Source organism: Streptomyces sp. NPDC012935 (genome assembly GCF_042900345.1).
In the GTDB taxonomy this organism is placed as follows: domain Bacteria; phylum Actinomycetota; class Actinomycetes; order Streptomycetales; family Streptomycetaceae; genus Streptomyces.
The window spans coordinates 338,831-395,287 of the sequence record NZ_JBIBBC010000008.1 but is presented as its reverse complement, the minus strand read 5'-3'; the positions used below and the strand labels follow the sequence as shown (position 1 = coordinate 395,287).

Below are 56,457 nucleotides of genomic sequence, written 5' to 3'. Positions count from 1 at the left end.
GTCCGTCTCGTCGACGATCGCGTCCAGCGCGCCGAGGAGCTGCGGCTGCGTCGGCCGTACGTCCGGCTCGTCGGCCTCGTAGCAGGCGTCGACGCGCTGCTCCCAGCGCTCCTTGTCCTCGGTGTACTCGGTGACGTAGGTGTCGGCGACCCGGTGGTCGTGGATCTCCAGCGCCTGGGTCAGCTCGGCCAGACCGCTGCGTGCGTCCGCGATGAGCGGCATGCCGGCGAGCTTGTGGCCGTCGTAGGGCGCGACGTTGAGGTTGAGGAAGCGCACGCCCTCGCCGGTGAAGAGGGTGCCGGAGGCGGTGGTGAAGTCGGTGTACCGGGTGCCGATGCCGATCACCAGGTCGGCCGTGCGGGCGAGTTCGTCGGCGGTGGCGGTGCCGGTGTGGCCCACTCCCCCGACGTCCTGCGGGTGGTCGTGGCGCAGGGAGCCCTTGCCGGCCTGCGTGGAGGCGACCGGGATGCCGGTGACCTCCGCGAACTCGGCGAGGGCCTCCTCGGCGCGGCTGTGGTGGACGCCGCCGCCGGCGATGATCAGCGGCCGCCGGGCGTCACGGATCATGCGTACGGCCTCGGCGAGTTCGGTCGGATCGGCGCCCGGACGCCGTACGGCCCAGACGCGCTCGGCGAAGAACTCCTCCGGCCAGTCGTACGCCTCGGCCTGGACGTCCTGCGGCAGCGCGAGGGTGACCGCGCCCGTCTCCACGGGGTCCGTGAGCACGCGCATGGCTTGGATGGCCGACGGAATCAGGGCCTCGGGCCGGGTGATCCGGTCGAAGTACTTCGACACCGGGCGCAGACACTCGTTCACCGACATATCGCCCGCGTACGGCACTTCGAGCTGCTGGAGGACCGGGTCGGCGGGGCGGGTGGCGAAGATGTCGCCGGGGAGGAGCAGGACCGGAAGGTGGTTGATGGTCGCGAGCGCCGCGCCGGTGACGAGGTTGGTCGCGCCGGGGCCGATGGACGTGGTCACGGCGTGCGTGGCGAGGCGGTTCGACTGGCGGGCGTAACCGACCGCCGCGTGTACCATCGCCTGCTCGTTGCGGCCCTGGTGGTACGGCATGACCTCGCCGAACTCGACGAGCGCCTGCCCGACCCCTGCGACATTGCCGTGGCCGAAGATGCCCCAGGTGGCGCCGATCAGCCGCTGCCGTACGCCGTCACGCTCGGTGTACTGGACGGCCAGGAAGCGGACGAGCGCCTGCGCGACCGTGAGCCTCGTCGTTGAGGTCATCGGTAACCCCCTGTGCCTTCTACGTGGTCCGGATGGAAGCAGATCCGCCACTCCCGCGTCTCGCCCGGACCGGCCATCACGTTCAGGTAGTACATGTCGTGACCGGGCTGGGCGACGGACGGGCCGTGCCATCCGTCGGGGACGAGCACGGCGTCACCGGAGCGGACCTCCGCGAGGACGTCGGATCCGCCCTCACGCGAGGGGAATACGCGCTGATAGCCGAAACCGTTCGGGCCGTCGATCTCGAAGTAGTAGATCTCCTCCAGCTCGGACTCCTCGCCGGGCCGGGATTCGTCGTGCTTGTGCGGCGGATACGAGGACCAGTTGCCGCCGGGGGTGATCACCTCGACGGCGATGAGCTTGTCGCAGTCGAAGGCGTCGGCGGAGGCGAAGTTGCGGACGTGGCGCGTGCAGGAGCCGCTGCCTCGCTCTTCGACCAAGACCTCCGGCGCGGGGCCGTAGCGGGCGGGGAGTCTTCGCTCGCACTTCGCTCCTGCCAAAGCAAAGCGGCCACCCGCGCCGGAGGCGATCTGTGCCCGGGCGTCACGGGGCACGTAGGCGAAGTCGGTGACTCCACTGAATACGCTGTCCCGGCCCAGGAGTTGGTACTTCTCGTTCTCGATGTCCACGGTGCATCCGCCGTTCAGCGGAAGCACGATCCATTCACTGTCCCCGGTGGTGAACATGTGCGTGCCACCGGGCTCCAACTCGACGATCCGCAGACTGCTGTGGGTCCACCCGGCCCGTTTGGGGTCGATGTCGAGCACGTAGTTCGCGTCGGCGGTGGTGCCCGCCGGGACGTACAGCCCGTTGCCCGTCCCGGCATTCGGCCCGTTGCCCGTCCCGGTGTGCGGCTCGTGGTTCGTCCCGGTGTGCGGCTCGTGGTTCGTCATAAGGCCCTCACAGCAGTCCTACGGCGGTGTCGACCGCGCCGGCCACGTCCCCGTCCACCGGGTAGAGCAGCGAGCGTCCGACCACCAGGCCCCGCACGGTGGGCAGTTGGAGTGCACCCCGCCACTTCTCGTATGCCCCGTCCTGGTCGTCGCCGACCTCGCCGCCCAGCAGAACGGCCGGCAGCGTGGAGGTCTGCATGACCTCGGCCATGTCGTCGGGGTTCTCGGTGACCGGGAGTTTCAGCCAGGTGTAGGCGGAGGTGCCGCCGAGGCCCGAGGCGATGGCGATGGACTTGGTGACGGCCTCGGCGGACAGGTCGTTGGCGACCTTGCCCTCGGGGGTGCGGTGACTGATGAACGGTTCGACGAAGACCGGGAGTTCGCGCGCCGCCATCTCGTCTACGGCGCGGGCGGTGGACTCCAGCGTGGTGAGGGAACCCGGGTCGCCGTAGTCGATACGCAGAAGCAGCTTGCCGGCGTCGAAGCCGAGGCGCCGGATGTCCTCGGGGCGGTGGCCGGTGAAGCGGTCGTCGAGTTCGAAGCTCGCGCCCTGCAGGCCGCCGCGGTTCATGGACCCCATGACGACCTTGCCGTCGAGGGCGCCCAGCAGCAACAGGTCGTCCAGGATGTCGGCGGTCGCGAGGACACCGTCGACGCCGGGGCGGGCGAGCGCGAGGCAGAGGCGTTCCAGCAGGTCGGCGCGGTTGGCCATGGCGAGCTTGCGGTCACCGACGCCGAGGGCGCCACGGGCCGGGTGGTCGGCGGCGACGATCATCAGCCGGCCGGAGTCGCCGAGCAGCGGGCGGCGGGTGCGACGGGCGGCCGCCTCCGCGATCGCCTCGGGGCGCTGGGTGCGCAGGCGGACGAGTTCCCCGATGTCGACGGTCACTTGACGGCCCCCGCGGTGATCGCGGCCTCGATCTCGTCCGGCGTCGGCATCGCGGAGGAGCACTCCAGGCGGGAGGCGACGATGGCGCCGGCCGCGTTGGCGTGCCGCATGATCTTCTCCAGGTCCCAGCCTTCGAGCAGGCCATGGCAGAGCGAACCGCCGAAGGCGTCACCGGCGCCGAGGCCGTTGAGCACGTTCACGGGCAGCGGTGGCACCTCGGCCTGGTCGCCCTTGCTGTTGACGGCGAGAACACCCTTGGGGCCCTGCTTGACGACCGCGATCTCCACACCGGCGTCCAGCAGCGCGCGGGCCGCGGCATGCGGTTCGCGCACGCCCGTCGCGACCTCCACCTCGTCGAGATTGCCGACGGCGACGGTGGTGTGCTTCAGGGCCTCGGCATAGAAGGGGCGGGCCGCGTCGGGGCCGCTGCAGGCTGGGTCTTTCCAGAACATGGGGCGCCAGTCGAGGTCGAAGACCGTCGTACCGGACTTTGCGCGATGGGCGAGCGCCGCCAGCGTCGCCGTACGGCTGGGCTCCTCACTCAGGCCGGTGCCGGTGACCCAGAAGACACGGGCGTCACGGATGGCGTCGAGGTCCAGCTCGTGGGCGTCGATCTCCAGGTCCGGGGCCTTGGGCTGCCGGTAGAAGTACAGCGGGAAGTCGTCCGGCGGGAAGACCTCGCAGAAGGTGACCGGGGTGGGCAGGCCGGGGACCGGGGTGACCCAGCGGTCGTCGACGCCGAAGCCCTGAAGGGCCTCGTGAAGGTAGGTGCCGAAGGGGTCGTCGCCGGTGCGGGTGATCACCGCGGTACGGCGTCCCAGTCGGGCCGCGGCGACCGCGACGTTGCTCGCCGAGCCCCCGAGGAACTTGCCGAAGGACGTGACCTGCGGCAGCGGGACGCCGGTCTGCAGGGGGTAGAGGTCCACTCCGATCCGCCCCATGGTGATCAAGTCGTACGCCATCGGCTTCCCTCGGTCTCCCTTGTGGCGGCGCTTCTGTCAGCGTTGTGCTTCGGCTCTCCTCGGCTTTCTAGCCTGACCGGGGAGGGCTGTCAATATTTTGTCCGGACATTCGAACGAGGCCTCCGGGGTGAGCCGGGCGCCTGGGACTCTGCCGGGGGCGGCGGTGAGGCGTGTGCGGGGTGTGGGGGCTGGTCGCGCCCACGCGACGGAGCCGCAAGTCAACACAGCCCCGCGCCCCTTGCGGCGGTGCCGCAGGGGTTGCTGTCAAAGTGGCGCGCCCTGAGTTACTCATGCGCCTTTGCAGCACTCGTGTCACAAAGGCACCTCCCGTGTCACACATGTCGCATGTACGCAGGTCTTGCGTCACACCCGGTGCACAGGCACTGTCCCCTTCTCACGGTGCGTCGTTGACCGGGCGCAGGCTTTGTGATCGCCAGCGCAGCGCACGGTACCCCCGACGACCGCCCCAGGTCGCCGCCGCGGCGCGCGCAGGGAGGTGCAACCGATGACCGACCGAAGGCTCTGGTCCTACAAGGAGATCGCGGCTCACATCAAGGTGCAGCCGGACACCGTACGGTCCTACCGCAAGCACGGGTTGCTGCCGCCGCCCGACCATGTGGAGGGCGGCAAGCCCTTCTGGTACGCCGACACCGTGCGGGCCTGGGTCGCGTCACGTCCGGGCAACCGAGGGCGCAGATCGGACTGACCTCCCGGAAATTCGGCTGTGCCCCCGCCGCCCTGTGGGGCACAGTCGCCCCATGAGTTTCTCCGTCAAACCCACCCTGACCGGCGACAGGACCGTGCTCCGCCCGTTCACCGAGGCTGACGCCGAAGGCATGTGGGAGATCATCGGCGACCCGGAGGTCCAACGCTTCACCGGCGATTCGCCCAACGAACTCACCCCGCAACGGCTGCGCTCCTGGTACGGAACCCGCTCCGACCAGCCGGACCGCCTCGACCTCGCCGTCATCGACCGCGCCACCGGCGGACTGGTGGGAGAGGTCGTGCTGTACGAGTGGGACCCTGACGCCCGCAGCTGCACCTTCCGCACCCTGATCGGACCGCGCGGCCGGGGCCGGGGCCTGGGCACCGAGGCCACCCGGCTCATCGTCGGCCACGGCTTCGAGCAACTCGGGCTGCACCGCATTCAGTTGGAGGCGTATGCCTACAACCTCCGTGCCCTGCACGTCTACGAGAAGGTCGGATTCGCGGTCGAGGGCATCCGGCGGGAGATCGAGCTGAGGGACGGCGAATGGGTCGACGAGGTGCTGATGGCTCTCCTCGACCACGAGTGGGCCGCGCTCCACTCCGTGGATCTCGACTCCGCGGATCTCGACTCCGTGGATCCCAACTCCAACGATCCCAGCTCCACGGATCCCAGCTCCACGGATCCCAACTCCCCCGATCTCAGCTCCACGGCTCGATGACCGTCACCCCCGCCCCCGCCCCCGGCGCCGTCCCGAGCGCCGTCAGTGCCGTTGGCACCGCGTCCAGCGTGATCGTCGACGTCACCAGCAGATCCGGCCGCAAGGCGCCCGCCCGCACCAGCTCCAGCATCGGCGGGTAGGTGTGCGCGGCCATGCCGTGGCTGCCCAGCAGTTCGAGTTCGAGGGCGATCGCGCGGGCCATGGGGACGGGGGTCGTGCCGGACTCCGAGGGCAGCAGGCCCACCTGGATGTGCCGGCCCCTGCGGCGCAGGCTGTTGACTGAGGCGGCGGAGGTGGTGGGCGAGCCTAGGGCGTCCAGGGAGAGGTGAGCGCCGCCGTCGGTCACGGCGTGGATCGCCGCCGCTGTATCCGGTGTGCTCAACGCGTCCACGCAATGAGCCGCCCCGAACTTCCGTGCCAGATCCAGGGCCTGCGGCGACACGTCCACCGCGACGACCCTCGCACCCGACGCCGCCGCGATCATCACCGCCGACAGACCGACCCCGCCACAGCCGTGCACGGCGACCCATTCACCGGCCGCCACCCGGCCCTGCTGCACGACCGCCCGGAACGCCGTGGCGAACCGGCAGCCCAGCGAGGCCGCCGTCGCGAACGACATCTCCTCGGGTACGGCAACGAGGTTGACGTCGGCGTGGTCCAGCGCCACGAACTGGGCGAACGAGCCCCAGTGGGTGAAGCCGGGCTGGGTCTGGCGCTCGCAGACCTGCTGGTCGCCCGCCGCACACGCCGCGCAGCTGCCGCAGGCGCACACGAACGGCACGGTGACCCGGTCGCCGGGGCGCCACGCGGTCACCCGGTCCCCCACCGCCTCGACCACGCCGGCGAGTTCATGACCTGGCACATGCGGCAGCTGAATGTCGGGGTCGTGGCCCTGCCAGCCGTGCCAGTCACTGCGGCACAGCCCCGTCGCCTCGACCCGCACGGTCACTCCGTGGGGAGCCGGGTGCGGGTCGGGCACCTCACGCACCTCGGCCGCCTCGCCGTACCGCTCGAACACCACTGCCCGCATCCCCGTCTCCTTTCGGCCGCGCCGCGCCACTTGCACGGAGATCATCAGGAACGCTAGACGCTCCCACGGGTGTGGGGTACGGCACCCACGCACGCTCGCAGGTCAGCGGTGCGCGCTCACCTTGTCCCGCTCCTGGGTGGGCTCGGTCGCCGGGGCCGGCGCCGGCTCGTCGCCCGACTCGCTGACGCCGAACCGCTCGTGGAAGCGCCGCAGCGGTCCCGGGGCCCACCAGGTCGCCCGGCCCGTGAGGCGCATGACCGCCGGCACCAGGAGGCTGCGGACGATCATCGCGTCCATCAGCACCGCCAGGGCGATGCCGAGGCCGAGCATCTTGGTGTTGGTCACCCGCGAGGTGCCTATCGCGACCATCACCACCGCCAGGATCACGGCCGCGGCGGTGATCAGTCCGCCGGTGCGCTGCAATCCGTGGCGGACCGCCTGGTCGTGGTCGCCCGTCGTGTCGTACTCCTCCTTGATGCGGGACAGCAGGAACACGCCGTAGTCCATCGACAGGCCGAAGGCGACGCAGAACATCAGCACCGGAAGGGTCGTCTCGATCGAGCCGGGGGTGGTGAAGCCGAGCAGGCCGGACAGATGGCCGTCCTGGAAGATCCAGACCACCGCGCCGAACATCGCCGTCAGGCTCAGCGCGTTGAGCACCACCGCCTGGATCGGGATCAGCACGCTGCCCGTCAGCAGGAACACCAGCAGCAGGGTGACGATCGCGATGAAGGCGGCCGCCAGGGGCAGGCGCTCGGCTATCGCGTCCTTGGAGTCGACCAGGACCGCGGCCGCGCCGGTCACCTTGGTGTCGAACGGCGCCTGTGTGGCACGCAGTTCGTCCACCAGGCCCTGGGCCGGGTCGTCCACCGCCTCGCCCTTCGGGAGCACGGTGAAGTAAGCCGAGTCGCCCTGCACCAGCGGCCCGTCGACCCGGAGCACCTCCGGGAGGTCGGCGATCCGCTCCTTGTAGTCGGCGTACTGCGCCTCGGTCGCGCGTCCCTCGGCCAGCACTTCCAGTCCGCCGCCGGGGCTGCCCGGGAAGCCGTCGCGGATGTGCTGCTGCACGACATGGGACTCGGCGCTCGACGGCAGCTGACGGTCGTCGGCGGTGCCGAACTTCACGCCCAGGAAGGGCAGTCCGAGCAGGACCAGGACGGCGGTGGTGCCCAGGGCGAAGAAGGGGGCGCGGCGCATGACGAGGTTCGCCGTGCGGGCCCAGGCCTTGCCCTCTGGGGTGCGGGACGAGCCGGTCGTGCCTGAGGCGCCGGACGTGCCGGGCACCTGAGCGGACGTCTTCGGGCCCTGCGGCCCGCTCGCGCGCCGACCGCGCCGGAACAGGCGGCGCAGATCCAGCGAGTTGACCCGGTGGCCGAGCAGCACCAGTGCCGCCGGGAGGAGGATCAGCGCGGCCGCCGCGGCCAGCAGCACCACCGCGATACCGGCGTAGGCGAAGGACCGCAGGAAGTACTGCGGGAAGAGCAGCATCGCCGCGAGGGACACCGCGACCGTGAGGGCCGAGAAGAGGACGGTGCGGCCGGCCGTGCGCAGGGTTGTGCCGACCGCGGTCAGCGGTTCGGCGCCGGTCGCCAGTTCCTCGCGGAAGCGCCGGACGATGAAGAGGGCGTAGTCGACGGCCAGGCCCAGGCCCAGGGCCGTGGTGAGGTTCATCGCGAAGACCGAGACGTCGGTGACCTCGGTGAGGCCCCGCAGCACCGCGTTCGTGCCGAGGATGGCGACGATGCCGATGCCGAGCGGCAGCATCGCCGCGACCGCGCTGCCGAAGACCATCACCAGCAGCACCAGGGTGACCGGCAGGGCGATCACCTCGGCCCGGATCAGGTCCTCCTGGATGATCGTCTGCATCTCGTGACGGACCGCGACCGGGCCGCCGACGCTGACCTCCACCGGTCCGTGCGCACCGCGGAACTCGGGCGCGATGCGGTCCAGGGTCTCCCCGGCCTCCTTCTCCTCGCCGGTGATGCGGGCGGCGATCAGCGCCTCATGGCCGTCCTGGGCGCGCAGGGCGGCAGCCGCCGAGGGGTCCGCCTGCCAGTAGGAACCGACCCCCGTGATCCCCTTCTCGTCGGCCAGGCGCGCGGCTATCCGCCGGGCCTCCGCAGCGACGGCGGGGTCGTCCACCGAGGCGTCGCCCGCGTCCACGAGGAGCAGGAGGTTGGGCTGGGAGGCGGGGAACTCGCGCTCCAGCGCCTTGGTCGCATAGGTCGACTCGGCGTGCGGGTCCTCCCAGCCGCCGCTGCCCAGCCGGTCGGCGACGCCGCTGCCGGCGAACACGGCGAGCGCGGTGATCACCAGGGCCGCGAGCAGCGACAACCGTGGGCGGGCTGTCACGAAACGGGTCCAGCCTCCGACGCGGGGCGGCCTGTTGACTTCGGTCATTGTGCGGTGTCCCCTTCACCCTGATCCATGCTGTGCGCAGCCCGGCAGCATGAAGCCGTCACTGCCATAGACTGACAAACACGAGAGATCGCTCGCGTTTCTCAAGAATGCGAGCGACCGCTCGCGTTTGTCAATCGCGTTCGGAGAACTGGGGATAACGCGTGTCCGCCAACCGGGAGAAGGACGACCAGGTCCAGCAGGAGAAGGAGCAGCCGCGCCGCCGTCAGGCCCGCGGCGAGCGCCGTATCGCCCAGCTGCTCGAAGCCGCGGCTGCCGTCTTCACCACCACGGGCTATACGGCCGCCAGCACCAACGCCATCGCCCGCGAGGCGGGCGTGTCACCGGGCACGCTGTACCAGTTCTTCCCGAACAAGGAAGCGATCGCGATAGAGCTGGGCGACCGCCTCATGCACGAGATGCGCGAGACGTACGGCGAGGCACTCGCCCCGGTCGACCCGGCCACACCCCTGGACGAGGCGGTCGGCTCGGCCGTCGACCGGTTCATCGCCTTCAACTGCGAGCACCCGGTGTTCTTCGCGCTGATGCACGGCCCCGACATCCCCGGCCGCATCACCGAGGAGCACGACGCCCTGCACGCGACGCTGCTGTCCCGGATCGAGGGCCTGCTCTCCTCGTTCCTGCCCGACGCCGTCCCGGCCGACCTCACCCGGACCGCCCATATGTGCCTGGGCATGTACAAGGCGGGTCTGGAGCTGGTTCTCGGCCACGAGGGCGCCGAACGCGACGCCTACGTCCAGGAGCTGAAGAACGCCCTGATCCGCTACCTCGACCCGCTGGTGGGCGAACTCCCCGCCCTCCCCGGCCACCCCGGCCCGGCCCGAACGGCGACGTGACGCAGCACTGCTGCAAGGTGCGCATAGATCAGCTCCGGAGTACGAAGACCCCCCGCCTCGACCCACTCTCCGTCGCCCGGCGCCGCCCCGCATCCCGGACGAAGACGCCGGAAAACTCCTGTGAAGACGCCGGAGCACTCCCGTGAAGACACCGAAGGCACTCCCGTGAAGACGCCGGAGGCACTCATGTTCGGCCGCACCCCGGGCGGTTCGTACCGCACCCTCGGACGCCGCACGCCGTACCGTCAGGCGCCGACCCCCCTTGGGGAAATACCCCGCAGGGGTATACCTTGGGAATGGAGGGACCCCTGGGTCCCGTCAGCCCCACATGCCTCGACGAGGAGAACCACATGACCGCCCACACCGACACCCCGGGTTCCGTCACCGCCGTCTACAAGGTGAGCGGCATGAGCTGCGGACACTGCGAGGGCGCCGTCTCCGGCGAGCTCTCCGAACTCCCCGGTGTCAGCTCGGTGAAGGCCGTCGCGTCCACCGGCGAGGTCACGGTCGTCTCCGCGGCCGCGCTGGACGAGGAGGCCGTACGCGCGGCCGTCGACGAGGCGGGCTTCGAACTGGTCGGCAAGGGCTGAGACTGGCCATGACCCGCGCCACCGACCAACCTCCGATAACCGGGGCGCCGGCCGCGCCCGCGACGGCCGCCCCCTCGGAGGTCGAGCTGCTCATCGGCGGGATGACCTGCGCCTCCTGCGCGGCCCGCGTCGAGAAGAAGCTCAACCGCATGGACGGCGTGACCGCCACGGTGAACTACGCCACGGAGAAGGCGAAGGTCAGCTTCCCCTCGGGCATCCAGGTCGCCGACCTGATCGCCACCGTGGAGAGGACGGGGTACACGGCCGAGGAGCCGGCTCCCCCGCAACCCGCGCCCGAGGAGTCCGCCGAAGACCCCGAACTGACCGGCTACCGCCGGCGTCTGACCGTCTCGGCCCTGCTCGCCGTACCCGTCATCCTGCTGTCGATGATCCCGGCCCTGCAGTTCGACAACTGGCAGTGGCTCGCGCTCACCCTCGCCTCGCCGGTCGTCGTCTGGGGCGGACTGCCCTTCCACCGGGCCGCGTTCACGAACGCCCGGCACGGCGCGGCGACCATGGACACGCTGATCTCGATGGGCACGCTGGCGGCGTACGGCTGGTCGCTGTGGGCGCTGTTCCTGGGCGACGCGGGCATGCCCGGCATGCACGACACCTTCGAGTTCACCGTCTCCCGTGTGGACGGCGGCTCGCAGATCTACCTCGAAGTGGCCTCCGGGGTGGTCACCTTCATCCTCCTCGGCCGCTTTCTGGAGGCCCGCTCCAAGCGCCGCGCGGGAGCGGCACTGCGGGTCCTGATGGAGCTCGGCGCGAAGGACGTGACCGTATTGCGCGACGGACGCGAGGTCCGCGTCCCGGTCGGCCGGCTGGCGGTCGGCGACCGGTTCGTCGTACGGCCGGGCGAGAAGATCGCCACCGACGGCACCGTCGTCGAGGGTGCCTCCGCGGTGGACGCGTCCATGCTGACCGGCGAGTCCGTACCGGTCGACGTGACGGTCGGGGACGCGGTCACCGGTGCGACGGTCAACGCGGGCGGGCGGCTGGTCGTCGAGGCGACCCGGATCGGCGCCGACACGCAGCTCGCACGGATGGCGAAGCTGGTGGAGGACGCACAGAACGGCAAGGCCGAGGTGCAGCGGCTCGCCGACCGGATCTCCGCGGTGTTCGTGCCGGCGGTCATCCTCCTCGCGGTCGCCACCTTCGGCGCGTGGCTCGGCCTCACCGACGACACGGTCGCCGCCTTCACCGCGGCCGTCGCCGTACTGATCATCGCCTGCCCGTGCGCACTGGGCCTGGCCACGCCCACGGCCCTCATGGTCGGCACGGGACGGGGCGCGCAGCTCGGCATCCTGATCAAGGGCCCCGAGGTGCTGGAGTCCACGCGCCGGGTCGACACCGTCGTCCTGGACAAGACCGGCACGGTCACCACCGGCCGCATGACCCTCCAGAAGGTGTACGCCGCCGAGGGCGCCGACGAGGACGAGGTGCTGCGGCTCGCGGGGGCTGTGGAGCACGCCTCCGAGCATCCCGTCGCCCGGGCGGTCGCCGTGGGCGCGGAGCAGCGGCTCGGGCGGCTGCCGCAGGTCGAGGGGTTCGAGAACATGCCGGGGCGAGGCGTACGCGGACGCGTGGAAGGCCGTGACGTGGCCGTGGGGCGCCTCTACGACGTGCTGCCCGCCGGACTTGCCCGTGCCAAGGAAGAGGCCGAGAGGGGCGGTCGTACGGCCGTGGTGGTCGGGTGGGACGGGGCCGCCCGCGGTGTCGTCGCCGTCGCCGACGCGGTGAAGGAGACCAGCGCCGAGGCGGTGCGCGAGCTGCGCGCGCTGGGGCTCACTCCGATACTGCTGACCGGGGACAACCGGGCGGTCGCCGAGGCGGTGGCGACCGCGGTCGGTATCGATACCGATTCTGTGATCGCGGAGGTCCTGCCCGAGGACAAGGTCGAGGCCGTACGGCGGCTGCGGCGCGAGGGGCGCTGCGTGGCCATGGTGGGCGACGGCGTCAACGACGCGGCCGCGCTTGCCACCGCCGATCTGGGTCTTGCCGTGGGGACGGGGACGGACGCGGCGATCGAGGCGAGCGATCTGACGCTGGTGCGCGGCGATCTGCGCGTGGCCGCGGACGCCATCCGGCTGTCCCGGCGGACGCTCGCCACGATCAAGGGCAACCTCGTGTGGGCCTTCGGGTACAACGTCGCCGCGTTGCCGCTGGCCGCGGCGGGGTTGCTGAATCCGATGATCGCGGGGGCAGCGATGGCCTTTTCGTCGGTTTTCGTGGTGTCGAACAGCCTGCGACTTCGGACTTTTCGGTGAAGGCTACGGACTTTTCGGCGAAGTCCGAGTAAGAACCCCTCTGGAGTCCGGCGCCAGGCTCACATAAGCTCTTCACAAGACTCGCGCATCGTCCTTACGCTTGGGTCCCGATCGCCATATCGGGGCTCTTGCGTATCTAACGGACATATGCAAGAGACGCAGATCACAGTGATGTGAACGTAACCATCGAAGGGGTTCGAAGGTCTAAGTTGACGATGTCAGGCAGCGTCTTGGGGGGCGCTGGTTGGCATCTGAGGATGTCTTGGGGGACTTCCTCAGAGTTGCGTTGCCGGGGCACGTACGTCGGGAAGCTTTGAGCGGCCCTCCCGCCCGTGCGCTGTCCCGGCAGACCGCACACAGCAGTAGTACGGCGAGTTCTGCTCGTTTTGCTCAACTGCACAGCAGTAACACAGCGATTCAGGCGCTGTTCTCTCAGACGCCCGGCCGGATCCCGTGGGGGGAATCCGCACCGGGACATGGGAAGGCGCCCTGGACGTCGGCCCGTGGGGGGACCGCCGCCAGGGCGCCTTCTGCTATCCGCACCCGCCCGGACCCAGTCGCGCTCCCCCGACGCCCGCGCCCATGCCCACCGGCGGCAGACCTCCCGCCAAGCCGACCGTCACCGGCCCGGCCATCCACCGGCGAGACACCGGAAAAGCTGCGCCCCGCCGTCGGACACCGGCACTCCCCGCGAGCACCGGCTCCCCGTACGCGCCACCTGCCACGAGCACCCCGCACTCGACGCGGGAGCCCGGGAACCACCCCGCACGCACAAGAGCCCCACGCCCGACCGAAGTCGTGCGCAGGGCTCTGCATACGAGATCCGAGTGACGGCGCCGGCGATCGCGGCACCCCACCGGCAGCTGTCAGCGCTCCTCGACCGGAACGAAGTCGCGCTCGACCACGCCCGTGTAGATCTGGCGCGGGCGGCCGATGCGGGAGCCCGGCTCCTTGATCATCTCGTGCCACTGGGCGATCCAGCCCGGGAGGCGTCCGAGGGCGAACAGGACCGTGAACATCTCGGTCGGGAAGCCCATGGCCCGGTAGATCAGGCCGGTGTAGAAGTCGACGTTCGGGTAGAGGTTGCGCGAGACGAAGTACTCGTCGGAGAGCGCGTGCTCCTCCAGCTTCAGGGCGATGTCCAGCAGCTCGTCGGACTTGCCGAGGGCGGAGAGGACGTCGTGCGCCGCCGCCTTGATGATCTTCGCGCGCGGGTCGAAGGACTTGTACACCCGGTGGCCGAAGCCCATCAGGCGGACGCCGTCCTCCTTGTTCTTCACCTTGCGGATGAAGGAGTCGACATCGCCGCCGCCGGCCTGGATGCCCTCGAGCATCTCCAGGACGGACTGGTTGGCACCGCCGTGCAGCGGGCCCCAGAGGGCGGAGATGCCGGCCGAGATCGACGCGAACATGTTCGCCTGCGACGAGCCCACCAGGCGGACCGTCGACGTGGAGCAGTTCTGCTCGTGGTCGGCGTGCAGGATGAGGAGCTTGTCGAGGGCGGAGACCACGACCGGGTCCAGCTCGAACTCCTGGGCCGGGACCGAGAAGGTCATGCGCAGGAAGTTCTCGACGTAACCGAGGTCGTTGCGCGGGTAGACGAACGGGTGACCGATCGACTTCTTGTACGCGTACGCCGCGATCGTCGGAAGCTTGGCGAGCAGACGGATCGTCGAGAGGTTGCGCTGCCGCTCGTCGAACGGGTTGTGGCTGTCCTGGTAGAACGTGGACAGCGCCGAGACCACCGACGACAGCATGGCCATCGGGTGGGCGTCGCGCGGGAAGCCCTTGTAGAAGTTCTTGACGTCCTCGTGCAGCAGCGTGTGCTGCGTGATCTCGTTCTTGAACGTCGAGAGCTCGTCGACGGTGGGCAGCTCACCGTTGATCAGCAGGTAGGCCACCTCCAGGAAGGTGGAGCGCTCGGCCAGCTGCTCGATCGGGTAGCCGCGGTACCGGAGGATCCCCTGCTCGCCGTCGAGGTAGGTGATGGCGGATTTATAGGCGGCGGTGTTGCCATATCCGCTGTCCAGCGTCACCAGACCGGTCTGGGCGCGGAGTTTGCCGATGTCGAAGCCCTTGTCGCCGACGGTGCTGTCAATCACCGGGTAGGTGTACTCGCCGTCGCCGTACCGCAGTACTACAGAGTTGTCGCTCACGTCTTCCCTCACCGACGTTGTGCCTCATCTTCGAGGTTGCCCTGACTGTCTCTACCCTCCCCCATTCGGCTCAGGAGAGTGCACTCGGGGTCGACCATTGGGCCTATTGGCGGCACTGAGTGCCGCCAACCTGTCATCCTGCCCCCTGTTTTCCCCATCTGGAAGTGGTCTGTGACCTTCACGACTCGTTTGATCGATCATTTTTTGGGACGCCTCACGAACCGCCAGGTCAGAGGGGTGCCCGACGGAGGCCCGAAAACAGGTTCAGGAGCCCGCCAGCCGGAAGTCGAGCGCCGTGCAGCGCCGCCCCGCCGACACCGTGCGCACCGCCTGGCCGATCGCCTTGCGTGAACCGACGAGAACGACCAGTTGCCTGGCTCGCGTGACCGCCGTGTAGAGCAGATTCCGCTGGAGCATCATCCATGCTCCCGTGGTGACGGGGATCACCACGGCGGGATATTCACTTCCCTGTGAACGGTGGATGGTCACCGCGTACGCATGCGCCAGCTCGTCCAGTTCGTCGAATTCGTAGGGAACCTCCTCGTCCTCGTCCGTCAGCACCGTGAGGCGCTGGTCGACCGGGTCGAGCGAGGTGACCACGCCCACGGTGCCGTTGAAGACGCCGTTCTTCCCTTTCTCGTAATTGTTGCGAATCTGGGTGACCTTGTCGCCGACACGGAAGACCCGGCCGCCGAACCGCTTCTCCGCGACATCAGGGCGCCCGGGGGTGATGGCCTGCTGGAGCAGGCCGTTCAGCGTGCCCGCGCCCGCCGGCCCCCGGTGCATGGGAGCCAGGACCTGGACGTCCCGGCGTGGATCGAGGCCGAACTTGGCCGGAACCCGACGGGCCGCCACGTCCACCGTGAGCCGTCCGGCCTCCTCCGTGTCGTCCTCGACGAAGAGGAAGAAGTCCTTCATGCCGTCGGTGACGGGGTGCTGCCCGGCATTGATCCGGTGGGCGTTCGTCACCACACCCGACTGCTGGGCCTGGCGGAACACGCGCGTGAGGCGGACGGCCGGGATGGGGCTGCCGTCGGCGAGCAGATCCCTGAGGACCTCTCCCGCCCCGACGCTGGGCAGCTGGTCGACGTCGCCCACGAAGAGCAGATGGGCGCCCGGCGGTACGGCCTTCACCAGCTTGTTGGCGAGCAGCAGGTCCAGCATGGACGCCTCGTCGACCACCACCAGGTCGGCCTGGAGCGGGCGGTCCTTGTCGTACGCCGCGTCGCCGCCGGGCTTGAGCTCCAGGAGGCGGTGGACGGTGGAGGCCTCGGCTCCGGTCAGCTCGGCAAGACGCTTGGCGGCGCGGCCGGTGGGGGCTGCCAGCACGACCCTGGCCTTCTTCGCGCGGGCCAGCTCCACGATCGAGCGGACCGTGAAGGACTTGCCGCAGCCGGGGCCGCCGGTGAGAACGGCGACCTTCTTCGTCAGCGCCAGCTTGACGGCGGCCTCCTGCTCGGGGGCGAGGTCCGCGCCCGTCCGGCCCTCCAGCCAGCCCAGCGCCTTGTCCCAGGCCACGTCGTGGAAGCCCGGCATCCGGTCCTCGTCGGTGCGCAGCAGGCGCAACAGCTGGGCGGACAGGGCGAGTTCGGCCCGGTGGAAGGGGACGAGGTAGACGGCCGTCACCGGCTCCGCGTGGCCGTCGGGACCGGGCACCTTCTCCCGTACGACACCGGGGTCGCCGCCGTCCTCGGGGACCTGGGCGAGTTCGGCCAGGCACTCGATGACGAGCCCCGTGTCGACCTGGAGCAGCTTCACCGCGTCCGCGATCAGGCGCTCCTCGGGGAGGTAGCAGTTGCCCTGGTCGGTGGCCTGCGACAGCGCGTACTGCAGGCCCGCCTTGACCCGCTCCGGGCTGTCGTGCGGGATGCCGACGGACTGGGCGATCTTGTCGGCGGTGAGGAAGCCGACGCCCCAGACGTCGGCCGCCAGCCGGTACGGCTGGTTCTTCACGACCGAGATCGAGGCGTCGCCGTACTTCTTGTAGATCCGCACGGCGATGGAGGTGGACACCTCGACGGTCTGGAGGAAGAGCATGACCTCCTTGATCGCCTTCTGTTCCTCCCAGGCGTCTGCGATCTTCTTCGTGCGCTTCGGTCCGAGGCCGGGGACCTCGATGAGCCGCTTGGGCTCCTCCTCGATGATCGTCAGCGTGTCCAGACCGAAGTGCTGGGTGATGCGGTCGGCGAAGACCGGGCCGATGCCTTTGACGAGGCCGGAGCCGAGATAGCGGCGGATGCCCTGGACGGTGGCCGGGAGGACGGTCGTGTAGTTCTCGACGGTGAACTGCTTGCCGTACTGAGGGTGGGAGCCCCAACGGCCCTCCATCCGCAGGGACTCGCCCACCTGGGCGCCGAGCAGGGCGCCGACGACCGTGAGGAGGTCGCCGCCGCCCCTGCCGGTGTCGACGCGGGCGACCGTGTAGCCGTTCTCCTCGTTGGCGTACGTGATTCTCTCCAGCACGCCTTCGAGTACGGCCAGTTTCCGCTCGCCCGTGGAGTTCCCCGCCTGGTTGGACATGATCCGACGCTACCGGGCGGGTGTGACATTGCCGGGCGGGTCTATCGGGTTCTGAAGCGGCGGAAGAGGTTCCGGGCTACGTACACGCCCGGGCCGCCGAAGCCGACGATGTCGACGCGTCCGTCACCGGTGATGTCGGCGAGGAAACGGGGGTGGCGGTCGACCCGCCAGGCGCCGGCGTCCTCGTTGTGACCGAACCCGCGGCACACCAACTGGGCCTGCTCGAACCGGCCGTCGCCGCGGTTGTGCGACACCCAGACGCCCTCGTCGCCGAAGCCGACGATGTCCGGGTTGCCGTCACCGGTGACGTCGGCGAGGAAGCGTAGGTGTTTCCTGCTGGTCCACCCCTGGGCGATCCCGAAGTCGTTCAGGACGAGTTTCGAGGTCTCGAACGTGCCGTCGCCGCGCCCGCGCGAGACGACGACGCCCTGCGGGCCGAACCCGACGATGTCCGGTGCTGCGTCTGCTTTGGCCCTGATCAGGAACCGGGGGTGCTCCTCGGCCGATTTCCATCCCTGGTCGGCCCCGAAGTCGTCGAGGACGTACAGAGGGTCGGCGAATGTCCCGTCCTCGTCCTGGAGCGACACCCAGACGCCGTCGTCATGGCAGCCGACGATGTCGACCCTGCCGTCACCGCTGGTGTCGGCCAGGAAGCGGGGATGCTTGTCGGCAAGCCAGGCGCCCGCCTTCTCGTCGTGGCCGAACGCCCGGAGAACCGGTTCGTCGGCGAGCGGTGCGAACGTCCCGTCCTCGTCCTGGAGCGACACCCAGACGCCGTCGTCATGGCAGCCGACGATGTCGACCCTGCCGTCGCCGGTGGTGTCGGCCAGGAAGCGGGGATGCTTGTCGGCGAGCCACCCGCCGGCCTGCCGGCTGTGTCCGAACGCCTTGAGGACCAGCTTGCCGCCCCCGGGCGCGAACGTCCCGTCCTCGGCCCGAAGGGACACCCGGACCCCGTCGGCGGTCAGCACGACGGCGTCGGGCCTGCCGTCGCCCGTCGTGTCCACGAGGGTCCACAGGTCCGCAGGGCTCGAGGAGGGCGCGGGTGGGTGCAGAAGGCGCTCGTCGTCGAACGTGCCGTCGCCTCTGCTGGACGACGTCACAGCCCCCTTCGCGGTGTCGAGCCCTACGATGTCCGCTCGTCCCGCTCCCTCGGTGTCGGCGAGGAACCGCTCACCGGGCCCGGCCCACCAGCCCGGTTGCCCCGTGTGGGAGCGGCCTGCTCCGGCACTTTTCCATCCGCCGGCGTCCTGGTCGCACCCGAAGCGCTGGAGAACGAGCAGCATGTCGCTGAAGGAGGGCGTCGCGTCGGGTGCCGGCCGCAGTGCGGTCGAGCGGGCCAGCCGCCATGACCGGCGGCCGTTCCAGTGGCTCAGTGGTGCCCAGCGCAGCACGGGGTCGCTGGTGCGCTCGGGCTCGGCAGGGACGAACCGCCACCGCTGGCTCTCCGCGCTGTCGTCGTATGCGCGCAGGACGACCCGGGCGTCCTCCCCGGCGGTGTCGGCGACGTCCAGCACGGCGCCATCGGTCGCGCCTTCGATGAAGTAGAGGCCCGCTTCGCCCTCAACGGGGACGACGTGCCACTGCTGGCCCTTCTTGCCTGCGGCCGCGTCCCACTGGCGGACGCCGCGGTCCGCGGCGGCGGGGTTGTCGAGCACCTTGCCGCTGACCGCGTTGCGGATCACATAGGCCTGGTCGTGCTGCGCGGCCGGTAAAGGGGTCAGCTGCCACTGCTCCGGGCTCGGGCCGTCCTCGGCGAAGTCGCGGACGACGAGCGCCCCGTCCGCGCCTGGCGCGGCCCTGGCACCGAGGGACCTCCCCGTGGCGGCGTTGACGATCTCCAGCTTCAGTTCTTCCATGGGCACGGGCATCGTGCTGCCTCTTCCAGGCGGTGCGGGCGTCGGCTCGGGACGGGTGTGGCGCGGCAGTGACGGCGGATCACGTGAAGACGTGGTGGTACGGGACGTCCCACTCGCTGGGCAGCCGCGGGTAGAACGTGTTGATGACCGTCCCGGTGAAGTCCCCGCCCCAGTTGTAGGTGAGACGCACCTCGCTGTCGGCTGTCACCGCGTGGTCCTTGAACCCGAGGATGGCGTCGGGATGGGTGATCGGCACGAAGGTGATCCCGCCCCACGGCGTCACCGTGACGACCCACAGCTGGGTGTCCTCGGGCGCGCCGTTCTTCCCGCGCCACTTGTCGCCGACCTTGTCGGGGAGGCCGACCTGGACGGTGTCGGCCGTGCTTTTGGGGGCGTCCTGGTGGACGGCGATGCGCCGGCGCTGGGGCTTGGGCGCGCCGTCGTCGCCGCGCCCTGCGTCGGCGTCGCCCGCACCGGCGGGTTTGGGCGTCACCTGTCCCGCGGCACTCTCGATGAAGTACAGCGGTCGCTGCCCGAAGAAGCCGGCCGGGGTGATGTACCAGAGGTGGCCCTGCGCCTCCTTGGTGGCCGGGTCGAGCGCGGTGGCCAGCTTGACCCCCTTGTCGTGGCTGGCCTCCTTCAGCTCGGCGGGCCGCAGGTAGCCGCCGTTGAAGGCGTGGACGAGCATGACCGGCCGGTTCTCGACCAGCGCTGCCACGATGGCGTTGTCGTAGCTGTTCACCGCCACCGGGCCGCCGACCACCAAATTCGCCATCGCCGTGCGTTCTTGGGTGTACATCGCGGAACCTCACCTGTTCTGGATCTAGATGCCCTGAAAATGAATGGGCGACCGAATCGAATAGCCTTCGACAAAGCTACCGACAGCGTTTCAACTTACCTCCTCCTCCCACGAGTTGGGATAGTCGACGAATCCCTTTCACCCGTTTGAGCGTGATACGCGAAGACGTCTTCCCGGGCAATTGAGAGCCTGTTAGGTTCGATATTCGGAAAGCGCGCAGATTCCTGTTTCTATTTCACCGAGCGCGTTTCGGCCAGATCAGTCGAGGATGGGGAATGCCTTCCAACGCGTACAACCTGGACCGGGCCAAGCGGCAGCCGCTGACGAAGAAGAACCTGCGGGAACTGAACATCGAGCAGACCTGGCAGTCCGTCCTGGACCACCCCAGCCTGGTCTACGTCGACGATTACGGTGTGCGGCACAAGCCCGTCGGGTTCTCCGTGAACAAGTCGAGCTTCGGCACTTTCCCCGGCTCCGCGTTCCAACTGGGCTGGCTCGCCTACATGAACCTCGGGGAGCCGCTGATCGAGGAGCGGCGCAACATCAGCCAGCCTCCGCCCGACACGTTCTCGTCACGCACCTACGTCAACCGAAGTCAGACGTCCCCTATGACCTTCACCGACTCGGTCGATTTCACCGTGTCCAACGGGGTCACGTGGTCGCTCCAGGGAGAAGCCAAGCTCACCTTCGGCGGCAGCGTCAGCGCGCAACTCCAGCTGCAACTGCAGAACCAGCTCAAGCTGGACCTCCAGACGCAGCTCCAGACGCAGCTCCGCAACGACATGGCGAACAAGAACGCGACCACCGTGACCAACAAGAACAGCAAGGACAACATGGGGGTGGACAACGCCACTGCCACCGAAACGGCCACGACCAATTCGGCGGCGAATTCCGCGACGAACTCGATGACGAACTCGGTGGCGTTCACGACCCAGGGCAGCGCCACCGGCACCGCGACGCTCCACGCCCAGTTGCTGCTGGGCATCACGGGCTCCGTCGGCGGCTCCCTGACCACCAGCTGGGCCTCGAAATCGCAGATCTCCGGCCAGGTGCCGGCGGGTTCCCGCGTGGAGACCATCGTCACGCAGCGGCGTACCCGCAAGCAGTACACGTACGAGATCCCGGTGACCTTCTCCGGATTGCTCGCGGTGAAGTACGACGTGCCGGTGGCGGTCCTGTCTCCCCCGCAGCCCGGGAACTACCCCGGCCTCGACCAGTTGGTCGCCCGCGACATCGGCGACCTCGACCTGGCGGGCGGCGGCTTCCGTATGAAGGGACTCGCCGAGGTCGTCTCCGCCCTGGAGGTCCACCACACGATGTTCGACGGCGAGAGCCTGACCGACAGCCAACGAGCGCTGCACAAGCAGCCCTGACCGGGCCGCCGGCGCTGCCACGACAACAGGGGTGAAGACCATGGTGTTCGACAACATCTTCCAATCCGCGAGCAAGGGCGCAGGGCTCTTCTCCGTGACCACCGACCGTGCCAAGCCGCAGCCGGGTGCGGACGTCGACTTCGAGGACGCCGAGGACGACACGTACGACGACACGAGCACGAGCCTGTTCAACAACGCGATCCACGGGGCTTCCTCCCGGGCGAAAGTCGTGCAGGAGCAGTCGCCTGAAGCGCGGGCCATCCTGGGCTTCCTCGGCTCCTTCGTCCAGACCACCCAGACGTCCGCCGGTGCGCAGGCCCAGTACGCCGGGAATCCCAGCTCGGTGTCCACGGCGGCGGCCGCCGGCATGCAGGAGTCGAGTGCGACGGTGACGGAGCACAGCGGCCTGCAGAAGAACGAGGACCTGGAGAGCACGCCGAAGAAGAGCGACTACGCCAAGGCCCCCAAAGCGCCGGAGGCCCCCAAGGCCTCCAAACCGACCGCCGAGGACCCGTCCAGTTCCCAGTAGCACCCGGATTCCTCAGGGGCAGGGGCGAGTTCGCTCCTGCCCCTCTTCGTGCGTCACACGGGGAGCAGCTGCCACTGTCGGTTCCGGTGGTCGCCCTCAGCTCCGTGCTGCTTGATCACCGTACGGGCGCTGGTGTCGACTCGCAGGAGCAGACCGCTGTTCCGGTTCGCGATCTCGTAGACCCTCGGGGTGCCGTTCACCGGGCCCACCGGGATCAGCCTCCACTGCTGGTGGTGCGCGTCCCCGCCCTCGTAGGCGCGCTGCGCGACCACCGCTCCGGCCGCCTCGTGCGCTCCGAGGATCTCCAGGACCTTGCCGCTGCGCACGTTCTCGATCCTGTACAGGACGTCGCCGTTGTCCAGACCCGCCGCGATCAGCCGCCACCGCTGGTGATCCCTGGGAACGGCGAGGAGTTGGTGGACCTCGGCCCCGTCGTTGGGGGACTCACGCAGGACCCCCATCCGCAGCTTGCTGCGGACGTTGGCCCAGGAGACCACCGTGCCCGAATCGAGCAGCCCGGCCATCCTCGCCGACGCGATCTTCCGAACCCTGTGGTTGGCATGGTCGGCGATGTAGAGGGTGTCGACGCAGTCCACGGCGAGCCCGAACGGGTTGCGCAGCTGGGCCGAAGCGGCCGGGCCGCCGTCACCGCCGAAGCCCGCGGCGCCCGTGCCGGCGACCGTACTGATCGTCCCGTCCGACGCGACCTTCCGGACCCGGTGGTTGGAGTGGTCGGCGATGTAGAGATCGCCCGCACTGTCCACGACCATCCCCACCGGGATGTTCAACCGGGCGGCGGTGGCGGGGCCGCCGTCACCGCCGAAGCCCGCGGCGCCCGTGCCGGCGACCGTACTGATCGTCCCGTCCGACGCGACCTTCCGGACCCGGTGGTTGGAGTGGTCGGCGATGTAGAGGTCGCCCGCGCCGTCCACCGCCACTCCGTGCGGGCGGTTCAGCTGGGCTGAAACCGCTGGGCCGCCGTCTCCCTTGAAGCCCGCGGTGCCCATGCCGGCGACCGTACTGATCGTCCCGTCCGCCGCGACCTTCCGGACCCGGTTGTTGTGGTACTCGGCGATGTAGAGGCTGCCTGCGCTGTCCACGGCCACCCCCATCGGGAGGTTCAAGCGGGCGGCGGTGGCGGGGCCGCCGTCACCGCCGAAGCCCGCGGTACCCATGCCGGCGACCGTACTGATCGTCCCGTCCACCGCGACCTTCCGGACCCGGTGATTGCCGGCATCGACGACGTAGAGGGTGCCTGTGCTGTCCACCGCCACCTCACGCGGGCAGTTCAGCTGGGCCGAGACGGCAGGGCCGTCGTCACCCCGGTAGCCCGCGGACCCGGTCCCCGCGACCGTGCAGATCTTCCCGTCCGTCGTGATCTTCCGGACCCGGTGGTTGTTGTAGTCGGAGAAGTAGAGGGTGCCGGCGCCGTCCACCGCGACCCCGTACGGACCACTCAACTGAGCCGAAACGGCAGGCTCGTTGTCCCCTTTGAACCCCCCGACCCCGGTCCCCGCGACCGTGCTGATCGGGGAGGCGGACTCTTCACCACCTGTGGCTCCCGTATGGGCAGTGCTCATCGTCATCCCTTCACCGTTCACTGACCGCCGGCGCGTTCCCCCACGGCGAGGCCGTGCCGCCGACGGCACGCTGCTTCCATGCTGGAGGCCGGCCGTCCCCCGTCCGGGCCTACGGCGGACAAACCCGTCCTTCAAGTGATCCGGCAGCACTGCCCGCCAGATCGGTGCGGGCCGGCGTCGGCCGCGCCCTTGCACGCGACGGCGGACGGTGTGCGCCCGTGCTCCGGCGTACGCACCAGGGTGCGGCGCCGAGACCCGCTCGACAGCACTCCCGCCGGTCGCCGCCCTGGCCTTGGACCAGCAGGCCCGGACATGGCCGCGACGGCGCCGGGCACCGGGCACCGGGCACCGGGCACCGGGCACCGGGCACCGGGGCGGAGACGACCTTCACCGGTGCGTTCGGGCGGCTCACAGCACGCTCGGCGTCACCGACGGCAACTGCCGGCGCAACTTCGCCTCCCGTGACTCACCCCGCCTGCGACTTCACATGGTCGAGGACTGCCTGGAACTCCTCGCTCGGCGAGAACTCGACGAACTCGCAGTCCTCCACCGCCACGGGGACATGCCCGGGCCCCCAGTAGTACGCCTGACCCGCCTCGTAGTACTCCTCGCCCTCGGACGTCAGCATCCGCAGCCGGCCTTTGAGCAGGTAGCCCCAGTGCGGGCACGGGCAGGCGTCGCCTTCGAGGCCCTTGAGGGCGGGGCCCATGTCCGTGCCCTCCGGCAGGGTGATGTAGCCGACGGACATGCCGCCGCCGATCGTCTTGGTGCGCACCTCCACGCCGTCGCCGCCGAGGACGACGGGCACGTCGTCGCGAGTCGCTGCCGTCATGATCCCTCCGCTCCGGCCCGCACGGGGCCTGGGGAAACGTCCCCGCACTTCCAGCCTGAACCGTCCCGCAGCCCGCCGCGACACCACGGGGCCGACATCACGATCCGGTTTCGGGATGTGGTTGAGGGGTTGATTAACGGCCGTGTAATCGATTCCAATCCTCCGTACACGTCGATGTAATCGATTCCACGACGGCATCGACCACGAACGATCCACGAGGAGGTGGAGCGGCGATGGCGAGCATCAAGGACGTCGCCGCCGAGGCCGGCGTATCCGTCGCCACGGTCTCGCGCGTCCTGAACGACCATCCGTCGGTCAGCGCCGAGGCACGCGCACGCGTGCTGGCCGCCGTCGACACCCTGGGCTACCGCCCGAACGCCGTCGCCCGCTCCCTGCGCACGGACCAGACCCACACCCTCGGCCTGGTCATCAGCGACGTGATGAATCCCTACTTCACCGAGCTGGCCCGCTCCGTCGAGGAGGAGGCCCGCGCGCTCGGCTACAGCGTCATCATCGGCAACGCCGACGAGCGGCCCGACCTTCAGGACCATCACGTACGGAACCTGCTGGACCGGCGCATCGACGGACTCCTCGTCTCCCCCACCGACGGCGGTTCGCCGCTGATGCTGGACGCGGCCCGCGCGGGGACGCCGATGGTGTTCGTGGACCGGTGGATCCCCGGCGTGGACGTGCCGGTGGTGCGCTCCGACGGGCGCGCTGCCGTACGGGACCTGGTGGCGCATCTGCACGGGCTCGGGCACCGGCGGCTGGCGATCATCGCCGGCCCGGCGGCGACCACGACCGGCCGGGAGCGCGTGGAGGCCTTCCGGGAGGCGCTCGGCGCGTACGGCCTCGAACTCCCCGAGGCCTACATAGGCCAGGGCGACTTCCAGGCCGAGAGCGGGCGCCGGGTCACCGAGGGCTTCCTCGACCTGCCCGACCCGCCCGAGGTCGTCTTCGCGGCCGACAACCTGATGGCGCTCGGTGCGTTGGACGCCGTACGCGCGCGTGGGCTGCGCGTGCCCGACGACCTCGCGCTGGCCGCGTTCGACGACATCCGGTGGTTCGTGCACACCGATCCGCCGATCACCGCGATCGCCCAGCCGACGGGCGAGCTGGGCCGGGCCGCCGTGCGCGCCCTGGTTGACCGCGTCGAGGGACGGCCCGGCGAGTCCGTCACCCTCCCCGCCCGCCTCGTCGTACGCCGCTCGTGCGGCGAGCAACCGGCTTCACCGGAGCCGTCCCCCGTAACGAACAGGAGCCAGTCGTGAGCAACGCGGACGAGTTGCTGCGCATCGAGGGCATACGGAAGACCTTCCCGGGCGTGGTCGCCCTGGACGGCGTCGACTTCGATCTGCGCCGCGGTGAGGTGCATGTGCTGCTCGGCGAGAACGGCGCGGGCAAGAGCACCCTCATCAAGATGCTCTCCGGCGCCTACACCCCCGACGCCGGGCGGATCCTGGTCGGCGGCGAGGAGACGCGCATCCACGGTGCGCAGGACTCCGAGCGCCTCGGGATCGCCACCATCTACCAGGAGTTCAACCTCGTCCCCGATCTGACGGTCGCCGAGAACATCTTCCTGGGGCGCCAGCCGCGCCGTTTCGGGATGATCGACCGGGGGCGGATGGAGGCCGACGCCGAGGTCCTGCTGAAGCGCGTCGGCGTCAACGTGTCCCCACGCGCACGTGTGCGTGAACTCGGCATCGCACGGCTGCAGATGGTCGAGATCGCGAAGGCGCTCAGCCTGAACGCGCGCGTGCTCATCATGGACGAGCCGACGGCCGTGCTGACCTCCGAGGAGGTCGACAAGCTCTTCTCGATCGTGCGCAGGCTGCGCGAGGACGGCGTCGGAATCGTCTTCATCACGCATCACCTGGAGGAGATCGCCGCCCTGGGCGACCGGGTGACGGTCATCCGGGACGGCAGGAGCGTCGGGCAGGTCCCCGCCGCCACACCCGAGGACGAGCTCGTACGGCTCATGGTGGGCCGCTCGATCGAGCAGCAGTACCCGCGTGAACGCGCCGACAAGGGCGCCGCGTTGCTGACCGTGGAGGGACTGACCAGGGACGGCGTCTTCCACGACGTCAGCTTCGAGGTGCACGCCGGTGAGGTGGTCGGCATCGCGGGGCTGGTCGGCGCCGGACGTACCGAGGTCGTGCGGGCGGTGTTCGGGGCTGACCCGTACGACAAGGGGGCCGTGAAGGTCGCCGGGTCCTCCGTCCGGAAGTACGACGTCAACGCGGCGATGACCGCGGGCATCGGACTCATCCCCGAGGACCGCAAGGGCCAGGGGCTGGTGCTGGACGCGTCCGTCGAGGAGAACCTCGGCCTGGTGACGCTGCGGTCCGCCACGCGCGCGGGGCTCGTCGACGTCAAGGGCCAGCGTGCGGCGGCCGCGCGGATCGCGGGGCAGCTCGGCGTGCGGATGGCGGGCCTCGGGCAGCACGTGCGCACGCTCTCCGGCGGCAACCAGCAGAAGGTCGTCATCGGCAAGTGGCTGCTCGCCGACACCAGGGTGCTGATCCTCGACGAACCCACGCGCGGCATCGACGTCGGCGCCAAGGTCGAGATCTACCAGCTCATCAACGAACTGACCGCGGCCGGCGCCGCCGTGCTGATGATCTCCAGTGATCTCCCCGAGGTCCTCGGCATGAGCGACCGGGTGCTGGTGATGGCCCAGGGCCGGATCGCCGGCGAGCTCACGGCCGACGAGGCCACGCAGGACTCCGTGATGGCGCTCGCCGTCAGCAACCCCACCACCGACAAGACCGGAACGGAGGCCACCCGTGGCCACTGACACGCTCAAGAGCACGCCGGGCGCGAGTGGCGCCTCGGGAATTCGCCGACTCCTGCTCGACAACGGCGCGCTGACCGCGCTGATCGTCCTCGTCGTCGCCATGTCGGCGCTGTCCGGCGACTTCCTGACCACCGACAACCTCCTGAACGTCGGCGTCCAGGCGGCCGTGACCGCCATCCTCGCCTTCGGCGTCACGTTCGTGATCGTCTCGGCGGGCATCGACCTGTCGGTCGGTTCGGTGGCGGCGCTGTCGGCCACCGTGCTGGCGTGGACCGCGACCTCGCACGGGGTGCCGGTCTTCATAGCGGTGCTGCTGGCCGTCGCGACCGGCATCGCGGCCGGTCTCGTCAACGGCTTCCTCATCGCGTACGGCAAGCTCCCGCCGTTCATCGCGACGCTCGCGATGCTGTCGGTGGCCCGCGGTCTGTCGCTGGTGATCTCCGAGGGCTCCCCGATCGCTCTCCCCGACTCCGTCTCGCACCTCGGTGACACGCTCGGCGGCTGGCTGCCGGTGCCGGTGCTCGTGATGATCGTGATGGGGCTGATCGCCGCCTTCGTGCTCGGCCGGACCTACATCGGCCGCTCGATGTACGCGATCGGCGGCAACGAGGAGGCCGCGCGCCTGTCGGGGCTGCGCGTGAAGAAGCAGAAGCTCGCCATCTACGCCCTGTCCGGCGTGTTCGCGGCCGTCGCGGGCGTCGTGCTCGCCGCCCGGCTGTCCTCCGCTCAGCCGCAGGCCGCCGACGGCTACGAGCTGGACGCCATCGCCGCGGTCGTCATCGGCGGCGCCTCGCTCGCGGGCGGCACCGGCAAGGCGTCCGGCACCCTGATCGGCGCGCTGATCCTGGCGGTGCTGCGCAACGGCCTGAACCTGCTGAACGTGTCCGCCTTCTGGCAGCAGGTCGTCATCGGCGTCGTGATCGCGCTGGCGGTCCTCTTCGACACGCTGCGCCGCAAGGCCGGGGCCACCCCGGTGGCGGCCGGCACGGGCGGCGGCAAGGGCAAGCAGGCGGGGACGTACGCGCTCGCGGCGGTCGTCACCGTGGCGATCGTGGGGGCGACCTCCTTCCTGCACAACGGCTCGTCCTCGTCGTCGAATCCGAAGATGGGGCTGTCCCTGTCCACCCTCAACAACCCCTTCTTCGTGCAGATCCGGGCGGGCGCCCAGGCCGAGGCGAAGAAGCTCGGCATCGACCTGACCGTCACGGACGCCCAGAACGACGCCTCCCAACAGGCCAACCAGCTGCAGAACTTCACCAGTTCGAGCGTCGGCGCGATCATCGTCAACCCGGTGGACTCGGACGCGGCAAGCAACTCCGTGAAGGCCGCCGACAAGGCGAAGATCCCGGTCATCGCCGTCGACCGGGGTGTCAACAACGCCAAGACGGCGGCCCTGGTCGCCTCCGACAACGTCGCCGGCGGTGAGCTCGCCGCCAAGACGGTCGCCGAGAAGCTCGGGGGCAACGGCAAGATCGTGATCCTCCAGGGCCAGGCGGGCACCTCCGCCGCCCGTGAGCGCGCGCAGGGCTTCGCGAACGGCCTCAAGGCCTACCCGGGCATCCAGGTCGTCGCCCAGCAGCCCGCCGACTTCGACCGCACCAAGGGACTCGACGTGATGTCGAACCTGCTCCAGGCCCACCCGGACGTCCAGGGCGTCATCGCCGCCAACGACGAGATGGCGCTGGGCGCGATCAAGGCCCTTGGCTCCAAGGCCGGCAAGTCGGTCTCGGTGGTCGGCTTCGACGGCACGCCGGACGGTCTGAAGGCGGTGGAGGGCGGCTCGCTGTACGCGTCCGTGGCCCAGCAGCCGACCCAGCTCGGCAGGATCGCCGTGGACAACGCGCTCAAGGCATTCCAGGGCAAGAAGGTCGAGCAGATGGTGAAGGTGCCGGTGAAGGTGGTCACGAAGGAGAACGTGGCCGGATTCGGCGGCTGACCTTCCGCACACATCCGGCCGACATCCGGCTGGAGTCGAGGAACGGCGAACGGGCGGGCGGTCGTTGCAGGAGCATGGACCTGGTGACGGCCGCCCGCCGCACGTCACCACGGGGACCTATCAGGGGAGCAACCTCATGTACGACTACGACCTCCTGGTCGTAGGGTCGGCCAACGCCGACCTGGTGATCGGCGTCGAGCGCCGGCCGGGGGCCGGCGAGACCGTGCTCGGCTCCGATCTGGCCGTCCACCCGGGCGGCAAGGGCGCGAACCAGGCCGTCGCGGCAGCCCGGCTCGGGGCCCGTACGGCCCTGCTGGCCCGGGTCGGCGACGACGCGCACGGCCGGTTGCTGCTCGACTCGCAGCGGGAGTCCGGCGTCGACACGGTGGGCGTCCTGGTCGGCGGCGCACCGACCGGCGTCGCGCTGATCACGGTGGACCCGTCCGGGGACAACAGCATCGTCGTCTCGCCGGGAGCCAACGGCAGACTCACCCCGCAGGACGTGCGGGCCGCCGCGAGCCTCTTCCAGGCGTCGCGGGTGGTGTCGGTCCAGCTGGAGATCCCGCTGGAGACGGTCGTCGAGGTGGTCCGCAGCCTGGCGGACGGCAGCCGCTTCGTGCTGAACCCGTCCCCGCCCCGCCCGCTGCCGGCCGAGGTGCTGGCGGCCTGCGACCCGCTGATCGTGAACGAGCACGAGGCGAAGGTGATCCTCGGCGACTCGGCGGTGGGCGACTCCCCCGAGGACTGGGCGCGGATCCTGCTCGCGAAGGGCCCCCGCTCGGTGGTCGTGACCCTGGGCGCCGAGGGCGCGCTGGTCGCGTCCGCGCAGGGTGTGACGCGGGTGCCGTCCGTGAAGGTGGACGCGGTGGACACGACGGGGGCGGGCGACGCGTTCACGGCCGCGCTGGCGTGGCGGCTCGGCACGGGCGCGTCCCTCGCCGAGGCGGCGACGTACGCGGCCCGGGTCGGCGCGGTGGCCGTGACACGGGAGGGCGCGCAGGTGTCCTTCCCGACGGCGGCGGAGGTCGAGGCGCTGTGAAGCGTGCCGGAATCCTGAACCGCCACCTCTCCGGCGCCCTCGCCGAGCTCGGCCACGGCGACGGCGTGCTGGTGTGCGACGCGGGCATGCCGATACCCGACGGCCCCCGAGTCGTGGACCTGGCCTTCCGGGCCGGGGTGCCGTCGTTCGCCGAGGTGCTGGACGGCCTGCTGGCCGAGCTGGTGGTGGAGGGCGCGACGGCGGCGAAGGAGGTCCGGGAGGCGAACCCCGCGGCGGCCGCACTGCTGCACGGGGAGTTTCCCGCGCTGCGGCTGGTCACGCACGAGCGGCTCAAGGAGCTGTCGGCCGGGGCGCGGCTGGTCGTACGGACCGGTGAGGCCCAGCCGTACGCGAATGTGCTGCTGCGCTGCGGGGTCTTCTTCTAGGAACGCTTCGAGTTCCGGAGAGTTCCGGAGCTCCCAGGAACGTTTCGAGGGGCCCGGTCCGTCGACCGAGCCCCTCGGGTTTCCCCTCCCATCAGAACCCCCGCGATCCCCCCAGATCCCCCTCCAAGAGTCCTGATGCCAAGTACGACCGGCGAGGTGCGGGAAGGGTTGCACGGTCTCCGCGGAAATTTTTTCGTGGCGTCTTCAGCGTGCCCAGAAACCTGGACGGAAGTAGCGTTTCAGACATGTCAGAGGTAGACGCAAACCCCCTCACCTCCCTCCAGGACGACGTGCTCGACGAGCTCGGCGACCGCCGGATCGGGGACATCGCGGCGCTGCTGGGCACGGACGAGGCGGGGGCCCGGCAGATGGTCGGTACGACGGTGGCGGCGCTGTCCGGCGAGGCGGAGGCTGTCGCGACGCCGCACGCCGCCCCGCTCACCGGCGTGGCCACCGTGGGCGGCTTCGCGACCGGCGGCCTCGTGGCCGGGCTGCTGGCGGAGGAGGCCGAACCGGTCGCGGACGCGGTGGCGCGCAGGACGGGCCTGCCCCAGGGTGCCGTGTCCCGGGTGGTGGAGATGCTGGTTCCGGTGGTGCCGGCGGTGCTCACGAAGCGGGCGACCGGCAGGTAGCGGGCGAGAAGTCGCGTGGGCTGTCCGCGAAGCCGATGATTGATGAGTCAGGGCGAGAAGGTGAATGATCACGAGCGATCGCGAGCCGCGCAAGGCACGTTCCTCATCACGGCAGGCGTCCGCCGGGGCGCGGATGTCCGCCGCCGATGCCATACGGTCCGCGATGGAACAGCTCAGTGAGCTGCTGGGGAGGGCGCCCGAATCGGTCTCCTCGCTGAAGCCGACGGATCAGGGCTGGGAAGCCGACGTCGAGGTCGTGGAACTGGAACGCATCCCCGAGACGACCAGCGTGATGGCCAGCTACCAGGTGGTTCTGGACCGGGAGGGGCAGCTGGTGTCGTACAAGCGCGGGCGTCGTTACACGCGCTCGCAGGTGGACAGGACGGATCGCCGCTAGGTCACGACCCTTTCGTCAGGAATCTCCGGTATGCCGGTTTTATCGAAGATTCCCCGGGAAGTCGGATTTTGCTGATTTCACCGGAAGCCGAGCCGGAAGGGAAGACACCGTGACTGTGGTGCCACAAGGCAACGGCGGCGGTGTCCCCGGCGCCGCCGGAGGCGGCTCGGGGAACCTCTACGACGTGCTGGAACTCGTCCTCGACCGGGGTCTGGTCATTGACGCGTTCGTCCGGGTGTCCCTGGTGGGCATCGAGATCCTGAAGATCGACGCGCGAGTGGTCGTGGCCAGTGTGGACACGTACCTGCGCTTCGCCGAGGCGACCAACCGGCTGGATCTGGAGTCGGGCAGCAAGTCGCCCGCGCAGCTGACCGACCTCGTCGGGGGCTCCGTCGAGAGCGGGGCACGCGGCAAGAGCAAGGGAGCGCTGTCGGGCGCGGTCGAGGCGATCACCGATTCCTTCAAGGGCGGCGGTGACGAGGACGAAGCCGAGGACCAGGACGCGGATCCGGACGCCGAGCGGGAGCGCAGGCCGGCGCGTGAGAAACGGCGTGAGCGCTCCGAACGCCGTTCGGAACGCCACTCCGCACGGGACCGGGAGGAGTGAGCGAGCCCATGTCCGTGTATGTGTACGCGATCACCAAGGACTCGCACCCCTTGGACGTGAGCGACGTCAAGGGCGTGGGCGAGCCGCCCGGCGAGGTGCGCGTGGTGCGCGGCGACTCCCTGTGTGCTGTCGTCAGCGAGGCCCCGGACGATCTCTCGGTCGCCCGCCGGGACCTCCAGGCGCACAACGACGTCCAGGAGCGGTTGTGGGCCGGTGGCCCCACCTTGCCGCTCAGCTTCGGTTTCGTCGCCGCGGACGAGGAGGCCGTACGCGGCGTCCTCGCGGAGCGGGCGCAGTTGTTCGCGCAGCGGCTGGACGAGCTTGCCGGGCATGCGGAGTTCAACGTCAAGGGCGTCCTCGACGAGGACACCTCGCTGCGTGCCGTCCTGGAGCAGAGCCCGCAGGCCCGTGAGCTGAACGAGCGGACCCGCGAGGGCGGTGGGACGTACGAGGACCGGCTGGCGCTCGGCCAGGTGGTGGCCCAGGAGGTGCAGGGCCGCGAGAACGCGATCGCCGAGGACATTCTCGCAGCGCTGCGGCCGCTCGCCTCGGCAGAGCAGATCGCCCCGGCGTCGAAGCAGTACTTCGTGAGCGCGTCCTTCCTCGTGGCGGACGAGCAGTTCGAGGAGTTCGGCCGGGCCTGCCGGGAGCTGGCCGAACGCTACGGCGAGGGCCTGGAGTTGCGGCTGCGGGGTCCCCTGCCGCCGTACAGCTTCGTCTGATGTGAGGCGTGAGGAGGTGCCGTGGGACTGGTCACCGGGATTCTGACGCTGCCGTTCGCTCCCGTCCGGGGCATCGGCTGGGTGCTCGACAAGGTGGTCAAGACCGCCGAGGACGAGTACTACGACCCGACCCCCGTGCAGGAGGCGCTCGTGAACCTGGAGCGGGCGCTCGACGAGGGCCGCATCGACGACGAGGAGTTCGCACGGCAGGAGGAGGCACTGCTGCACCGCCTGGAGGAGATCAGGGCCTACCAGCTGCGACAGGGCGGACAGTCTCCTGGGCTGTGACGCGTGGGTCGCGGGCTGCCGCTCGGGTGAGGAAATGAGGCAAGGCCATGAACAACGCCAAGATCGGCACGGCCCTGCTGGGCGGCTATCTGCTGGGGCGTTCCAAGAAGGCGAAGCTCGCCCTCAGCCTCGGCGCGCTGCTCGCGGGCTCACGGATGAACCCCGGGCAGGTCGGCAAGGCCCTCCAGGAGTCCCCCTTCGTGCACACCCTCACCGACCAGGTGCGCTCCGAACTGACCGGCGCGGGGAAGGCTGCCGCGACCACCCTCCTGAGCGCGAAGGCCGACAACCTGGCCGACGCCATCCACGAACGCACGTCCGGGCTGCGGGAGAGGGCGGAAGCACAGGGCGAGGAGCAGGACGAGGAACCGGACGAGGAACCAGACGAGGAACTGGACGAGGAGAACGGCGAGGAGCCCCGCGGGAAGTCCCAGGGGAAGTCCCGGCAGAAGGCGCGGTCGGAGACGTCCCGAAGCTCGGGGCGCGGCAAGGCGCAGGGCAGCGGCAGCAGCAGCAAGTCCGGGAAGCAGGACGCGGAACAGCCCCGCAAGCGGAAGACCTCCACGTCACAGAGCCGCTCGGGCAGCAGCAGCGGCGGCGCGCGGTCGAGGAGGCGGGACGATGGCTGAGGGCAAGGCGACGGGACGCGGCTCGGGCGGTACGGGGACCAAGGCGAAGGCCGACGAGCAGGAGTCGGGCACGCATCGGCTGAAGGACGAGCTGGAGCACTACATCGAGGCCCGCCTCCAGGTGCTGCTGGAGGGCCTGGGCGACCGGCTCGGCTCGGGCGCGCGCCGCCTGGGTGAGGCGCACGTCAGCCCGCGCGGGCTGACGCACGCAGTTGCCCGGGGTGGCAAGAAGCTCGGCGGGCATCTGCCGTCGGGCGTGGGCGCTCTGACCTCGACCGCCTCCCACGCGAAGGAGACGGCTTCGCACGCCAAGGACACGGTGGTGGGCAAGGCCAAGGAGGCCACCGGGCAGGGCTCCGGGCAGAGCGACGAGGCGGACACGGACTCCGGCCAGGGCAAGGGCCCGGGGAGCGACCCCCAGACCATGGGCAAGGGGCTCACCATCATCGAGGACATCGACGTGGGCGTGCCCGTGCGCGAGGCCTACGACCAGTGGACGCAGTTCCAGGAGTTCGACCGGTTCGCCAAGGGCGTGGTGAGCGTCGAGCAGCAGGACGACACCACGACCAGGTGGCACGTGAAGGTCGGCAAGTCCAAACGGCAGCTGCGCGGCATGATCACGGAACAGGTTCCCGACGAGCGCATCGCCTGGACGTCCAGCGGCGAGCGCGGCACCACGCAGGGCGTCGTCACCTTCCACCCGATCACGGACAACCTCACCAAAGTGCTGCTCGTCCTGCGGTACTTCCCGCAGGGGCCGGTGGAGAAGGTCGGGAGCTGGGTGCGGTCCCAGGGCCGTCGCGCCCGTCTCGACCTGAAGCTCTACCGCACCTTCGTGATGATGCGCGGGGAGGCCACCGGGGGCTGGCGCGGGGAGATCCGCGAGGGCGAGGTGGTCCGCGAGCCGGACGAGGTCGAGGCGGCGGAGGGCGACGGCGAGGAGTCCGGGGAAGACCGGGCCGATCAGGAGGAGGAGCCCGAGGACGAGTACGACGAGGAGGAGGACGAGGACAAGGAGCCCGAGGACCGGTACGAGGACGAGGAAGCCGACGACGACCAGCGCGGCGAGGACGACACGGAGGACGACTGGGAGGAGGACGAGGACGAAGAACAGGAAGAGGAAGAGGACGCAGACCGAGAGCCTGACGACCGCAACGACGACACCGACGACACCGACGAGCAACCCCGCCCCAAGCGCCGCCGCCGTGTCTGACCGTGGCCCAGCGCGCGGCCGGGAGTGACCGTGGGTGCTTCCGGGAAACGAGGTCGAGTACGCCGTGACCGAGCCCGTCCCCAGCCGCTCCACATCCCCGGCGCTGTCTCCATATGGCGGCGGGGGGTCCAGCGCGAATCTCGCCGACATCCTTGAACGCGTGCTCGACAAGGGCATCGTCATCGTCGGCGACATCAAGATCAACCTGCTCGACATCGAGCTGCTCACCATCAAGCTCCGTCTCCTGGTGGCCTCGGTCGACAAGGCCAAGGAGATCGGCATCGACTGGTGGGAGCACGACCCCGCGCTGTCCTCCCGCGCCGACCAGCGGCACAGCCTCAAGGAGCAGAACGAGCGCCTGCGCGAGGAGGTGGAGGAACTGCGCCGCAAGGTGGAGAAGGCCGAGAAAGCCGAGAGTGTCGAAAAGGCGGAGTCCGCGGGCGAGTTGCCCGAACGCGGCTCGGGCGGTCGCCGCCGGGCGCGTGCGGCGGAGCGCGAGCCCTCCGCCGAACCACGACGCACCCGGCGCAGGAAGGACGACTCCGAGGACCGGGAGTCATGACCGGGCAGCAGCTGAGCTACGCGTACGCCGTGATCCGCTCGCCCGGCGCGACGGCCGAGCCGACGCGGGCCCGGCTGGCCGGCCTCCGCGGAGTGGCGGGCGCCCCCGTCACCCTGGTCCGCTCGGGCGCGCTGGCAGCCGCGGTCAGCGAGGTGCCGGCGGAGGAGTTCTCGGAAGCGGCCCTCAAGTCCCGCCTGGAGGACCTCGACTGGCTGGAGTCGACGGCCCGCGCCCACCACCTCGTCATCGAGACGCTGGCCGCCCGAGTGACCGTCCTCCCCCTGCGGCTGGCCACGGTGTACCTCGACGAGAGCCGGGTCGAGGCGATGCTGAGCGAACGTCAGGAGGCCTTCGCCGAACTGCTCGACCGGTTCGAGGCCCACGTGGAGTGGGGTGTGAAGGTGTACGCCGAGGCCCCGCCCGCCTCCGAGTCGGCGACCCCGTCCGCGGCACCGGGCTCGTCCACCGCCGAACCGGCGCCCGGACGCGCGTATCTGCGCACCCGCAGACAGCACCGCCAGGCGCACGAGGACACCCGGCGTGCCGCCGAGGTGGCCGTGCGGCGCACGGAGGAACGGGCGCGCGGTCTCGCTGTGGAGCGCTCCCGGCACCGCCCGCAGCAGGGGACCCTGGCCGACGCCCGCGGCGAGAACCTGGCCAACGACGCCTACCTCGTACCGCGCCACCTGGCCGCGGAGTTCCGCGAGCGGATGCTGCACGCCGCGGACGACCTGCCCGGCGTACGGGTCGAGGTCACCGGCCCCTGGGCGCCGTACTCCTTCGCGACTCCCGCCGAAGGGGCGCGGCAACGGTGACCGAGTACTACGACGACGACCGTCCCCTGGCCGGACGCCAGGTCGCGCTGATCGACCTGCTCGACCGGTTGCTGAGCGGCGGGGTGGTGCTCACCGGCGACGTCGTGCTGTCCATCGCGGACATCGACCTGGTACGGATCTCGTTGCGCGCGGTGGTGATCGCCATCCGCGAGCAGATGGAGGAACAGTGGGCGCCCGTCCTGGAGGGCCGGACGCCCACGGAGTACGGCGGCGACGGTGACGAGCCCGGCTGACCGCCCGTCCCCGGACCGGCTGCGCGAGGTCGCGCAGGCCGCTCACCGGGCGTTCTCGCTGCTGCCCGCGAGCCCGGACGACATGGCGTCACCGTCCGCGGGACGGTCCGCCGCCCGCCGCCTGCACGCCGATCCCGACACCGTGGAGCGCGACCTGGTCAAGCTGGTGCTGACCATCGTCGAACTCCTGCGCCAGCTGATGGAGCGCCAGGCCCTGCACCGCGTCGACGAGGGCAACCTGACGGAGGACCAGGAGGAGCGCCTGGGTCTGACCCTGATGCTCCTCCACGACCGGATGACCGAGCTGTGCGACCGCTACGGCCTGACCCTGGAGGACCTCAACCTCGACCTGGGCCCGCTGGGCACCTTGCTCCCCCCGCCGCCGTGAGAGGCCCCGTCACCGTTCGGCCGGCGTCGGGTCGGGAGCGTCGAGGACCACTCCCCAGGTGTCGTCGTCCCCGATGCGGACGGTGAGTTCCTGGGTGCGGCGGGGGCCGCCGAAATGCAGGACCACCTCCTGCCTTACGGAGCCCTCGTCGAGGAAGTCCGCGGTCACCTCCCCGTCGGCCGCCTTGCCGTAGGTCTCGACCCAGGCGCGCGCCTCGGAGCCGGCGCCGCCGCCCTCCGTGTCCAGCGCGGCCAGTGCGTCGGCGTCCCGGTCCGCGAGCGCCCAGAGCACCTGCTGCACCGTCTCCAGGCTTCCCGTCGAGGGGTAGCCGGTGACGCGCAGGGGCGGGTGATCGACATAGTCGGCCTGGTAGCCCAGCCGTGCCCCGTCGTCGGAGCATGCCGTCAGCGGGGCGCCTGCGGCCAGGGTGAGGAGGGCGGCCAGGGCGGCCCTCGGGATCTTCCTGCTCATGGTCAGCTCGTCGGGGAGTCTCGGGCGATGCGACGGCAAAGCCTAGGAGCTGCGGCCGAGACGCACGTTCCGCAGGTGGTCGGTAAAGCATGATATGCCCGGCTGCCACCCAAGTGATATCGATCATCACGGACCTACGGAACGCCGACGGCCCGAAAGCCGTCGGCGCCCCGTCGAACCCCGTCTGCGCTACCCCACGTATTCCACGAACCGCGCCGCCGTCTCGGCCAGCACCTCGCGGCCGTCCCGCGCCCACAGTGCGTCGTTGAACAACTCCACCTCGATGGCGCCGGTGTACCCGGCCGCCTCGACGTACCCCTTCCACTCCCGCATGTCGATCGAACCGTCGCCGATCTGCCCCCGGCCATTGAGGACACCCTCGGGCAACGGGGTGATCCAGTCGGCGAGTTGGAAGGTGTGGATACGGCCGCCCGCACCCGCCCGGGCGATCTGTGCGGGCGCGTTGTCGTCCCACCAGACGTGGTACGTGTCGACCGTGACACCGACCTGGTGGGCCGGGAAGCGTTCCGCGAGGTCCAGGGCCTGGGTCAGGGTCGAGACGACGCAGCGGTCCGCGGCGTACATCGGGTGCAGCGGCTCGATCGCCAGCTTCACGCCGTGGTCCTCGGCGTAGGGGCCGAGCACCGCCAGCGCGTCCGCGATCCGTTCCCGGGCGCCGTGCAGGTCCTTGGAGCCGGCGGGCAGGCCGCCGGACACCAGGACCAGTACGTCGGTGCCCAGCGTCGCCGCCTCGTCGACCGCGCGGCGGTTGTCCTCCAGGGCCGCCGCCCGCTCCGCCGGGTCCAACGCCGTGAGGAAGCCGCCCCGGCACAGGGTGGTGACGGTCAGGCCGGCGTCCCTGACCAGCTTGGCCGTCGCCTCCAGGCCGTACGCCTGGACCGGTTCCCGCCACAGGCCGACGCCCGCGACGCCCAACTCGCGGCAGGCGTCGACCAGTTCCGGCATCGACAGCTGCTTGACCGTCATCTGGTTGATGGAGAAACGCGCGAGGTCTGTCACTGGTTCACCCCGTACAGGGACAGCAGGTTCTTCATCCGTTCCTCCGCGAGCTTCGGGTCGGGGAACAGGCCCAGTCCGTCGGCGAGTTCGTAGGCGCGGGCGAAGTGCGGCAGGGAGCGGGCCGACTGGAGCCCGCCGACCATGGTGAAGTGGGACTGGTGGCCGGCCAGCCAGGCGAGGAAGACCACACCCGTCTTGTAGAAACGGGTGGGTGCCTGGAAGAGGTGCCGGGACAACTCGACCGTGGGGTCGAGGAGTTGGCGGAAGCCCTCGGCATCGCCCGTGTCGAGGACCCGGACCGCCTGGGCCGCCAGCGGTCCCAGCGGGTCGAAGATGCCGAGCAGGGCGTGGCTGAAGCCCTGCCCGTCGCCCGCGATCAGCTCGGGGTAGTTGAAGTCGTCCCCGGTGTAGCAGCGGACGCCCTGCGGGAGGCGGCGGCGCAGGTCGATCTCGCGCTGGGCGTCCAGCAGGGAGACCTTGATGCCGTCGACCTTGTCGGGGTGGGCCGCGATCACCTCCAGGAAGGTGTCGGTGGCCTCGTCGAGGTCGGACGAACCCCAGTAGCCCTCCAGAGCCGGGTCGAACATCGGGCCCAGCCAGTGCAGGATCACCGGCTCGGCGCACTGCCGCAGCAGCCGGCCGTAGACCTCCAGATAGTCCTCGGGGCCCTTCGCCGCGGCGGCCAGCGCACGCGAGGCCATCAGGATCGCCTGCGCGCCCGACTCCTCCACGACCGCGAGCTGCTCCTCATAGGCCGCCCGGACCTCGTCGAGAGTCCCCGCGGCGATCTGGTCGGTGCCCACACCGCAGGCGATACGGCCGCCCACCGCACGTGCCTCCGCGGCCGACCGGCGGATCAGCTCGGCCGCGCCCGCCCAGTCCAGGCCCATCCCGCGCTGAGCGGTGTCCATGGCCTCGGCGACACCGAGCCCGTGCGACCACAGGTGGCGGCGGAAGGCGAGGGTGGCGTCCCAGTCGACGGCGGCGGGCGAGTCGGGCGACACGTCGGCGTACGGGTCCGCGACGACGTGCGCAGCGGAGAAGACCGTACGGGAGGTGAAGGGGGCGCCTGGGGTCACCACCAGGGGTTCCGGGCGGGGCTCGTACGCCCTCGACCCGCCCTTGGAGTCGGGCAGTCGGATCGTCACGGCTGGATCTCCGGTACGTCGATACGGCGGCCCTCTGCCGAGGACTTCAGGCCCAGCTCGGCGAGCTGCACGCCGCGGGCGCCGGCGAGCAGGTCCCAGTGGTAGGGGGCGTCGGCGTAGACGTGCCTGAGGAACAGCTCCCACTGGGCCTTGAAGCCGTTGTCGAACTCGGTGTTGTCCGGGACCTCCTGCCACTGGTCGCGGAAGGAGTAGGTCGCCGGGATGTCCGGGTTCCAGACCGGCTTGGGGGTGAGGGAGCGGTGCTGGACGCGGCAGTTGCGCAGGCCCGCGACCGCGGAGCCCTCCGTGCCGTCGACCTGGAACTCGACCAGCTCGTCGCGGTTGACGCGCACCGCCCAGGAGGAGTTGATCTGGGCGATGGCGCCGCCGTCGAGCTCGAAGATGCCGTAGGCGGCGTCGTCGGCCGTGGCGTCGTAGGGCTTGTCGTTCTCGTCCCAGCGCTGCGGGATGTGGGTGGTGGCGATGGCCTGCACGGACTTCACGCGCCCGAAGAGCTCGTGCAGCACGTACTCCCAGTGCGGGAACATGTCGACGACGATGCCGCCGCCGTCCTGCGCGCGGTAGTTCCAGGACGGGCGCTGCGCGGCCTGCCAGTCACCCTCGAAGACCCAGTAGCCGAACTCGCCGCGGACGGAGAGGATCCGCCCGAAGAAGCCCCCGTCGATGAGGCGCTTGAGCTTCAGCAGGCCCGGAAGGAAGAGCTTGTCCTGGACGACGCCGTGCTTGATGCCGGCCTCGCTCGCGAGACGGGCCAGCTCCAGGGCGCCCTCCAGGCCGGTGGCGGTCGGCTTCTCGGTGTAGATGTGCTTGCCGGCGGCGATCGCCTTCCTGATCGCCTCCTCACGGGCCGAGGTGACCTGGGCGTCGAAGTAGATCTCGACGGCCGGGTCGGCGAGCACCGCGTCCACGTCCGTCGAGACATTCTCCGCGTCCAGGCCGTGCTGCTCGGCGAGCGCCTTCAGGGCGTACTCGCGGCGGCCGACCAGGACCGGCTCCGGCCACAGCACGGTGCCGTCGCCGAGGTCGAGCCCGCCCTGCTCACGGATGGCCAGGATGGAGCGGACCAGGTGCTGGCGGTAGCCCATGCGCCCTGTCACACCGTTCATGGCGATACGCACCGTCTTGCGTGTCACGTCGTTCCCTTCGTACGCGGGGTCTGCGCCGCGTACGCCCTGTCTTGCACTGGTGAGCGTCACAGCAAGCGCTTTCTACATGGTTAGAAGCTAGCCTCTGAGCAGCGGTCCGGACAAGACCGTGACCAGCCTGAGTTGTTCGAGGGGACGAACAACGGGGGTCTCTGGCCGTAAGGTCTGCTCGACATACACGGAACCGTGACCGCCGATGGCCTGTCTACGAGGAGGCAGGCCTGTCTGTGAGCACGTACGAGGTGGGACGACGAGATGCGCGACCGGAGGACGACGAGATGACGGTGACCCTGGCGGACGTGGCGGCCCGCGCCCAGGTCTCCCCCGCGACGGTGTCGCGCGTACTGAACGGCAACTACCCCGTGGCCGCGTCCACCCGGGAACGGGTGCTGCGGGCGGTGGACGAGCTGGACTACGTGCTGAACGGTCCCGCGAGCGCGCTGGCCGCCGCCACCTCCGACCTGGTCGGCATCCTGGTCAACGACATCGCCGACCCCTTCTTCGGGATCATGGCGAGCGCGATCCAGTCCGAGATCGGCGGTCCGGGCGGCCGGGCCGGCGGGGAGCGGCTGGCGGTCGTCTGCAACACGGGGGGTTCGCCGGAGCGCGAACTGACGTACCTGACACTGCTGCAGCGGCAGCGGGCGGCAGCGGTCGTGCTGACCGGCGGCGCCGTCGAGGACGCCCCGCACGCGGCCGCGGTCGCCGCCAAGCTGCGGAAGCTGACGGACGCCGGGACGCGGGTCGTGCTCTGCGGCCGGCCGCCGGCGCCGGACACCGGCGCGATCGCGCTGACCTTCGACAACCGCGGTGGCGGGCGGGAACTGACCGAGCACCTGATCGGGCTCGGGCACCGGCGGCTCGGCTACATCGCGGGGCCGGAGGAACGCACGACGACCCGGCACCGGCTGGAGGGGCACCGGGCGGCACTGGAGGCGCACGGCATACGGGAGGACCCCCGGTGGACGGTGCACGGCCGCTATGACCGGCAGTCGGGATACGAGGCGACGCTGGAACTGCTGCGCCGGGACCCCTCACTGACCGCCGTGGTGGCGGCGAACGACTCCGTCGCCCTGGGCGCGTGCGCGGCGCTGCGTGACTCCGGGCTGCGGATTCCGGAGGACGTCTCGGTGGCCGGGTTCGACGACCTGCCGTTCAGCCTCGACACGGTGCCTTCTCTCACGACCGTGCGGCTGCCGCTGTCGGAGGCGGGGGCGCGGGCCGGGCGGATCGCGATGGGGCGGGAGGAGCCGCCGCTCGGGGAGATCGCTACGATTCGGGGGGAGTTGATGGTGCGGGGGTCTTCCGGGGGGCCTCGGGAGGCATGAGGCGCCCGCGCGAGAGCCTGCGCAGCGTCGGGCACCCGGGGGCCGGGGAACTGCTCAGCGGGCGGGCACCGACGCCGGGGCCGTGACGTCGTCGGTCTCCTGGTCGTGGTCGTCGTAGTCCACGGTGCTGCTGACGACATGGCCGGCCAGGCCGAGCAGCAGGAAGAGCACGACGAGGACCGTGGCCGTGGTGTCCAGGAGCAGCGGCCGCGTGCCGGAGCGGACCGCGTCCTGCGGGGTCCGCTCGTCGCCGAACAACCGCTTCGGATAGGCGGGGGTCAGCATCGTGACGTACGCGGTGAAACGCATCTGATAGCGGGCGACGGCGGCCGTGGCGGCGAAGACCGGCGCGGGCAGCCGTCCCAGCACGAGGGCGATGAGCCAGAACACCCAACTCACCGCGAACCAGCCCGCCTGCACGAGGTTGTTGATGATCGCTGCCGGGATCATCAGGATCAGGCGGAAGAACACCGCGAGCCGATTCAGCGGCGTGGCGCGCAGTTCGATCTGCACGGGGTGGTCGGGGGCCGAGAACGAGAACGGCGGATAGCGGTCGACCAGCAGCATCGAGCTCGCGCCGACCCGCGTCCGGTAGGCGAGGACGGAGCCGAGGAAGGAGAAGATCGGCGCCGGCAGCCGTCCTGTGAACAGGGCGGCGAACCATCCGGCGATGGTCACGAAGAACGCCGCGATGGAGAGCAGGCAGACCACCACGAACTGCGGCAGGAGCAGCAGCCAGCGCAGCAGGACGGTCCAGCGCCGCTGCCGTGCGGCGGCGGGGATGTCGAGGACGGGCAGCCACTCACCGACCTCGGCACCCCGAGCGGCCCCCGGATCCCAGCCCGTCGCCATGAGGACTCCCTGTCGTGCCGATGATGCCGCCTGACACGACCATGCTGCGGCGACGCCACGGCCCGCGCGCCCTGCACGGGCCCAAAGGAGGTAGGCCCGCGCGCCCTGCACGGGCCCGAAGGAGGTAGGGCGCCCACACCCCTGCCGAATGCTCGGTTCCGCGTCTTGACTCGACCCACCGATGATTTCCGGGCTCCACCCCGGTCTTCCATGCCGTGAAGACCGGCTCGCCCGAGCCCGAGCCAACAACAGGAGCGAATCCCATGCGCATCGCGATCACCGAGTTCATCAGCCTCGACGGCGTCGTCCAGGCCCCCGGCGGCCCCCAGGAGGACACCGACGGCGGGTTCGCGCACGGTGGCTGGTCGCATCCCTACTTCGACGCCGAGGTCCTCGGCGGGGCCTTCGACGCGGGGATGCAGAACGCCGAGGCACTCCTCTTCGGGCGCCGTACCTGGCAGACCATGGCTGCGGCGTGGCCGGAGCGCGCCGGGGACCCCTTCGCCGACCGGATGAACTCGATCAAGAAGTACGTCGTCTCCGGCACCCTCACCGATGCCGACCTGACCTGGAACAACACCACTCTCATCCCCGGTGCCGACGCCGTCGCCCGGGTGCGGGAGCTGCGCGAGGCGGAGGGCGGCGACCTGGCGATGATGGGCAGCCCCACCCTCGTACGGACCCTCATCCAGGAGGGGCTGGTCGACGAGCTGCAGCTCATCGTGATGCCGGTGCTGCTCGGCGGCGGGAAGTCGATCTTCCCGCAGGACGGGGGGAAGCGGCCGCTGGAACTCGTCTCCACCACCGCCGCCAAGACCGGCGCGCAGGTCTGCGTCTTCCGGCCCGCCACCGAGGGCTAGCGACGAAGGCGCGGACGTCCTAGGCTCGACTCAACGGAACCTCTGACTGAGTCAAATATCCGAACCAGGGGCTCAGCGGCCCCGGCGGGAGCCTTCGGGATCGACCATGACCGTGCATGACATCCGCGCCTTCAACCGCTTCTACACCAACGTCATCGGTGCCCTCGACTACAGCCGCCACCTGTACGCCCCGTACACCCTCACCGAGTCCCGCGTCCTGTACGAGCTCGCGCACTCCCCGCGTACGGACGCGGCCGACCTACGGGCCGAACTCTCCCTGGACGCGGGGTATCTGAGCCGGATCCTGAACAAGTTCGAGCAGGACGGGCTCATCGAGCGCACCCCTTCCCGGGAGGACCCGCGGCGCCGGCGCGTCACGCTCACCGCGCGCGGCCGGGAGACCGGCAAGCTGCTGGAGGAACGGGCGACCGAATCGGTCGGCTCACTGCTGGCGACCGTGCCGGAATCCGAACGGCCGCGCCTCGCCGAGGCGATGACGACCGTCCGTACGATCCTGTCCGACGGCCGCCCTCCCCGCCGCGAGGACGTCCTGCTGCGCGAGCCCGGCCCCGGCGACCTCGGCTGGATCGTGCAGCGCAACGCCGCGCTGTATGCCGCCGAGTACGGCTGGAACGCCGACTACGAGGGGCTGGTGGCGAGGATCGTCGCCGACTTCGCCGAGGATCACGACCCGCACCTGGAGCGGGTGTGGATCGCCGAGCTGGACGGCCGCCCGGTGGGCTGCGTGATGTGCGTCCGGGACGAGGCCCCTGCCACCGCCCGGCTCCGTCTGCTGCTGGTCGAGCCCGACGCGCGCGGCCTCGGCATCGGCGACCGGCTCGTGTCGGCCGTAGTCGACTTCGCGCGCGGTGTCGGCTATCGCGACCTCGTCCTGTGGACCAACGACGTGCTGGCCGCCGCGCGCCGCCTCTACCAGCGCCACGGCTTCGTCCTGTCCGGCGAGAAACCCCACCGCTCCTTCGGCAAGGACCTGACCGGGCAGGACTGGCGACTGGATCTCCACGGCACGCAGGAGTGAGGTCACGTACCGCGGGCAGGAGGTGACAGATCCGGAGCGTCCCCCGGCCCGCCTGCCGGATGGGCGCACCCCCTTTTCCCTGGCAAGGTGGGATGCATGAAACTGGCGTTCTCCACCCTCGGCGTCCCCGGTCTCCCCGTCCCCGACGTGCTGCGACTCGCGGCCGCGCACGGCTATCACGGCGTCGAGTTGCGCACCCACGCCGAGGAGCCGGTGCACACGGGACTCGGCCCCGCCGAACGGGCCGACGTGGCGGCCGAGTTCAAGGCCGCCGGCATCGAGCTCCTGGGCCTGGCCGGGTACGCCCGGGTCGCCGCGCCCGGTGACGACGGGCCCGTGATCGAGGAGATCCGCACCCTCGTCGACCTCGCCCACGACCTCGGCGCTCCCTACGTCCGCGTCTTCCCCGGCGCCGACCCCGAGCAGAGCCCGCAGTCGGCGGACGCGATCGCCGCACGACGGCTGGGTACGGCCGCGCAGTACGCCGCCGACATGGGCGTACGGATCCTGCTGGAGACCCACGACTCGCACCGCACCGCGGCCGACGCGATCCGCGTCCTCGGACTGGTCGGCCACCGCCACGTCGGCTCGCTGTGGGACGTCATGCACACCTGGCTGGGCGGCGAGCAGCCCTCGGAGAGCTACGCCGCCCTCTCCCCCTACCTCGGCTACGTCCAGGTCAAGGACATCGCCTCCGCCGACGACACCACCCCGCTGCCGCTGGGCACCGGGGTGCTGCCGCTCGCCGAGTGCGTCGAGGTCCTCTCCCGGCACGGCTGGGACGGCTGGCTGTGCTGGGAGTACGAGAAGCGGTGGTACGAGGAGGCCGCGCCCCTTCCCGAACTGCTCGGCGCGGGCCGGGACCATCTGGCGCGGCTGCTCAACGAGTCGGCGTAGCGGCCGACGCCGGCGCTACTCGGGACGGGCCGTGATCGGCGCCGTCGGGTCGAGGCACCAGCCCAGCACGGCGGGCCACGGCCCGTACCCGGCATCCAGGTCGAGGTGGGCGGCGCCCGGGAGGATGTCGGTCGGGAGGGCGAGGGGGGCGCCGTAGAGGGTGTCGGCGCCTTCCTCGCAGTACGGGTCGTCGTCGCCGGCGACCAGGCGGGTCGGGCCGGGGAGGGTGAACTCCAGGGACGGCAGGGCGAATCGGGCGACCTCCGGGTGCTGTGCGAGCACGGCGCCGGACGGCGGGGCGACGAGCAGCACCCGGTCCACGTCGAGCCCCGGCATCCCGCGCGCGGCAGCGTGCAGCCACAGCACCGCGGACAGACTGTGCGCGACCACGACCCGCTGCGCCCCGCCGTCGAGCCCGCCGAGATGCCGCCCCAGCTCCCCCAGCCAGACCTCCAGGTCGGGGTCGTCCGGCTCGGGCAGCTGCGGATAGACGACCTGGTGCCCGAACTCACCGAGCCGGTCGGCGAGCCAGTGCTGCCAGTGGTCCTTGGGGCGGTGGTTCTGCCAGCCGTGAAGGATGAGATAGGCGGTCATGAGGCCGATGGTTTCCGATCACCGCCGTGACGGTCCAGTGCCGGCGCCCGACAGGAGGACGAGGACGCCGGCCCTACGACGGGAGGGACGCCGGCCCTACGGCAGGAATCCGGCGACTCTCCTAGCCAACCGCCCCCGGCACTCCGGCCACTCCCCCGCCGTGACGGAGAAGATCGCGGAGTCCCGCAACCGCCCCTCCTCCCCCGGCGCCCAGCTTGAAACCCACCCGGCGACCCCCGTCACAGCCTCGCGCTCAACGCCCCGAACTCCTCGTGGAAACCCGGGAAAGTCTTCCGTACGCATGCGGGGTCGTCGAACGAGATACCCGGCACCCGAAGCCCGGTCACCGCGAAGGACATCACGATGCGGTGGTCGCCGTACGACTTGATCTCGGTCCCCGTGAGATCCGAGGCGGCGGCGCCGGGCCGGATCTCGATCCAGTCGGGGCCCGTCGTCACCTGCGCCCCCAGCCGCCGCAGGTTCTGCGCGCAGGCCTCCAGCCGGTCGCACTCCTTCACCCGGGTGTTCGCCACGTCCTCGATCCGCACCGGGCCGGAGGCGAACGGGGCGATGGCCGCGAGGGTCGGCATGGTGTCGGAGATGTCCCGCATGTTGACGGTGACGCCCCGCAGTTCGCCGCTCCCGCGGACCGTCGTCGACCGCGCGCCCACCTCCACCTGCGCGCCCATCCGCCGCAGTACGTCGACGAAGCCCAGGTCGCCCTGGAGCGCACCCCTGCCCAGGCCCGGAACCGTCACCTCGCCGCCTGTGACGGCCGCCGCCGCGAAGAAGTAGCTCGCGGTCGAGGCGTCCGGCTCCACCGCGTACGTCGTGGCGCGGTAGCCGCCGGGCGGGACCACGAAGGCGTTGTCCTCCCGGCCCACCTGCACCCCGAAGGCCCGCATCATCGCGATCGTGATCTCGACGTACGGCACCGAGACCAGGTCGGTGACCGTGATGCGCAGGCCCTTGCGGGTCAGTGGCCCGAGCAGCAGCAGCGCGGTCAGGTACTGCGAGGACTGGCCCGCGTCCAGCGTCACCTCCCCGCCCTCGACGCCGGCCGCCGTCACGGTCAGCGGGTGGTGGCCCTCCCTGTCCTCGTGCCGCAGGTCCACGCCCAGGTCACGCAGGGCACGGGTCAACGGCAGCAGGGGCCTGCGGCGCATCTGGGGCGAGGCGTCGAAGCGGTACGTGCCGGTGCCGGTGGCGGCGAGCGTCGGCAGGAAGCGGGCCGTGGTGGCGCCGTCCCGGCAGTGGACGTCCCCCTCGGTGACCGCGGGGCCCTGCGGCCGGCCGTCGACCTGCCAGGTGTCCGGAGTCCGTCCGACCCGGTAGCCGAGCCGCGCCAGCCCCTCGGCGAAGCCCTCCGTGTCGTCCGAACGGAGCGGGCGTACGAGGGTGGTGACACCGTCGGCGGCGGCCGCGAGGAAGAGGGCGCGGGCGGTGACGGACTTGGAACCGGGGACGTCGACTACGGGCATGCCCACATGATCGCCCGACCGGCGGCTTCGACATTGGAGCGTCCATGGGGTGGACCTGCCTGCCCGCACGAACCCTCACCCGGACAGCCCCTCCCCGTCCCCCACCCGCCCCACCACCCCCCACCTCACCAACTTCCCGATTTCCGGTCATCCCGGGAACCCAGCCCCACCCCCGCTCGTCCAACACGCAAGCTGCCGGAGAGTCACCGTGGTGCGGTGTCGGCCCTCGCTGCTGGCTGCGATCGCTGACCAACCCTCTCCGCCGTGCCGCGGCCGGCAGCACGCCGTCATCGGCGCGCCCCCCTCCAACTGCGCCGATGGCGGCCCCTCCTTGGCGACCGGTTACCGTGCACTCCCTTGACTGGCAGAAACTTCCCGGTTATTGGTGACTTCTCGGAAGTTTCCTTCAGCGCACCACCTCCGGAAGGAGCGCACGTGCCCGACACCAGCACGGGAAGCATGGGAAACGCCTCGGTCCCCTCCAGACGTACCGTCCTCGCCGCCACCGCCGGCATGACCAGCGCCCTCGCCCTCGGCGGCACCGCGCACGCCGGCCCCGACGGCAAGCACGACGACAGGAAACTGCGGGCCCTCATCGCCCGGATGACCCTGCCGGAGAAGGTCGGCCAGCTCTTCGTCATGCGGGTCTACGGCCACTCCGCCACCGCCCCCGACCAGGCCGACATCGATGCCAACCTCAAGGAGATCGGCGTCCGTACGGCGGCCGAGCTGATCGCCAAGTACCGGGTGGGCGGCATCATCTACTTCACCTGGGCGCACAACACCCGCGCCCCGCACCAGATCGCCGACCTGTCCAACGGCATCCAGCGGGCGTCCCTCACCCAGCCCCGCGGCCTGCCCGTCCTCGTCTCCACCGATCAGGAGCACGGCATCGTCTGCCGCGTCGGCGAGCCCGCCACCCTCTTCCCGGGCGCCATGGCCGTCGGAGCCGGCGGCTCCCGCGCCGACGCCCGCACCCTCGGCCGTGTCGCCGGACAGGAACTGCGGGCGCTCGGCATCCGGCAGAACTACTCCCCCGTGGCCGACGTGAACGTCAACCCGGCCAACCCGGTCATCGGCGTCCGCTCCTTCGGCGCCGAACCGGCCGCGGTGGCCGGCATGGTCGCCGCCGAGGTGGCCGGATACCAGCACTCCCGGCAACTCGCGGCCACCGCCAAGCACTTCCCCGGCCACGGCGACACCGCCGTCGACAGCCACTACGGCTTCCCGGTCATCACCCACACCCGCGAGCAGTGGAACCAGCTCGACGCGCCGCCGTTCCAGGCCGCCATCCGGGCCGGCATCGACTCGATCATGACCGCGCACATCATGGTCCCGGCCCTCGACGACTCCGGCGACCCGGCCACCCTCTCGCGCCCGATCCTCACCGGCATCCTGCGCGAGGAGCTCGGCTACGACGGGCTGGTGGTGACCGACTCGCTCGGCATGGAGGGCGTACGCACGAAGTACGGCGACGACCGCGTCCCCGTCCTCGCGCTCAAGGCGGGCGTGGACCAGCTCCTCAACCCGCCCTCCCTCGACATCGCCTGGAACGCGGTCCTGAAGGCCGTCCAGGACGGCGAGCTGACCGAGGCGCGGCTCGACGAATCGATCCTGCGGATCCTGCGGCTGAAGGCGAAGCTGCGGCTGTTCGACGCCCCGTACGTCAGCCAGGGCGGGGTCGACCGCAACGTCGGCACCGCGTCCCACCTCAGGACCGCCGACCGTATCGCCGAGCGGACCACGACCCTGCTCGTCAACGAGGGCTCGCTCCTTCCGCTGTCCCGGCGCTCCCATCCCAAGATCCTCGTCGTCGGCGCCGACCCCGCCTCCCCGTCCGGCACGACGGGACCGCCGACCGGCGTGCTCGCCGCCGCGCTGACCGAGCTGGGCTTCACGGCCACCGCTCTGTCGACGGGTACGGCACCCTCCTCCACCGCCATCGCCAAGGCCGTCGAGGCGGCTCGGGCGGCGGACGCGGTGGTGGTCGGGACGTACAACGTCACGGCGAGCAGTACGCAGAAGGCGCTGGTCGAGCAGCTTCTCGCGACGGGGAGGCCGGTGGTGGCGGTCGCGGTCCGCAACCCGTACGACGTGGCCCATCTGCCCGCCGTACGGGCGTACTTGGCGTCCTACTCCTGGACCGACGTCGAACTGCGGGCCGCCGCGCGAGTGATCGCCGGGCGGGTGGCACCGCGCGGGAAGCTGCCGGTGCCGGTGCAGCGGGCGGACGATGCGACGCGGGTGCTGTATCCGATCGGCCACGGGCTGTCGTACGGGCGGGGTTAGCACCATGTAGCACTTTGGACGTAGCGCCCGTACGCCACACAACGGGCGCACTCACCCCCAACCGACGCAAAGGACCCCACACGTCTGGCGTGCGCCCGCCGCGGCGGGTCACGCTGGTCGGGGTACCGGGGGGAGTGCGATGCGTGGGAGAAGTGCTGTAGGGGTGGCCTTTGCGTTGCTTGCGCTGCTCACCGCGTTGTTGACGGGGTGTCAGAGTCCGTCGGGGGCGGCGGAGCAGAACGGGCGGCTCGGTGAGAGCGGCAGCGAGAGCGCGAGCCGGAGCGAGGACGCAGGCGCAGGCGAGCAGCTGGTGACACCGCCGACGCGGCCCGCCGGCTACGGCGCGGTGTTCCTCGGTGTCGACGAGTGCAGTTCCTTCGGGACGACGAGCTTCACCGAGGTGTCCTGCACGGGTGAGCGGGCGGCGGCGCGGGTCGTGGCGCGGCACGACGGCACGACCGGCGACGGGCCGCTGTGCCCGGGGACCACGGACTTCGTCCTGCACATCAGCGAGCAGAGCCGGTCGTCCGACGAGGACGGCGACGGCGCGATCCCGCAGGGCTACGCCTGCATGCGCAACCTGGCCCCGCCCCACCCCGGCGACCCGGGCAGCGGAGGCGGCCCCCGCACGATCGTCGGCGACTGCGTCTACAGCTCCGGCGACGGACAGGTACGCGAGACGGCGTGCGACGGCACGGGTCGGCACAAGCCGCAGTACAAGGTGACCAAGGCCGTCGACAAGCGGGCGAAGTGCCCCCTGTCGACGGCCTTGTACGTCCAGCTGGGCGGCGGCAAGCCGGTGGGCTGCGCGCGGCCGGTATGAGGCGTACGGCCTACCCGCCGACGGGCGTCACGGACGCAGCGCGGACTCCCGTTCCACGCCCGGTGCGTCGAGTTTCGCGTCGTACGTCGCCAGCGGCCTCGGCTCGGCCGTCGGTGACGCGACGCCCGCCCACTTGAGGATGCGGGCCGTGGCCAGCTCGCGCTCGGTGGGCAGGAGGCCTGCCACGAGCGCCCCGTGGTTGGCTCCCGGTGCCGTGAGGACGTAGGCGTCACGCGCGCCCTTGTCGACGCGGAAGCGTTCCGCGCCCCAGGGGTCGTTCTCGCCGTAGACGAAGATCATGTGCCGGGCGTTGTGGCGGACCCAGGTGTCCACGTCGCGCATGGCCCTTGGCTGGAAGCGCGTCGGGATCTCACGCGGGACGAATTCGCGTGGCGGGAGGTAGCCGTAGCGGATCAACTTGCGCTCTATGTGCGGGAACCCGATCGCCGGTGCGCCCAGCTGCGTAGCCGCCTGGTAGTAGTACGGCGTGTACGGCTCCAGGCCCTGGTCCGTGTAGAAGGAGAAACCCCCGACCTGGTCGATGGAGTTCCAGATCGCCTCGTCGGTGGCGTGGGCCGCGTTCGCGGGGATCGTGTCGCAGTCGGAGAGCAGGCTGTACTGCCAGAAGCCCCAGACGTAGTCCAGGACGACCGCCTCGTATGCCTTGTCCAGGCTGCCGAGCGTGTCGAAGGTGTAGCCGTGCTCGGCCGCGTAGGCCGCGTACCGTTCCTTCAGCGGCTCCCGGCGCACCAGCGCCTCCCGCTGCACCGCGTTCAGCCGGTCCCGGCACGCCTTGGTGCCGACGTGGGCGAAGTGGCGGTCGTAGGCCGAGTCCTCTGCGTTCACCACGTCGTTGGGGGCCACGTAGGCGACCACGCCGTCCATGTCACGGGGGTGGAAGCGCTCGTAGTACGTGGCGGTCATGCCGCCCTTCGAAACGCCGGTGGAGAGCCACTTCTTGTCGTAGACCGGCTTCAGCGCCGTGAAGATGCGGTGCTGGTCGGCCGCCGCCTGCCGGATGTCCAGCTTGGTCCAGTCGGCCGGTTCGGGCCGGGACGGTGTGAAGAAGCGGTACTCCATGGAGATCTGGTTGCCGTCGACGATGCGCGTCGGCTCCCGGCGGCTCGGTGCCGTGGAGACCCCGTAGCCGCTGGTGTAGAAGACGGTCGGGCGGGAGACGTCCCGGTGCAGCACGGTCAGGCGCTGCTGGAAGGTTCCCGCGGACGGATCGCGGTGGTCGACGGGCTGGGTGTACGCGAGGACGAAGAAGCGGTAGCCGGGGTACGGCTTCTCCTCGATGAGGCTCATGCCCGGTATGGACAGCAGCCGTTCCTCGATGTCCGGCTCGACGGCGGTCGCCGCGCGTGCCGTGGCCGTGCCGAGCGCGCCGGTGAGCAGCGCGAGCGCCAGCAGCCATCTGAGGGTCTTGCGAACCATGCACCCTCCCCTGGGAAGCGGATGTGCGCCGCAAGCTAGCGAGCAACTGCACACCGCACCAGGGGAGATGAGGAAATCACGGCAGGGTTGGCCGAACGGCGGCGCACAGGCCGCCGGTCAGCACAGAATCCAGCCCTTGCTCACCGACCCCCGCCCCACCTTCCCCTTCACCCACACGCAGCGGTGCCCGGCGTGGACGGTGACCGGGCCGGCCCGGCGGCTGTACCGCCCCTCGTCGACGACCGGCCTGGCCCGGTACGCCTGCACGCTGACCATCATCTTCTGCCTGCGCCCGGGCTCCTTGGGCACAGTGATCGCGCAGATGTGGCCGCCCCGCTTGTAGACGTACAAGGTGCCGGTGGCGAACGGGTACGTCCTGACCTTGCGTCCTTCACAGCGCGAGGCGGCGGCGTGCGCCTCGGCCGGGACCGCTACCGCGAGCAGTCCGGACGCGGTCAGCAATGCCAGGCCGACGGCCAGTCGTCGGCGTATCGCACCTCTGTCCACTTGGTTGTCCTCCCCGTACACCGGCAATGAGCGTACTGGTGTACGGACGCACGGCGTATGCCGGATGGTTGCACGGCCGCCACGGCCGCACGCCGTGCGGCGCCTACCGCGCCGCCCCGACCGGCTCCTCGGGCTCCGCCTGCCCTATGAAGGTCCGCCACAGCTCGGCGTACCGCCCGCCACGCGCCAGCAACTCCTCGTGCGTGCCGTCCTCCGCGACCCGCCCGTGATCCATCACCACGACCCGGTCCGCGCGGGCGGCGGTCGTCAGGCGGTGGGCCACGACAAGGGTCGTACGGCGGCCCGCGAGGCGGTCCGTGGCGTGGTTGACCTGAGCCTCCGTGGCCAGGTCCAGTGCCGCCGTCGCCTCGTCGAGGAGCAGGATGTCGGGGTCGACCAGCTCGGCGCGGGCGAGTGCGATCAGCTGGCGCTGGCCGGCCGAGAGATTGCGGCCGCGCTCGGCGACCTCGTGGAGGTAGCCGCCGTCGAGGGTGGCGATCATCTCGTGGGCGCCGACCGCGCGGGCCGCGGCCTCGACCTCGGCGTCCGTCGCGTCGGGGCGGCCGTAGGCGATGGCGTCGCGGACGGTGCCCTGGAAGAGGTACGCCTCCTGCGGGACGACCCCGAGCCGGTGGCGGTACGACGTGATGTCCAGGGAGCGCAGATCCGTGCCGTCGACGGTCACCCGGCCGCCGGTCGGGTCGTAGAACCGCGCCACCAGCTTCACGAGCGTCGACTTGCCGGCGCCAGTCTCACCGACGAACGCGACCGTCTGCCCGGCCGGAATCCGCAGGTCGACGTCGCTCAGCGCCGCCTCGTCGTCGCCGTACTTGAACTGCACGTCCTCGAAGCGGACCTCGCCCCGCAGCGACAGCACCTCCAGCGGCTCCGCGGCCGCCTTCGTGGAGGTGGGCTCCCGCAGCAGTTCCTGGATGCGGCCGAGCGAGACCGTGGCCTGCTGGTAGCCGTCGAAGACCTGGGAGAGCTGCTGGACGGGCGCGAAGAACAGGTCGATGTAGAGCAGATACGCCACCAGCGCGCCGGTCGTCAGCGTCGCGTCGTCGATCCGGCCGCCGCCCACGATCAGCACCGCCGCCACGGCCCCCGACGACAGGAACTGCACGAAGGGGAAGTAGATCGAGATCAGGAACTGGCCCCGGATACGGGCCTGGCGGTAGCTGTCGCTGCGCTCGGCGAACCGTGCGGCGCCGTCCCGCTCACGCCGGAAGGCCTGCACGATCCGCAGCCCGGACACTGACTCCTGCAGGTCGGCGTTGACCACCGACACCCGCTCACGGGCGAGTTCGTACGCCTTCACGCTCGCACGGCGGAAGTAGTACGTCGCGACGATCAGCGGCGGCAGCGTCGCGAAGACGACGAGGGCGAGCTCGAGGTCGATCACCAGCAGGGCGGCCATGATGCCGAAGAAGGTGACGACGGAGACGAAGGCGGTGACCAGGCCCGTCTGGAGGAAGGTCGACAGCGCGTCGACGTCCGTCGTCATCCGGGTCATGATCCGGCCGGTCAGCTCCCGCTCGTAGTAGTCGAGCCCGAGCCGCTGGAGCTGGGCGAAGATCTTCAGGCGCAGCGAGTACAGGACGCGCTCGCCGGTGCGTCCGGTCATCCGCGTCTCGCCGATCTGCGCCACCCACTGGACGGTCACGGCGAGCAGGGCCAGCAGGGATGCCGCCCAGACCGCTCCGAGGGCGACCTGCGTGACGCCCGAGTCGATGCCGTGCCGGATCAGGACGGGGAGCAGCAGCCCCATGCCCGCGTCCATGGCGACGAGGCCGAGGCTGATCAGCAGGGGCAGCGCGAAGCCGCGCAGCAGCCGTTTCAGGCCGTACGACTCCTCCGGCCGGACCGCACCGGCCTCGTCGATGTCGGGTGTGTCGACGGCGGGGGGCAGTGCCTCCACCTGGGCGAGGAGTTCGGGGGTGGCCGGGGACTCCGCGAGCGCCAGGTCCCTGCGCTCACGGTCGCCGGTCCACAGCCTCGGCGTCACCCCGCGCTCGGCGTCGAACTCGGCGTCCAGCTCGTCGCGTACGGAGGTGTCCTCCTGGGGGCAGGCGGGCTGGGCGTGGCCGGGCGAGACGCCGCCGAGTTCGTCGGGGTCGGTGAGGAGGCGGCGGTACAGGGCGGAGCGCTGCTGGAGTTCCTCGTGGGTGCCGATGTCGGCGAGGCGGCCGGCGTCGAGGACGGCGATGCGGTCGGCGAGGCCGAGGGTGGAGCGGCGGTGCGCGATGAGGAGGGTCGTGCGGCCCTCCATGACGTGCTTGAGTGCCTCGTGGATCTCGTGCTCCACGCGGGCGTCCACCGCCGAGGTCGCGTCGTCGAGGACGAGGAGACGGGGGTCGGTGAGGATCGCGCGGGCGAGCGCGACGCGCTGACGCTGCCCGCCGGAGAGGGTGAGGCCGTGCTCGCCGACGGTGGTCTCGTAGCCGTCGGGCAGCTCGGCGATGAAACGGTCCGCCTGGGCGGCGCGTGCGGCCGCCTCGATCTGCTCGTCGGTCGCGTCGGGCCGGCCGTAGGCGATGTTGTTGCGGACGGTGTCCGAGAAGAGGAAGGAGTCCTCGGGGACCAGCCCGATCGCGGCCCGCAGCGAGTCGGAGGTCAGCTCGCGCACGTCATGGCCGCCGACGAGGACGGCGCCGCGTGTGACGTCGTAGAAGCGCGGGAGGAGGAGCGAGACGGTGGACTTTCCGGAGCCGGAGGAGCCGACGACGGCGAGGGTCTCGCCGGGCCGGATGTCGAAGGACAGCCCGTCCAGGACGGGCCGCTCGTCGTCGTAGCCGAAGGAGACGTCGTCGAACTCGACGGTCGCCGGGGCGTCGGCGGGCAGCGTCTTGCTGCCGTCCTTGATCGACGGCTCGGTGTCGATCAGCTCCAGCACCCGCTCGCTGCCGGCGCGGGCCTGCTGCCCGACCGTGAGGACCATGGCGAGCATCCGGACCGGCCCGACCAGCTGGGCGAGGTAGGTGGAGAACGCCACGAACGTCCCCAGCGTGATGTGCCCGCGCACCGCCAGCCAGCCGCCGACCGCGAGCATGGCGACCTGCCCGAGAGCGGGGACGGCCTGCAGTGCCGGGGTGTACCTGGAGTTGAACCGGATGGTGCGCAGCCGCCCCGCGAAGAGCCGCCGGCTGACCTCCCGGAGCTTCCCGGTCTCCTGCTCCTCCTGACCGAACCCCTTGACCACGCGTACGCCGCTGACGGCCCCGTCGACCACACCCGCGACGGCGGCGGCCTGGGCCTGGGCGTACCAGGTGGAGGGATGCAGCTTGGTCCGGCTGCGCTTGGCGATCCACCACAGGGCCGGGGCCACGGCGAGCGCGACCAGGGTGAGCGGCAGCGACAGCCACGCCATGACGACCAGGGAGATCACGAAGAGCGCGAAGTTCCCGATGGTCATCGGGAGCATGAAAAGCAGGCCCTGGATCAGCTGGAGGTCGCTGGTGGCCCGCCCGACGACCTGCCCGGTGGACAGCTCGTCCTGCCGTCGCCCGTCGAGCCGGGTGATCGTCCGGAACATGTCCGTGCGCAGATCGTGCTGGACGTCGAGGGCGAGACGGCCGCCGTAGTAGCGGCGGATGTAGGTGAGGACGTAGACGACGAAGGCCGCGGCTATGAGCAGGCCGGCCCAGACGGCCATGCTGCGGGTGTGGTCGCCGATGA

The 56,457-nt window shown here is 70.6% G+C and carries 50 protein-coding genes and 3 pseudogenes (2 of these 53 only partly in view); 30 read left to right on the top strand and 23 right to left on the bottom strand.

Annotated features, from left to right (window positions below):
* The 4 genes in view from iolD to iolC are tightly spaced (at most 7 nt apart) and all read right to left on the bottom strand, a layout consistent with a single transcriptional unit that may run on beyond the window.
* Nucleotides 1-1,242 carry the 5' portion of a 3D-(3,5/4)-trihydroxycyclohexane-1,2-dione acylhydrolase (decyclizing) gene (gene iolD / locus ACFY5C_RS22145; protein WP_389446659.1) on the bottom strand. Its footprint begins 642 nt before the window's first position, so 1,242 of the gene's 1,884 nt are visible here — the first part of the coding sequence; its start codon is at nt 1,240-1,242; its stop codon lies off the left edge, out of view.
* On the bottom strand, nt 1,239-2,135 hold the full coding sequence (gene iolB, locus ACFY5C_RS22140; RefSeq protein WP_389446657.1) for a 5-deoxy-glucuronate isomerase: 897 nt from the start codon (nt 2,133-2,135) through the stop codon (nt 1,239-1,241). Before iolB ends, iolD begins: the two co-directional genes overlap by 4 nt.
* Nucleotides 2,136-2,142: 7 nt before the next feature.
* Nucleotides 2,143-3,024, bottom strand: a complete 882-nt coding sequence (locus tag ACFY5C_RS22135) for a deoxyribose-phosphate aldolase (RefSeq protein WP_389446655.1) — start codon at nt 3,022-3,024, stop codon at nt 2,143-2,145.
* Nucleotides 3,021-3,986: a 5-dehydro-2-deoxygluconokinase gene (gene iolC, locus ACFY5C_RS22130; RefSeq protein ID WP_389446653.1), complete on the bottom strand. Its 966-nt coding sequence runs from the start codon at nt 3,984-3,986 to the stop codon at nt 3,021-3,023. Before iolC ends, ACFY5C_RS22135 begins: the two co-directional genes overlap by 4 nt.
* Before the next feature lie 505 nt (nt 3,987-4,491).
* Between iolC and ACFY5C_RS22125 the strand changes: the two genes are divergently transcribed.
* The 3 genes and pseudogenes from ACFY5C_RS22125 to ACFY5C_RS22115 all read left to right on the top strand — a co-directional run.
* Nucleotides 4,492-4,692, top strand: coding sequence for an AlpA family transcriptional regulator (locus ACFY5C_RS22125; RefSeq protein ID WP_302000589.1), 201 nt, complete (start codon nt 4,492-4,494; stop codon nt 4,690-4,692).
* Nucleotides 4,601-5,182: pseudogene (locus tag ACFY5C_RS22120) on the top strand (GNAT family N-acetyltransferase); the annotation flags it as partial. The gene ACFY5C_RS22125 and the pseudogene ACFY5C_RS22120, both read left to right, overlap by 92 nt.
* Before the next feature lie 56 nt (nt 5,183-5,238).
* Nucleotides 5,239-5,343: pseudogene (locus ACFY5C_RS22115) on the top strand (hypothetical protein); the annotation flags it as partial.
* A gap of 50 nt (nt 5,344-5,393) precedes the next feature.
* On the opposite strand, the gene ACFY5C_RS22110 reads toward ACFY5C_RS22115, so the two are convergent.
* Both ACFY5C_RS22110 and ACFY5C_RS22105 read right to left on the bottom strand, forming a co-directional pair.
* Complete coding sequence (locus ACFY5C_RS22110; RefSeq protein ID WP_389446651.1) at nt 5,394-6,443, bottom strand: zinc-dependent alcohol dehydrogenase family protein; 1,050 nt, start codon at nt 6,441-6,443, stop codon at nt 5,394-5,396.
* 102 nt (nt 6,444-6,545) lie between these two features.
* Nucleotides 6,546-8,843, bottom strand: a complete 2,298-nt coding sequence (locus ACFY5C_RS22105; RefSeq protein WP_389446650.1) for an MMPL family transporter — start codon at nt 8,841-8,843, stop codon at nt 6,546-6,548.
* Between the two features lie 161 nt (nt 8,844-9,004).
* On the opposite strand from ACFY5C_RS22105, the gene ACFY5C_RS22100 reads away from it, so the two are divergent.
* The 3 genes from ACFY5C_RS22100 (at nt 9,005) to ACFY5C_RS22090 (ending at nt 12,557) form a co-directional block, all read left to right on the top strand.
* Nucleotides 9,005-9,697: a TetR/AcrR family transcriptional regulator gene (locus ACFY5C_RS22100; protein WP_389446648.1), complete on the top strand. Its 693-nt coding sequence runs from the start codon at nt 9,005-9,007 to the stop codon at nt 9,695-9,697.
* A 350-nt stretch (nt 9,698-10,047) separates the two neighbouring features.
* On the top strand, nt 10,048-10,287 hold the full coding sequence (locus ACFY5C_RS22095; RefSeq protein ID WP_389446646.1) for a heavy-metal-associated domain-containing protein: 240 nt from the start codon (nt 10,048-10,050) through the stop codon (nt 10,285-10,287).
* Between the two features lie 8 nt (nt 10,288-10,295).
* Nucleotides 10,296-12,557, top strand: coding sequence for a heavy metal translocating P-type ATPase (locus ACFY5C_RS22090; RefSeq protein WP_389446644.1), 2,262 nt, complete (start codon nt 10,296-10,298; stop codon nt 12,555-12,557).
* Between the two features lie 866 nt (nt 12,558-13,423).
* On the opposite strand, the gene ACFY5C_RS22085 is transcribed toward ACFY5C_RS22090, so the two are convergent.
* From ACFY5C_RS22085 to ACFY5C_RS22070, 4 genes are all read right to left on the bottom strand, one after another.
* Nucleotides 13,424-14,713: a citrate synthase gene (locus ACFY5C_RS22085; RefSeq protein ID WP_126899815.1), complete on the bottom strand. Its 1,290-nt coding sequence runs from the start codon at nt 14,711-14,713 to the stop codon at nt 13,424-13,426.
* 264 nt (nt 14,714-14,977) lie between these two features.
* Nucleotides 14,978-17,233, bottom strand: a complete 2,256-nt coding sequence (locus ACFY5C_RS22080) for an ATP-dependent RecD-like DNA helicase (protein WP_389446642.1) — start codon at nt 17,231-17,233, stop codon at nt 14,978-14,980.
* 41 nt (nt 17,234-17,274) lie between these two features.
* Nucleotides 17,275-19,104 carry an FG-GAP-like repeat-containing protein gene (locus ACFY5C_RS22075; protein ID WP_389446640.1) on the bottom strand — a complete coding sequence of 610 codons (1,830 nt, stop codon included), beginning with the start codon at nt 19,102-19,104 and terminating at the stop codon, nt 17,275-17,277.
* A 67-nt stretch (nt 19,105-19,171) separates the two neighbouring features.
* Nucleotides 19,172-19,891, bottom strand: a complete 720-nt coding sequence (locus ACFY5C_RS22070) for a hypothetical protein (protein WP_389446639.1) — start codon at nt 19,889-19,891, stop codon at nt 19,172-19,174.
* 275 nt (nt 19,892-20,166) lie between these two features.
* Between ACFY5C_RS22070 and ACFY5C_RS22065 the strand changes: the two genes are divergently transcribed.
* Both ACFY5C_RS22065 and ACFY5C_RS22060 read left to right on the top strand, forming a co-directional pair.
* Nucleotides 20,167-21,264: a hypothetical protein gene (locus ACFY5C_RS22065; protein WP_389446637.1), complete on the top strand. Its 1,098-nt coding sequence runs from the start codon at nt 20,167-20,169 to the stop codon at nt 21,262-21,264.
* Between the two features lie 40 nt (nt 21,265-21,304).
* Entirely contained in the window at nt 21,305-21,793 is a 489-nt protein-coding gene (locus ACFY5C_RS22060; protein WP_389446703.1) for a hypothetical protein, read from the top strand.
* Between the two features lie 53 nt (nt 21,794-21,846).
* On the opposite strand, the gene ACFY5C_RS22055 is transcribed toward ACFY5C_RS22060, so the two are convergent.
* Together ACFY5C_RS22055 and ACFY5C_RS22050 are read right to left on the bottom strand one after the other, a co-directional pair.
* Nucleotides 21,847-23,373: an RICIN domain-containing protein gene (locus ACFY5C_RS22055; RefSeq protein ID WP_389446635.1), complete on the bottom strand. Its 1,527-nt coding sequence runs from the start codon at nt 23,371-23,373 to the stop codon at nt 21,847-21,849.
* A 466-nt stretch (nt 23,374-23,839) separates the two neighbouring features.
* Nucleotides 23,840-24,205, bottom strand: coding sequence for a hypothetical protein (locus ACFY5C_RS22050; RefSeq protein ID WP_389446633.1), 366 nt, complete (start codon nt 24,203-24,205; stop codon nt 23,840-23,842).
* Nucleotides 24,206-24,438: 233 nt separating this feature from the next.
* Between ACFY5C_RS22050 and ACFY5C_RS22045 the strand changes: the two genes are divergently transcribed.
* The 16 genes from ACFY5C_RS22045 (at nt 24,439) to ACFY5C_RS21970 (ending at nt 36,870) form a co-directional block, all read left to right on the top strand.
* A complete protein-coding gene (locus tag ACFY5C_RS22045) occupies nt 24,439-25,476 on the top strand; it encodes a LacI family DNA-binding transcriptional regulator (protein WP_389446632.1) in 1,038 nt (345 codons plus the stop codon).
* Complete coding sequence (locus ACFY5C_RS22040; protein ID WP_389446630.1) at nt 25,473-27,002, top strand: sugar ABC transporter ATP-binding protein; 1,530 nt, start codon at nt 25,473-25,475, stop codon at nt 27,000-27,002. Before ACFY5C_RS22045 ends, ACFY5C_RS22040 begins: the two co-directional genes overlap by 4 nt.
* Nucleotides 26,992-28,938 carry a substrate-binding domain-containing protein gene (locus ACFY5C_RS22035; RefSeq protein WP_389446628.1) on the top strand — a complete coding sequence of 649 codons (1,947 nt, stop codon included), beginning with the start codon at nt 26,992-26,994 and terminating at the stop codon, nt 28,936-28,938. Before ACFY5C_RS22040 ends, ACFY5C_RS22035 begins: the two co-directional genes overlap by 11 nt.
* Nucleotides 28,939-29,074: 136 nt before the next feature.
* The gene (gene rbsK / locus ACFY5C_RS22030; RefSeq protein WP_389446626.1) at nt 29,075-29,977 is read left to right on the top strand and encodes a ribokinase; all 903 of its coding nucleotides are present in this window, start codon (nt 29,075-29,077) and stop codon (nt 29,975-29,977) included.
* Nucleotides 29,974-30,363, top strand: a complete 390-nt coding sequence (gene rbsD / locus ACFY5C_RS22025; RefSeq protein ID WP_389446624.1) for a D-ribose pyranase — start codon at nt 29,974-29,976, stop codon at nt 30,361-30,363. Before rbsK ends, rbsD begins: the two co-directional genes overlap by 4 nt.
* 245 nt (nt 30,364-30,608) lie before the next feature.
* Nucleotides 30,609-30,995 carry a DUF937 domain-containing protein gene (locus ACFY5C_RS22020; protein ID WP_389446623.1) on the top strand — a complete coding sequence of 129 codons (387 nt, stop codon included), beginning with the start codon at nt 30,609-30,611 and terminating at the stop codon, nt 30,993-30,995.
* A 64-nt stretch (nt 30,996-31,059) separates the two neighbouring features.
* Nucleotides 31,060-31,392, top strand: a complete 333-nt coding sequence (locus ACFY5C_RS22015) for a gas vesicle protein (RefSeq protein WP_389446622.1) — start codon at nt 31,060-31,062, stop codon at nt 31,390-31,392.
* Nucleotides 31,393-31,507: 115 nt separating this feature from the next.
* On the top strand, nt 31,508-31,999 hold the full coding sequence (locus tag ACFY5C_RS22010; protein ID WP_389446702.1) for a gas vesicle structural protein GvpA: 492 nt from the start codon (nt 31,508-31,510) through the stop codon (nt 31,997-31,999).
* Nucleotides 32,000-32,007: 8 nt separating this feature from the next.
* Nucleotides 32,008-32,721: a GvpL/GvpF family gas vesicle protein gene (locus ACFY5C_RS22005; RefSeq protein WP_389446621.1), complete on the top strand. Its 714-nt coding sequence runs from the start codon at nt 32,008-32,010 to the stop codon at nt 32,719-32,721.
* A 21-nt stretch (nt 32,722-32,742) separates the two neighbouring features.
* Nucleotides 32,743-33,009 carry a gas vesicle protein GvpG gene (locus tag ACFY5C_RS22000; protein WP_389446619.1) on the top strand — a complete coding sequence of 89 codons (267 nt, stop codon included), beginning with the start codon at nt 32,743-32,745 and terminating at the stop codon, nt 33,007-33,009.
* A 47-nt stretch (nt 33,010-33,056) separates the two neighbouring features.
* Nucleotides 33,057-33,638, top strand: a complete 582-nt coding sequence (locus ACFY5C_RS21995) for an ABC transporter substrate-binding protein (protein WP_389446617.1) — start codon at nt 33,057-33,059, stop codon at nt 33,636-33,638.
* The gene (locus tag ACFY5C_RS21990; protein ID WP_389446615.1) at nt 33,631-34,851 is read left to right on the top strand and encodes an SRPBCC family protein; all 1,221 of its coding nucleotides are present in this window, start codon (nt 33,631-33,633) and stop codon (nt 34,849-34,851) included. Before ACFY5C_RS21995 ends, ACFY5C_RS21990 begins: the two co-directional genes overlap by 8 nt.
* A gap of 64 nt (nt 34,852-34,915) precedes the next feature.
* On the top strand, nt 34,916-35,413 hold the full coding sequence (locus ACFY5C_RS21985) for a gas vesicle protein (protein WP_389446613.1): 498 nt from the start codon (nt 34,916-34,918) through the stop codon (nt 35,411-35,413).
* Nucleotides 35,410-36,228 carry a GvpL/GvpF family gas vesicle protein gene (locus ACFY5C_RS21980; protein WP_389446611.1) on the top strand — a complete coding sequence of 273 codons (819 nt, stop codon included), beginning with the start codon at nt 35,410-35,412 and terminating at the stop codon, nt 36,226-36,228. The genes ACFY5C_RS21985 and ACFY5C_RS21980 overlap by 4 nt, the downstream gene beginning before the upstream one ends.
* Nucleotides 36,225-36,482 (top strand): gas vesicle protein, encoded by a 258-nt coding sequence (locus ACFY5C_RS21975; RefSeq protein WP_389446609.1) that lies wholly within the window; start codon nt 36,225-36,227, stop codon nt 36,480-36,482. Before ACFY5C_RS21980 ends, ACFY5C_RS21975 begins: the two co-directional genes overlap by 4 nt.
* Entirely contained in the window at nt 36,466-36,870 is a 405-nt protein-coding gene (locus tag ACFY5C_RS21970) for a gas vesicle protein K (protein ID WP_389446607.1), read from the top strand. Before ACFY5C_RS21975 ends, ACFY5C_RS21970 begins: the two co-directional genes overlap by 17 nt.
* A gap of 9 nt (nt 36,871-36,879) precedes the next feature.
* Here the strand turns inward: ACFY5C_RS21970 and ACFY5C_RS21965 are convergent, their stop codons facing one another.
* From ACFY5C_RS21965 to ACFY5C_RS21950, 4 genes are all read right to left on the bottom strand, one after another.
* Nucleotides 36,880-37,341 carry a hypothetical protein gene (locus tag ACFY5C_RS21965; protein ID WP_389446605.1) on the bottom strand — a complete coding sequence of 154 codons (462 nt, stop codon included), beginning with the start codon at nt 37,339-37,341 and terminating at the stop codon, nt 36,880-36,882.
* Between the two features lie 189 nt (nt 37,342-37,530).
* Nucleotides 37,531-38,361: a sugar phosphate isomerase/epimerase family protein gene (locus ACFY5C_RS21960; RefSeq protein ID WP_389446603.1), complete on the bottom strand. Its 831-nt coding sequence runs from the start codon at nt 38,359-38,361 to the stop codon at nt 37,531-37,533.
* Nucleotides 38,358-39,509, bottom strand: a complete 1,152-nt coding sequence (locus tag ACFY5C_RS21955; RefSeq protein WP_389446601.1) for a dihydrodipicolinate synthase family protein — start codon at nt 39,507-39,509, stop codon at nt 38,358-38,360. The genes ACFY5C_RS21960 and ACFY5C_RS21955 overlap by 4 nt, the downstream gene beginning before the upstream one ends.
* On the bottom strand, nt 39,506-40,663 hold the full coding sequence (locus ACFY5C_RS21950; RefSeq protein WP_389446599.1) for a Gfo/Idh/MocA family protein: 1,158 nt from the start codon (nt 40,661-40,663) through the stop codon (nt 39,506-39,508). Before ACFY5C_RS21950 ends, ACFY5C_RS21955 begins: the two co-directional genes overlap by 4 nt.
* 290 nt (nt 40,664-40,953) lie before the next feature.
* On the opposite strand from ACFY5C_RS21950, the gene ACFY5C_RS21945 reads away from it, so the two are divergent.
* Nucleotides 40,954-42,003, top strand: a complete 1,050-nt coding sequence (locus tag ACFY5C_RS21945) for a LacI family DNA-binding transcriptional regulator (RefSeq protein WP_389446700.1) — start codon at nt 40,954-40,956, stop codon at nt 42,001-42,003.
* A 54-nt stretch (nt 42,004-42,057) separates the two neighbouring features.
* Here ACFY5C_RS21945 and ACFY5C_RS21940 read toward each other — a convergent pair whose 3' ends face one another.
* Nucleotides 42,058-42,855 carry a DUF4389 domain-containing protein gene (locus ACFY5C_RS21940; RefSeq protein WP_389446597.1) on the bottom strand — a complete coding sequence of 266 codons (798 nt, stop codon included), beginning with the start codon at nt 42,853-42,855 and terminating at the stop codon, nt 42,058-42,060.
* Nucleotides 42,856-43,118: 263 nt separating this feature from the next.
* Here ACFY5C_RS21940 and ACFY5C_RS21935 point away from each other — a divergent pair, with 263 nt between their 5' ends.
* The 3 genes from ACFY5C_RS21935 (at nt 43,119) to ACFY5C_RS21925 (ending at nt 45,651) form a co-directional block, all read left to right on the top strand.
* Nucleotides 43,119-43,715: a dihydrofolate reductase family protein gene (locus ACFY5C_RS21935; protein WP_389446595.1), complete on the top strand. Its 597-nt coding sequence runs from the start codon at nt 43,119-43,121 to the stop codon at nt 43,713-43,715.
* A gap of 106 nt (nt 43,716-43,821) precedes the next feature.
* Nucleotides 43,822-44,754 (top strand): GNAT family N-acetyltransferase, encoded by a 933-nt coding sequence (locus ACFY5C_RS21930; protein ID WP_389446593.1) that lies wholly within the window; start codon nt 43,822-43,824, stop codon nt 44,752-44,754.
* Between the two features lie 96 nt (nt 44,755-44,850).
* Nucleotides 44,851-45,651, top strand: a complete 801-nt coding sequence (locus tag ACFY5C_RS21925; protein WP_389446591.1) for a sugar phosphate isomerase/epimerase family protein — start codon at nt 44,851-44,853, stop codon at nt 45,649-45,651.
* A 15-nt stretch (nt 45,652-45,666) separates the two neighbouring features.
* Here ACFY5C_RS21925 and ACFY5C_RS21920 read toward each other — a convergent pair whose 3' ends face one another.
* The 3 genes and pseudogenes from ACFY5C_RS21920 to aroA form a co-directional block, all read right to left on the bottom strand.
* Nucleotides 45,667-46,245 (bottom strand): RBBP9/YdeN family alpha/beta hydrolase, encoded by a 579-nt coding sequence (locus ACFY5C_RS21920; protein ID WP_389446589.1) that lies wholly within the window; start codon nt 46,243-46,245, stop codon nt 45,667-45,669.
* A gap of 96 nt (nt 46,246-46,341) precedes the next feature.
* Nucleotides 46,342-46,470 (bottom strand): annotated as a pseudogene (locus tag ACFY5C_RS21915) (N-acetyltransferase); the annotation flags it as partial.
* Nucleotides 46,471-46,484: 14 nt separating this feature from the next.
* The gene (aroA, locus tag ACFY5C_RS21910; protein ID WP_389446587.1) at nt 46,485-47,726 is read right to left on the bottom strand and encodes a 3-phosphoshikimate 1-carboxyvinyltransferase; all 1,242 of its coding nucleotides are present in this window, start codon (nt 47,724-47,726) and stop codon (nt 46,485-46,487) included.
* 435 nt (nt 47,727-48,161) lie between these two features.
* On the opposite strand from aroA, the gene ACFY5C_RS21905 reads away from it, so the two are divergent.
* Nucleotides 48,162-50,015, top strand: a complete 1,854-nt coding sequence (locus tag ACFY5C_RS21905; RefSeq protein ID WP_389446585.1) for a glycoside hydrolase family 3 protein — start codon at nt 48,162-48,164, stop codon at nt 50,013-50,015.
* A gap of 139 nt (nt 50,016-50,154) precedes the next feature.
* Nucleotides 50,155-50,838 (top strand): hypothetical protein, encoded by a 684-nt coding sequence (locus ACFY5C_RS21900; protein ID WP_389446583.1) that lies wholly within the window; start codon nt 50,155-50,157, stop codon nt 50,836-50,838.
* Nucleotides 50,839-50,865: 27 nt separating this feature from the next.
* On the opposite strand, the gene ACFY5C_RS21895 is transcribed toward ACFY5C_RS21900, so the two are convergent.
* The 3 genes from ACFY5C_RS21895 to ACFY5C_RS21885 all read right to left on the bottom strand — a co-directional run.
* Entirely contained in the window at nt 50,866-52,275 is a 1,410-nt protein-coding gene (locus ACFY5C_RS21895; RefSeq protein WP_389446581.1) for an aminopeptidase, read from the bottom strand.
* A 117-nt stretch (nt 52,276-52,392) separates the two neighbouring features.
* Entirely contained in the window at nt 52,393-52,782 is a 390-nt protein-coding gene (locus ACFY5C_RS21890) for a hypothetical protein (RefSeq protein ID WP_389446580.1), read from the bottom strand.
* Nucleotides 52,783-52,885: 103 nt separating this feature from the next.
* Nucleotides 52,886-56,457, bottom strand: the 3' portion of a protein-coding gene (locus tag ACFY5C_RS21885; protein WP_389446578.1) for an ABC transporter ATP-binding protein. It continues 148 nt past the right edge of the window; 3,572 of the gene's 3,720 nt are visible here — the last part of the coding sequence; its start codon lies beyond the right edge, outside the window; it ends in the stop codon at nt 52,886-52,888.

Excerpts from the sequence above, each read along its gene's own strand:
- aroA (WP_389446587.1), bottom strand. The coding sequence starts at position 47,726 with ATGCCCGTAGTCGACGTCCCCGGTTCCAAGTCCGTCACCGCCCGCGCC.
- ACFY5C_RS21925 (WP_389446591.1), top strand. The coding sequence starts at position 44,851 with ATGAAACTGGCGTTCTCCACCCTCGGCGTCCCCGGTCTCCCCGTCCCC.
- rbsK (WP_389446626.1), top strand. The coding sequence starts at position 29,075 with ATGTACGACTACGACCTCCTGGTCGTAGGGTCGGCCAACGCCGACCTG.
- ACFY5C_RS22075 (WP_389446640.1), bottom strand. The coding sequence starts at position 19,104 with ATGCCCGTGCCCATGGAAGAACTGAAGCTGGAGATCGTCAACGCCGCC.
- ACFY5C_RS21895 (WP_389446581.1), bottom strand. The coding sequence starts at position 52,275 with ATGGTTCGCAAGACCCTCAGATGGCTGCTGGCGCTCGCGCTGCTCACC.
- ACFY5C_RS22105 (WP_389446650.1), bottom strand. The coding sequence starts at position 8,843 with ATGACCGAAGTCAACAGGCCGCCCCGCGTCGGAGGCTGGACCCGTTTC.
- ACFY5C_RS21995 (WP_389446617.1), top strand. The coding sequence starts at position 33,057 with ATGAACAACGCCAAGATCGGCACGGCCCTGCTGGGCGGCTATCTGCTG.
- ACFY5C_RS22060 (WP_389446703.1), top strand. The coding sequence starts at position 21,305 with ATGGTGTTCGACAACATCTTCCAATCCGCGAGCAAGGGCGCAGGGCTC.
- ACFY5C_RS21945 (WP_389446700.1), top strand. The coding sequence starts at position 40,954 with ATGACGGTGACCCTGGCGGACGTGGCGGCCCGCGCCCAGGTCTCCCCC.
- ACFY5C_RS21920 (WP_389446589.1), bottom strand. The coding sequence starts at position 46,245 with ATGACCGCCTATCTCATCCTTCACGGCTGGCAGAACCACCGCCCCAAG.
- ACFY5C_RS21965 (WP_389446605.1), bottom strand. The coding sequence starts at position 37,341 with ATGAGCAGGAAGATCCCGAGGGCCGCCCTGGCCGCCCTCCTCACCCTG.
- ACFY5C_RS22080 (WP_389446642.1), bottom strand. The coding sequence starts at position 17,233 with ATGTCCAACCAGGCGGGGAACTCCACGGGCGAGCGGAAACTGGCCGTA.
- ACFY5C_RS22095 (WP_389446646.1), top strand. The coding sequence starts at position 10,048 with ATGACCGCCCACACCGACACCCCGGGTTCCGTCACCGCCGTCTACAAG.
- ACFY5C_RS22050 (WP_389446633.1), bottom strand. The coding sequence starts at position 24,205 with ATGACGGCAGCGACTCGCGACGACGTGCCCGTCGTCCTCGGCGGCGAC.
- ACFY5C_RS22090 (WP_389446644.1), top strand. The coding sequence starts at position 10,296 with ATGACCCGCGCCACCGACCAACCTCCGATAACCGGGGCGCCGGCCGCG.
- ACFY5C_RS22020 (WP_389446623.1), top strand. The coding sequence starts at position 30,609 with ATGTCAGAGGTAGACGCAAACCCCCTCACCTCCCTCCAGGACGACGTG.
- ACFY5C_RS22005 (WP_389446621.1), top strand. The coding sequence starts at position 32,008 with ATGTCCGTGTATGTGTACGCGATCACCAAGGACTCGCACCCCTTGGAC.
- ACFY5C_RS21930 (WP_389446593.1), top strand. The coding sequence starts at position 43,822 with ATGACCGTGCATGACATCCGCGCCTTCAACCGCTTCTACACCAACGTC.
- ACFY5C_RS21940 (WP_389446597.1), bottom strand. The coding sequence starts at position 42,855 with ATGGCGACGGGCTGGGATCCGGGGGCCGCTCGGGGTGCCGAGGTCGGT.
- ACFY5C_RS22125 (WP_302000589.1), top strand. The coding sequence starts at position 4,492 with ATGACCGACCGAAGGCTCTGGTCCTACAAGGAGATCGCGGCTCACATC.
- ACFY5C_RS21935 (WP_389446595.1), top strand. The coding sequence starts at position 43,119 with ATGCGCATCGCGATCACCGAGTTCATCAGCCTCGACGGCGTCGTCCAG.
- ACFY5C_RS22070 (WP_389446639.1), bottom strand. The coding sequence starts at position 19,891 with ATGTACACCCAAGAACGCACGGCGATGGCGAATTTGGTGGTCGGCGGC.
- ACFY5C_RS22110 (WP_389446651.1), bottom strand. The coding sequence starts at position 6,443 with ATGCGGGCAGTGGTGTTCGAGCGGTACGGCGAGGCGGCCGAGGTGCGT.
- ACFY5C_RS22055 (WP_389446635.1), bottom strand. The coding sequence starts at position 23,373 with ATGAGCACTGCCCATACGGGAGCCACAGGTGGTGAAGAGTCCGCCTCC.
- iolB (WP_389446657.1), bottom strand. The coding sequence starts at position 2,135 with ATGACGAACCACGAGCCGCACACCGGGACGAACCACGAGCCGCACACC.
- ACFY5C_RS21900 (WP_389446583.1), top strand. The coding sequence starts at position 50,155 with ATGCGTGGGAGAAGTGCTGTAGGGGTGGCCTTTGCGTTGCTTGCGCTG.
- iolC (WP_389446653.1), bottom strand. The coding sequence starts at position 3,986 with ATGGCGTACGACTTGATCACCATGGGGCGGATCGGAGTGGACCTCTAC.
- ACFY5C_RS22015 (WP_389446622.1), top strand. The coding sequence starts at position 31,060 with ATGATCACGAGCGATCGCGAGCCGCGCAAGGCACGTTCCTCATCACGG.
- ACFY5C_RS21980 (WP_389446611.1), top strand. The coding sequence starts at position 35,410 with ATGACCGGGCAGCAGCTGAGCTACGCGTACGCCGTGATCCGCTCGCCC.
- ACFY5C_RS22045 (WP_389446632.1), top strand. The coding sequence starts at position 24,439 with ATGGCGAGCATCAAGGACGTCGCCGCCGAGGCCGGCGTATCCGTCGCC.
- ACFY5C_RS22065 (WP_389446637.1), top strand. The coding sequence starts at position 20,167 with ATGCCTTCCAACGCGTACAACCTGGACCGGGCCAAGCGGCAGCCGCTG.
- ACFY5C_RS21990 (WP_389446615.1), top strand. The coding sequence starts at position 33,631 with ATGGCTGAGGGCAAGGCGACGGGACGCGGCTCGGGCGGTACGGGGACC.